We start from the raw sequence: 45,483 nt of genomic DNA, 5'->3' as shown, positions 1-45,483 counted from the left end.
TGCAACTAGATTTTTGGGCGACGCGGGCTGCCTCCTCTACAAGCAAGCAACCTCTCACTTCAAAGCGTAGCCGCAGAGGGGGCCAGCCGTCAACCGATTTTAGATTTTAGATTTTGGATGTTAGATTTTGGATTTACTCGTTACCAGCGTCAGCGGCTGGAAACCAGTTAGTTGGGCCGAAATGCTAAATTAAAAGTAATGTTGCTTTAGTAAAACCATGTCCAAACGACTCACCATTGCCCAAGCACAGCAGCAGCTTCCAAACCTACCGCAAGAACTTATCAATGAGCCTATCATCATCACTCAAGATGGCGTTCCCGTTATGGCTGCAATGAGCTACACGCATTTGACTGAACTGTTAGAAACCTTAGATATTCTCACCGATACAGAATTCGTTACCAAATTGCGCCAAAGCATCACCCAAGCACGCCAAGGCGAAACTATTTCCTGGGAAAATGCCAAAGCAAAATTGGGACTATGAATCACGAAGATTCAGGACACGGCGCCCTGTCTATTTGTATCAACTTAAGCTGCGAACGTACTCATAGACTGCTGCTTTTCTCCGAGGCCAGATCCCCCCTAGCCCCCCTTAATAAGGGGGGGACAAGATTCCGATCAAAGTCCCCCTTCTTAAGGGGGATTTAGGGGGATCTGGCCTCAGCTATAAACGAGAGCTCAAAAAGTTTTCAGGCGATTGTTGACACATATCAACTATTCCGCGTCCCTACAAACCAATCATCATCACTCCTCGCTAACAGCCAAACCCGAAACCACAGGGGCGATCGCATTTAACTTCAAAACAGGATGATCCCCTTCCACCTGTCGGCAATTCCACTCATTTCTAAACAGCAAAACCGGCCTTCCCCAAGTATCTTTCACCGTCACCGTATTAAACAGCCGCCCAACTTTTTCTAGCGCCTCCCAACCGCCGTCAACCCAACGAGCTACACTGTAAGGCAACATATCGATCGTCGTTTCCACATTATATTCCGACTGCATTCTGAACTGCACAACTTCAAATTGCAACTGTCCGACAGCAGCCAAAATTGGCTCGCGTTTCGCCTCATCAACCGAGTACATAATTTGCACGGCGCCTTCTTCCTGCAACTCCGAAACGCCTTTGCGGAACTGCTTAAACTTAGAAGGATTGGGATTTCTCAAAAAAGCAAAAAGTTCGGGAGAAAAACAGGGAATCCCTTCATATTCCAGTTTTTGACCTGTGTAAATAGTATCGCCGATCGCAAATACTCCCGGATTGTTCAAACCGATCACATCGCCCGGATACGCAACCTCGATCGACTCCCGATCCTGAGCAAATAACTTTTGAGGCCTTGACAAACGCACCGTTTTACCGCTGCGAGCGTGAGTCACGTTCATGTCCTTTTCAAATTTGCCCGTACAAACCCGAATAAACGCCACCCGATCGCGGTGTCTCGGGTCCATATTCGCTTGCAATTTGAACACAAAACCGGTAAAATCTTCATAAGTTGGCGGCAAATCTCCGGCGGTGCTCTTGCGGGCGATCGGCTTCATAGCGTAATCTAAAAACGCATCTAAAAACAGTTCGACCCCAAAATTGCTCATGGCGCTGCCAAAGAAAACAGGCGTCATTTTTCCAGCCCGAACGGAGTCTAAATCGAGTTCAGTTCCTAACTCATCCAGCAGTTCTAACTCTTCTTTGAGCTGATAGTAAAGGTCTTGTTCCAACAAATCTTCAATGCGCGGATCGCCCAATTCAATGACAGTATCAACAGCAGCCTGAGAACCGTGTTTAGTCCGCTCGAATAAGTGAATCTTGCGCCCTCTGCGATCGAAAACACCTTTAAAGCGATCGCCCGTACCTATCGGCCAATTTACCGGATAAGTCTGCAACCCCAATTCCTTCTCTATTTCGTCCAACAAATCCAAAGGATCTCTGCTAGGGCGATCGAGCTTATTAAAGAAAGTAAAAATAGGCAAACTTCGCAGCTTACAAACTTCAAATAACTTCCGAGTTTGGGGTTCCAAACCCTTAGCAGCATCCTCAAGCATCACCGCATTGTCAGCAGCCGCCAGAGTTCGATAAGTATCTTCGCTAAAATCTTGGTGTCCCGGAGTATCGAGCAGATTAATGTGATATTTTTTATACTCAAACTGCAAAACAGTAGAAGTAATAGAAATTCCCCGCTGCTGTTCCATCGCCATCCAGTCCGAGGTAGCGTGTCGCTGAGCCCGCCGCGCTTTCACAGAACCTGCTTCGTGAATTGCACCTCCGTACAGCAGCAGCTTTTCTGTCAAAGTAGTTTTTCCCGCGTCGGGGTGCGAGATAATAGCAAAGTTGCGCCGGCGCTCAACAGCAGTTAGCAATTCAGTTTCGAGTTCTGTTGTCATCACAAATTAGGTAGGGGAATCATCACCCGATCGCCATTATAGCCTGTGCTACAGTTGCTATTAAAGGTAAAATTATCACTAAAGTCAAGGAAGAAAACTAATATGTACGACTCCGACAAGCGGAAGCTGCTATCACTGGTGTGCCACGGGGCGATTTTTTTCAGTACGTTACTGTTCTCAATCGGTGCTCCGATCGCTGTATTGTTAGTATCAGATGACCCCGTTGTCAAAGAAAACGCCACAGAAGCCATCAATTTTCACCTTAATGTATGGGTGTACAGCACCGTGATTGTGGTGTTAACTGTCGTCACTTTCGGTCTTGCTGGTTTTATCTTAGTGCCCCTAGGTTATCTGCTGCACTGGGGACTGACAATAATGGCTATCCTCCACGTTTTGCAAAATCCTAACCAACCTTACCGCTACCCTTTTATTTTCCGAATAGTTTAGACAGCAAATCGCGCTTCACCATTGATTTCTACAACCCGATTTCTTTAAGAAGAAACCGGGTTTTTAATTGTTTTCTAACTCACAATAGTGCAACATCTCTGTTTAAACTTACATCTTGCACCATTTTCAAGAACAGGCAAGATGCCTGTTCCACAAGAGATGAATTTTATTGTGGAACAGGCAGCTTGCCTGTTGTTCCTAAACAAGTAATTGAAAATGGTGCAACATCTCAGTTTAAATGAATGTGGGTAGCTCGATAAGTGATGCCGAACCCTCATCTGCCTAAAGTCGCAATGGTGTCTTCACCCTGTTGCAGGGCTATTGCTGAGGCTAAGTTGATCTTCAGTTAATGCCGGTTCCCAAACTATCCTAAAGCCTTTGGGTTATTTCGCGGAGTTAGGGCGGATGTTCGATCGCTCCGAACCATCATTTTTGCTTTAGCTGTGCTATTTTTGCATCTGGCGATCGTTTTATTGAAATTGTCCACCAATTCTATCTCCACCAGGAGTCTTAAAACTTAATACAATATTTTTCCAATAAAAATCCCGCTCTTGTGGAACGGGAAAGCCATCAGGGTGCATCTATATATATGTCAGTATAACTCATAGGGGGTATAACCCCTCGTAGCTTTATCGAATCTTTACAATCACAAAATTTTTGTAAAGATTGAGGTTTTTATTTGACTGATCAGCCGTTTTATGAAATTAAAATGGAAAATGCTGACATTTATAAAATCAAGTGAGTTTCCTCTGAATAATCCAAACTTTAAGCTCCTTTACCATGCTTCGGCCAATGGTGGAGCAAATACCATAAGATGGCTACATTTGTGATAAATACCGCTAACTTAAGTACCGTGACCCCGTGAACTAATTCATATATTTCAGGGGGTATACTGATGCTTACCAGCACTAAAACTAAGATTTTTTCCAGTCTTTTTCGTACCAGAAACCGACGGCTTCAACAGCAGTTAAGACTGCATAAAGTGCTGCGGCAAGTCCTCTAAGTAGGAAGTTTTTTGGTTGGAGAATTAGAAGTTTTCCTAAGATGAATTAAATTATTTTTAGCTTGCTTTTTAACAAATAAAACTGCTAAAATTTTTCTCGGACTTGCTGATTGTTTAATGCAAAAAGCAAAGCAATTGAAGTTAATGCCAAGAGGGAAGCCACAAATGTTTCGTAAAGGACAATTGCGATTAAAGCAGGAGCGTGATGTTTCTTCACCTTAATTCTCGAAATATCAATAATATGCGATCGCCTGGTTAGCCTGTTTGGGATTGCAAACTAAAAATTTAGTAGAGTGCGTCAGCAATTAGCTAATCAAGTAGAGAAAAAATAACCCCTGCTGACACAGCTTACTAAGTTTGAGGATAACGTTGTGCTAAGAAAGAGATAGCAGCAGCCCGATCGCCCAAATCGCCATCCAACCTCGCCGCCAACAAATCATCCAACATTCGTTTAAACCCAGGCCCCGGCTTATAACCCAAAGCCTTTAAATCGTTGCCATTTAAAGGCGGTTCAACATTCGCCCATCTGGTGAGATATTCCCAGATTTGGCGGCGTGCACTTCGCGGACTTTGTAGGGCGATCGCAATTAACACCGGGAACTCATAATTTCTCAACAGCAGCACCAATTGACTCGGCAACTCGCACTTAGGCAAATTCTCTGCTAACTCGTTCTTTCCGGCTTCCAAAACTTCCAACCGCTTAATGCTGTCAGCGGGTAACTGAAGATTTGCAGCCACCTTGCCGCGATATTCCGGGGCTAAATAAGCTATCAAAACTTCCAGCCGCATCTGCCAATCGGGAATATTGATAATGGGGAATGGGGAATTGGGCATCGGGGATTGGGCATCGGGAATTGGGAATTGGGAATTGGGAATTGGGAATTGGGAAGTGGGGATAGTTTGTTCCTTCTTTCCTCTTCCTTCTTTCTTTTTCCCTCTTCCCTCCTCCTTCTTCCTGACCTCATTTACATCCGTTACATCCGTTACATCCGTTACATAATCCGTTGCCGAACCTTCCTTCTTCCTTCCATTCAAACACCGATCGAGCAAACGCAGTTGCCGCCACAACTCCCGATCCAACTCCAAACTAGGATGAATGCAGCGCAAAGCCTGCAAATCTCCCAGCATTTGCAAAGCAACTTTCCAGTAGGGGGCTTGCAAAATGTATTTCAATTCGCTTTTGAGCCGAGTTTCCAAAGCCGGAGCTCGGCCGTTTTCCCCCTGAATTCGGTAATAAATCCCGCTGGCCAAAGCGTTGCGGATGTATCCTTCCGTCTGCGGCTCAATTTCAAATCCCAACCGCACCGCAAACCGCACAGCGCGATAAATTCGCGTCGGATCTTCGATAAAACTATTGGCGTGCAAAACTCGAATTTGCTTCGATTCCAAGTCCAGCAAACCGCAAAAAAAATCTAACAATTCGCCGCTGCGAGGAACACCCAACCGCACAGCCAGCGCATTAATTGTAAAATCCCTGCGGTACAAATCTTGGCGAATTGAACTCGCTTCAACTTCAGGATTTGCAGCCGGATAAGGATAAAATTCAGTACGAGCAGTCGCGATATCCACCCACAGCGACCCAAAAGCAGAGTCTTTGTGCCACAAAAGCGCGGCGGTTTGAAATTGACCGTGAATGTCCAAACGCGATTCGGGGTAAAGTTTTTGCAGCGAGGAAGCTAACTCGACACCAGCACCGGAATCGTCGGAACCGCACTTTCCATCCACAACCAAATCGATATCTGTTAGCGCCAGTGTATCATCCGTGGCTAAGAGTAAATCCCGGACTGCTCCACCCACAATATAAAGTTGCCAGCCGCGATTTTGGGCAATATTGGCTGCGATCGACAATAATTGCCATAATTCGGGACTGATGCGCGATCGCAACAACTGCTCAACCGATTCGGGCACGGGACAATTAGAAAATTCTGCATTGCTTCCCCTGTCTCGCGCTTTTTGCTGGTGCAATTCCCGCAAAACATCAGTCCGAGTCACAATTCCCACCAGTTGACCGTTTTCCAATACTGGCAAGCGCCCGATATCGTATGTCACCATTAAAGATTCTATTTCCGGCAGCAAGGTATCTGGAGCGATCGTTTTTAGCTGCGGAGTCATGTAACCCTTCACCGGGGCGTGACTGAAACCGTGGTGCAGGGCAATGTCAATGTCGCGGCGCGAGATAATGCCAGCCAGTCGATCGCCCGAATCGACCACAGAAAGCCCCGAATGTCCGTAACGTAGGAGGATACGGTGAGCTTCCCCCACCGAGGTTTCCGGGCGAATACTCCGCACAGGAGACGACATTAATTCGCGGGCTGTCGGAGGGTGGGGAATTTGAGTTTTGAGTTCGTCAGCTAACTGATTTAAAGTCAGCAGGGGGTCAACATCGCGGGTGGCGAGGGAAGCGGCGCGGGCGTGGCCTCCGCCGCCGAGGGGTTTGAACAATTCGCTGAGGTTTGTTCCTTCGATTCGCGATCGACCGATAATAGTTAATCGATTGGAAACTGGCGATTCGGGAGCGATGTTGCGGTTGTTTTCGTTTTCGCCAAATTTATAAACATTACCTAACAGCAGAGCATCGGTTTCAGTTAAATCGAGCAAGCGAGAAGCCAGGGAAGAAAGCCCCGGAACGTAGGATTCAGTAGATAGCAGCACCCAGGCTAGGCTGTAACCGTGCAAAGTTTCCGATCGCAAATTATTCAGCGCTTCTCTCAGCAAATCTTGCAATTGAGGAGACAAACCGGGTTCTACATATTCAGCGATTACCCCCAAACTCGCTCCTTGTTCCATCAACCAGGCCAAAGCCATTGCATCTCGCGCAGTTGCGCCCTCAAAGGTAAGGGAACCTGTATCGACGTGGATGCCGAGGGCCATGACTGTTGCTTCCGAAGGCAGCAGGCGGAATGGTGTGTCGCTGTTTTCTGCTTGATTTTTGAGCTTTTCGACAATTAATGTCGTGCTGGCTCCGACTGCTTCGATCTGCGTAACAGTAGCGGGAATGTCTAAATCGGCCTGTAGGTGATGGTCGAAAACAGCAATTTCGCTCACTTGTGGCAAATCCAGCCACTCGGCGGCTTTTCCCAAACGATCGCGCTGGGAGGCATCAACTATAGTAATCGATCGAATTCGTTGCGGATTGACCGATCTGCGTTCAATCAGCGGGTACTCGTCGCGGTGTAGCGCCAAAAAATCCCGCACTGTCGGATGACACCCGCCCGTCAATACGATCCTGCTACCGGGGCGCAGCACGCAAAGTCCCACCGCCGCCCCCAAGGCGTCAAAATCTGCTGTTGTGTGGCACAAAACTAAGTCCATAGCCGAAAATCCCGCATCTCTAACTCAAACAGTAGCAATTTCTCGCCCTTTGAAACCGGATGTGTCGATCGGGCTTTAAGTTAACCTTTCCAGTTTTCTGTGCTGTAGCGAACAATGATAAAATTGATAAAAATCTTAAGAGCCGCTGACGCCTGTTCGCGCAACGCCCGAATTTGCCTGGGTTCTTTCGTATCAATCAACCGACAATTTCTCGATCGACTATCGGGAAACTGTCAAAAACTAGAATTTGGAAGATTTTTTTCGGTTCTGGGAAACTATTTCCGATCAACGCACGGTTATATCGAAAGGAGAAAAGATGTTATCAATTCTGTTTCAAGTGGTTTTACTGGGTCTGGTACTGCTGTCTTTTGTGATGGTCGTTGGCGTGCCAGTTGCTTATGCCTCTCCCCAAAACTGGAATCAGTCTAAATCCCTGATTTATGTCGGGTCGGGTCTCTGGTTTTTGCTGGTTATTGCAGTGGGTGTATTGAACTTTTTAGTCGTTTAATTTCACCCAACTCTCTCGAAGAAAGAAGGTAAAAGATAGAAGGCTGAAGGCATTTACCAGCGATTGAAAGGCATTCGGCAGAAGCTAGGAATTTTCCAGACCGCGCGACCCTGTATGTTTTTGCACTTGAGATTCAGATGAGATGCTGCTGCTTTCTGACTTTTGCCTTCTCACAAACAAAAATCTAAAATCTAAAACCTAAAATCTAAACTAGAGCACTATGACTGTTTTCGAGGGAACTTTTACTCACACCGAATCTTTGCGGTTTGCTATTGTCATCGGTCGTTTTAACGATTTGGTGGTTAACAAACTTTTGGAGGGATGTCAAGATTGTTTGAAACGCCACGGGGTTGATATTAATCCTCATGGCTCTCAGGTGGACTTTTTTTGGGTTCCAGGAAGTTTTGAGATTCCTTTGGTGGCGCGTCAAGCTGCTCTTTCTCACCGCTACGATGCGGTAATTTGTCTGGGTGCGGTAATTCGGGGTCAAACTCCTCATTTCGATTTTGTGGCTGGTGAGGTTGCTAAGGGAATTGCTGCTGCTGCTTTTCAGACAGGGGTGCCGGTGATTTTTGGGGTGGTGACGACTGACACGATGCAGCAAGCTTTGGAAAGGGCTGGAATTAAAAGCAATTTGGGCTGGAATTATGCGATGAGTGCTTTGGAAATGGGCACTTTGATGCGCCAAGTTAAGGGTTTGGGAACACACTCTTACGGTCACTTAGCTAGTGGATCTGCTGCTCAAGTGCTTTCGGGCGAAGCCAATCTGGCGATCGCCCCTGATGTATCATCGGATCAAATCCCCACGTAAGTTCGGCTAGCAGTATTTTTAAGCTAAAAAAACATCAAGATTTGCATCGGGAAAAATCTTAAGACTCTTGTGGGGTGGTAATTATGCCCGCCCCCAAGGTAAAAATTACACTCTGGGCCATTGGTAACAAGTTAAGCTAAGAAAGCATTTGTCAATCAGCAATTATGCTCAACATTTACTCGGATTTTGGGCATAAAACTGAGATTTGGGCGATCGTGCGATCGTGCCGAGGGTGATATTTATACCTACTTCCTCTCAAATCGTGAATTTTCCACTCCTAAAAAAGCTGTTTTTTTGAGTAATATTACTGATTGACAAATGCAATTAAGTTTTAACTTGTCACCAATGAACCGGAAATGATATTAGACCCATATCTTGCCAATGGGAAATGGCCACTTTGATGCGTCAAGTTCATGCTTGGGACGGAATTTCTGACGCTTCATTACCTGAGTCTGCTGCTGTTCAAGTGCTGTCGGGCGAAGTAAATCTGGCTATAGCCCCCGATGTATCCTCAGATCGAATACTGTAATTTCTACAAGGCATATTTTGCCAACAACGGCCACTATTCCGAATTCAGATTTTGACACGTGGCAGCATTTGATTCACTTTTTGTTCTGCAACACATATACCTTTCAAAGACTGATATCCTCCTAAACTGTTGAATAATGTGGAATATCTAGATTATCGTCTATTCCCAAAGAGGTATTATGGGATTTTTGTGTTGAATAAGGTTGAATCAATATCAAAAATTCGTTATCTTAACTGAAGTGTAAGTATTGAGGTTCTCTAAACTCGCTCCTGGCAGGGATTTCAGTATAAATGCTGTAGCAGGATAAGTATTTAACCTCTTCTTAATAAACAGCCCTGAAAACAGCTTTATAGATTAATTGTTCAGATAATATTGAATGACAATATTGTCAAGCGAATGCCTAGAAAGCTTTTCTGCTAAGGTATTCAGCGTTTTTGCCGTGACCTGAATACTTACAGTTACTTATCAATGAAAGTGCAAAAATCTTATGGGTGACATTCAAGCTACCTTTACATCTACCGATCGAGCTTTTCAGATTGAGGGGTACGAAAAAATAGATTTCAGCCTGCTATACGTCGATGGTGCTTTCAAGCAGGAGAATCCTGAGATTGCGGATAGTTACCGCCAATTCGGTCGCTGTTTAATGGTTGTAGATGAAACAGTCTACGGTCTGTACGGTGCACAGATGCAGAATTATTTCAAGCATCACGAGATAGATTTAACAGTCTTTCCAGTTAATATCAAGGAACCTGATAAAACGTTAAAAACCTTTGAAAGCATCATAGATGCCTTCGTTGATTTCGGACTCGTGCGGAAGGAGCCTGTTTTGGTGGTCGGTGGTGGATTGACTACTGACGTAGCTGGTTTTGCCTGCTCATCTTATCGCCGTCGGACTAACTACATTCGCGTACCGACAACCTTAATTGGGCTAATTGATGCCAGTGTGGCAATCAAAGTAGCTGTGAACCACGGTAAGCTGAAAAACCGCCTCGGCGCTTACCACGCTTCGCAGAAAGTAATTTTAGATTTCTCTTTCCTGAAAACTCTGCCGATCGACCAAGTGCGAAACGGGATGGCAGAGTTAATTAAGATTGCCGTAGTAGGTAACACAGAAATCTTTGAGTTGTTAGAAAACTACGGCGAAGCATTGCTGCACACCCATTTTGGTTATGTAAACGGCACACCGGAACTTCAAGAAGTGGCACATCGGCTCACTTACAAAGGGATTGAGTCGATGCTGGCATTAGAAGTACCGAACCTACACGAGCTAGATTTGGATCGGGTGATTGCCTACGGTCACACTTGGAGTCCGACGCTGGAACTAACGCCGGAAATTCCGATGTTCCACGGCCATTCTGTCGCCATCGATATGGCTTTTTCGGCGACCATTGCCCAACTGCGGGGCTACATTTCGATCGCCGAGCGCGATCGGATCTTAGGGTTAATGAGCCGCCTCGGACTAGCAATTGATAGCCCTTATCTCACATCAGAACTGCTCTGGAAAGCGACAAAATCGATCAGTCGTACCCGTGATGGTCTTCAACGTGCTGCGGCTCCGCGTCCAATTGGTGAATGCTTTTTCATGAATGATTTGACTCGAGGTGAGTTGGATAAAGCCCTACTGGTTCATCGAGAAATCTGTCAGGACTATCCGCGCCGCGGCGATGGGGAAGATATGTACCTGTGGCCAGAAAAAGCTGAAAATCTTTCCACATCAGGGGTTTGACCATGAGACCCGTTACCCCTGTCGGGATATTAGTGGCTAAATTGGAAAGTCTCGCCGAGCAAGTAGAAAAAATCGATAATCTCGATCGAGCTTTCAAGGCAGAATTACAAGAAGCCTACGAATTGGCAAACGGTCTCGATCCGTACCTGGATCTTTGTACCACACCTGAATCTCCTGCCTTAGCCGCGTTAGTGAAGCGCACTCAATCAGAAGATTGGAGTAAGCGATTCTCAGACGGCGAGACAGTGCGGCAGTTGGAACAGGAAATGCTATCGGGTCATCTCGAAGGCCAAATGCTGAAATTTCTCGTCCATCTCACCAAAGCACAGCGCGTACTGGAAATAGGGATGTTTACCGGGTACTCAGCACTAGCGATGGCGGAAGCACTGCCGGTGGATGGAGTGGTGGTAGCCTGCGAAGTAGATGCTTACGTCGCTGAATTTGCCCAGAAGTGTTTTCACGAATCGACGGCGGGTCACAAAATCTCAGTGAAGGTGGCACCGGCTCTAGAAACGATGAAAGAATTGGCGGAGAATGGAGAAGTGTTCGATCTGGTATTTATCGATGCCGATAAAGCTGGATACCTAGACTATCTCAATTTACTCCTAAGTACGGGGCTGTTGGCTCCCAATGGCTTGATATGCGTCGATAACACTTTGATGCAGGGACAGCCCTACTTGTCAGGTACTGCGACTCCTAACGGGGTAGCGATCGCCAAATTCAACCAGGCTCTAGTTGACGATCCGCGCGTAGAACAAGTGTTACTGCCGCTGAGAGATGGATTGACCTTAATTCGGCGCGTTTAGTAGAACAAAACTTAGGCGTCAAAACCAAAAAAACCGGGTTTTTTGCCCAGGCGGGCTGTAACGAAGTCCGATGTCAAAAAACCCGGTTTTTAACCACCCGTGCGTCATATCAAATCCGCGCTTCATCGGCATGATTCATCTCTCTGTTCTGGACTGCGCCTGCGTAGCTTCAAAAGCGGTTTAATCCTTCAAAAACCACCGCTAATTAGAGTATTTAGTTAGTAAAAAATTATGATCGAAACAGTTTCAAAGGCAGCGATGCCATCTGAACAGGAAACAAACGCGACGACTAGCCGCTTCCAGACAGTCAAAACCATAGCAACCTTAATTTTGCTGCTATTGGTACTGCCCCTGAATCTCGTTTTAACAGCGATCGCCCTACTGAGATCCATAATCCTCAAACCGTTTCAGTCTCGAACGAGATCGGACTCTCCCCAAACGATTTTGGTCGGCGGCGGCAAGAGGACAAAAGCATTACAGCTAGCCCGATCGTTCCATAAGGCCGGTCATCGGGTAATTTTGGTTGAAACCCACAAATACTGGCTGACAGGTCATCGTTATTCTTGGGCAGTCGATCGCTTTTACACAGTACCAAATCCCCAGACAGAGGAATACGCTCAAGCACTCTTAAAAATTGTCCAACAAGAGAAAGTTGATGTTTACGTTCCCGTCAGCAGTGCAGGCGGCAGTTACTACGATGCCAAAGCCAAAAGCGTACTTTCTCCTCACTGTAAGGTAATGCACGTAGATTTCGATACTCTGCAACGTTTGGATGATAAATATGAGTTGGCAAAAGCCGCCGAAGCATTGGGGCTGCGAGTTCCGAAGTCCTACCGCATTACTAATCCGCAGCAAGTAATAGATTTTGATTTTAGTGACGCAAAGCGTCCATATATTCTCAAAAGTATTCCCTACGATTCTATTCGCAGGTTAGACCTGACGAAGTTACCCTGCGCGACCCCAGCAGAAACAGCCGCTTTTGTGAAATCATTACCAATTTCCGAGAGTAAACCTTGGATTATGCAAGAGTATATTCCGGGGCAAGAATACTGCACTCACAGTACAGTTCGTGATGGTCATATTCAGTTGCATTGTTGTTGCAAATCGTCGGCGTTTCAGATAAATTACGAGCATATCGATCGCCCGGATATCGAAAATTGGATTCGTCACTTTGCCAAGAGTCTCAATCTGACAGGACAAGTTTCCTTTGATTTCATTGAGGCGGCGGATGATGGAGAGATTTACGCGATCGAATGCAACCCGCGCACCCATTCAGCCATCACGGTGTTTTACGACCATCCCGATGTGGCAAAAGCTTATTTGGAACCAGACCCTTTACCGCAGACAGTGCAGCCTTTGGCATCTAGTCGCCCGACTTACTGGATTTACCATGAAATTTGGCGGTTGGTGACTCATTTGTGGTCGCCCAAGCAAGTTTATGAGCGGTTAAAAATAATAGCCCAAGGCAAAGATGCCATCTTCGAGTGGGACGATCCGCTGCCGTTTTTGATGGTGCATCATTGGCACATTCCCTTGTTGTTATGGGCAGATTTACAGAAGACGAATGAGTGGATTCGGATTGATTTTAATATTGGCGAACTTGTGGAAATAGGGGGAGAGTGAGTAGGTCAGTATTAGGGGTTTTGCATTTAGTCGGATCGGCAGTTAGCGATTTTTACTGTGATTTATCGGGGTTAATGAGTCGCCTCGGACTAGCAATTGATAGCCCTTATCTCACATCAGACAGGCTCTAGTTGACGATCCGCGCCTAGAGCAAGTGTTACTGCCGCTGAGAGATGGATTGACTTTAATTAGGCACGTTTAGTAGAACAAAACTTAGGCGTCAAAACCAAAGAAACCGGGGTTTTTGCCCTATTCGGCGGGCTGTAACGAAGTCCGATGTCAAAAAACCCGGTTTCTAACCACCCGTGTGTCATATCAAATCGGCGCTTCACCGGCATGATTCATCTCTCTGTTCTGGACTGCGCCTGCGTAGCTTCAACAGCGGTTTAATCATTCAAAAACCACCGCTAATTAGAGTATTTACTTAGTAACGTATGATCGAAACAGTTTCAACGGCACCGATGCCATCTGAACAGGAAACAAACGCGGCTTCTAGGCGCTTCCAGACAGCAGTCAAAAGCATAGCAACCTTTATTTTGCTGCTATTAGTAATGCCCCTGAATCTCGCTTTAACAGCGATCGCCCTACTGAGATGCATCATCCTCAAACCGTTTCAGTCTCGAACGAGATCGGACTCTCCCCAAACGATTTTGATTAACGGCGGCAAGACGACCAAAGCATTACAGCTAGCGAGATCCTTCCATAAGGCCGGTCATCGGGTAATTTTGGTTGAAACCCACGAATACAGGCTGATGGGTAATCGATTCTCTTGGGCAGTCGATCGCTTTTACACAGTACCAAGTCTCCAGGCAGAGGAATACCCTCAAGCACTCTTAAAAATTGTCCAACAAGAGGGAGTTAATGTTTACGTTCCCGTCAGTAGTCCAGAGGGCAGTTACTACGATGCCAAAGCCAAAAAGGTACTTTCTCCTCACTGTACGGTAATGCACATAGATGTCGAAACTCTGCAACGTTTGGATGATAAGTATGAGTTGGCCACCGCCGCCGAAGCGTTGGGGCTGCGAGTTCCGAAGTCCTACCGGATTACTAATCCCCAACAAGTAATCGATTTTGATTTTAGTGACGCACAGCGTCCATATATTATCAAAAGTATTCCCTACGATTGTGTCCACAGGTTTGATCTCACTAAGTTACCCTGCGCGACCCCAGCAGAAACAGCCGCTTTTGTCAACTCATTACCAATTTCCGAGAGTAAACCTTGGATTATGCAAGAGTATATTCCAGGGCAAGAATACTGCACTCACAGTACAGTTCGTAACGGTCATCTTCAGTTGCACTGTTGCTGCAAATCATCGGCGTTTCAGCTCAATTACCAGAATGTCGATCGCCCGGATATCGAAAATTGGATTCGTCAGTTTGCCAAGAGTCTCAATCTGACTGGACAAGTTTCTTTTGATTTCATTGAAGCGGCGGATGATGGAGAGATTTACGCGATCGAATGCAACCCGCGCACCCATACAGCCATCACGATGTTTTACAACCATCCCGATGTGGCAAAAGCTTATTTGGAACCGGACCCTTTACCGCAGACAGTGCAGCCTTTGGCATCTAGTCGCCCAACTTACTGGATTTACCAGGAAATTTGGCGATTGGTGACTCATTTGTGGTCGCCCAAGCTAGTTTATGAGCGGTTACAAATTATCGCCCAAGGCAAAGATGCCATCTTCGAGTGGGACGATCCGCTACCGTTTTTGATGGTGCATCATTGGCACATTCCCTTGTTGTTATGGGGAAATTTGCGTCAGCCGAAAGAGTGGATGAAAATTTATTTTCATAGTGGAATAATTCTGTAAATAGGGGGAGATTGAGTATGTCAGTATTACGGGTTTTGCATTTAGTCGGAGCGGCAGACAGTGAATTTTACGATAAATTGTCGCGCTTTTATGCCCCATATTGTCTGGAGCAAACTGCTAATCCAGCACTCTATGAATTTCATATAGCCTATATTTCTCCCGGTGGCCAATGGCGTTTTCCCACCTCTCTCGATCCGAGTGCGATCGCGGCCGCTAATCCCATGTCTCTAGCGGGCGCTGTACAGGTGCTGACACAGCTAAAGATTGACGTAATGGTACCGCAGATGTTTTGCATCCCCGGCATGACTCAATACCGAGCCTTGTTCGATCTGCTGAATATTCCTTACGTGGGCAATACCCCAGAGGTGATGGCACTGACTGCTAACAAAGCGAAGGCTAAGGCAGTAGTAGCGGCCGCTGGGGTAAGCGTACCGTTGGGAGAAGTTGTCCGCGCGGGCGAGAGACCTTCAATTGATTTTCCCGTGGTGCTCAAGCCACTGAATGCGGATAATTCTCTGGGAGTTGCCTTAGTTAAAAATGCTGCTGACTATGACGCGGCTTTGCAGACAGCATTGACTCATTCAGAGGAAGTGCTAGTAGAAAAATTCATTGAATTGGGTAGAGAAGTTCGCTGTGGGATTATTGTCCAAGCTGGCGAGCTAGTCTGTTTGCCGCTGGAAGAGTATCCTGTAGATCCTGATACCCAACCGATTCGGACTTATGCCGATAAGCTCCAACAAAATGACGATGGTAGCTTGACTGGTTCCACTAAAAATAGTATCAAGTCGTGGATAGTTGACAAGAGCGATCCGATTACGGAGAGAGTTTGGGCCGAGGCCAGAAAATGCCACATCGCTTTGGGCTGTCGCCACTACAGTTTATTTGATTTTCGCATCGACCCCGATGGACAACCTTGGTTCTTAGAAGCGGGGCTGTACTGTTGTTTGTCCGAAAAAAGCGTGATTGGGGTTATGGCCAAAGCATCAGGAATTTCTCTGGATACTTTGTTTCAGAGTATGCTGCAAAATGCCTTAATATAAATAAATGTGAGGATGAAACTAATGACTCAAACTTTTCAAGATTGATCAACCCAGCAATTTGCTGACTTATCGGTGTTTCCAGGTAAAAGTTGGGTTGTGTTAGCTGATCCTGCTCGAGTTGGAGCAATGGGAGAATTTGAAGGACATAACTTAACCTAAGTTCGGGATAAGAGTAGCTAAAACATCACAAAATTTCTGAAATGACGATCGCACTTTGTCAATCTCAGCAGATTTGTTCTAATCGAGTGCGTTCGCTCACAACGGTCGATCGCCTAGATACTAATTTCAGATTCAGTTTATCGGCGCGATCGGTATTTTGATATTATGGACGCGATATCATACCAAACTTCACTTCCTATGTCAAGGATTAGAGGCAACGTTGCCTCTAATCCTTGTGTAATATTTGAGCTTTCCGCATACTAATCACCAGACAGAGGAAACCACAACATGATCCAAACCATATCGAAAACAATCACGTTTGATGAGTTCGTTGCCTGGTATCCAGAGAACTCTGTCCACAAGTACGAACTACACAATGGAGTAATTGTTGAAATGCCTTTAGGAACTGGCGACCATTCCGCTGTAGCCGGGTTTATATCTGGCGAACTGTTTTTAGAAATTCGACACCAACAACTGCCCTACCTCGTCCCGAAAGAGTACATAGTTAAGTTTATCACCGACAAATCCGGCTATTCACCAGATGTGATCGTCCTGGACTTGCCCGCACTTGCAAGCGAACCGCGCTGGAAAAAAGAATCCATCATCACGATGGGGTCTTCGGTGCGACTGGCTGTAGAGGTGGTCAGCACGAACTGGCGGGATGATTATTTTTTCAAAGCTTCCGACTATGAAGAAATGGGCATTCCCGAATACTGGATTGTAGACTATCTCGGTTTGGGCGGCCGCAAGTTTATCGGTAATCCCAAACAACCAACACTTTCGGTTTATCAATTAGTAGATGGAGAGTATCAGGTCAAACAGTTTAGGGGAAGCGAGAGGGTTGAGTCGCTGACTTTTCCCGAATTGAAATTAACGGCCGAACAGATTTTTCGGGCTGGCTTGCCAAACTAGCGAGTAAAAATTATGCAAAGGTCGATCCACACAAGCTTGCAATTTATCAAATTGTGTGATATCATGAAACGTTCTCAAAAATAGCGCAACACTAACTATTACTGCATGGCAACGAAGCCAACGATCGCATTTACTCACCTCGGCTGCGAAAAAAATCGCATAGATACCGAACACATGATTGGCTTGCTGGCTCAAGCGGGCTATCAAGTCGATTCTAATGAAGAATTAGCAGATTATGTTGTAGTCAATACTTGCAGTTTTATCCAAGCGGCGCGAGAAGAGTCAGTCCGCACCTTGGTAGAATTGGCAGAAGCTAATAAAAAAGTAGTAATCACCGGCTGCATGGCACAGCATTTTCAGCAGGAATTGCTGGACGAATTGCCCGAAGCAGTCGCAATTGTCGGCACCGGCGACTATCATAAAATCGTCGATGTTATGCAGCAGGTCGAAAAGGGCGATCGAGTTTCCCTCGTATCCTCAGAACCTACTTACATCGCTGACGAAACTACTCCCCGCTACCGCACCACATCGGAAGGTGTCGCGTATCTGCGAATAGCAGAAGGCTGCGACTACCGCTGTGCATTTTGCATTATCCCGCACTTGCGCGGAAATCAACGATCGCGGACGATCGAATCTATCGTCGCCGAAGCTAAGCAATTAGCCTCCGAAGGGGTAAAGGAAATTATCTTAATTTCTCAAATTACCACCAACTACGGCAAAGATATTTATGGCGAACCGAAACTCGCCGAACTGCTTCGCGCTTTGGGTAAAGTAGATGTGCCTTGGATTCGGATGCACTACGCCTATCCTACAGGTTTGACTCCGCAAGTTGTCGAGGCAATCCGGGAAACGCCCAACGTTTTACCGTATTTGGATTTACCCCTGCAACACTCGCACCCGGAAATTCTGCGGGCGATGAATCGGCCTTTTCAAGCTGGGATTAATGATGCTATAGTCGATCGGCTCAAAGCAGCACTTCCCGGCGCCGTGATGCGGACAACTTTTATTGTCGGCTTCCCCGGCGAAACCGACGAACACGCAGCACACTTGCTGGAATTTGTCAAGCGCCACGAATTCGATCACGTAGGAGTTTTTGTATTTTCGCCAGAAGAAGGAACCCCAGCCTTCAGCTTGCCCCAGCAAATACCTGCAGAAATAATGGAAATGCGGCGCAATTCGGTAATGGCGGCACAACAACCTATATCATTGAAAAAGAATCAAGAGTCTGTCGGTCAGGTAGTTGATGTCCTGATAGAACAAGAACAACCAGAGACAGGCGAGTTGATTGGTAGATCCGCTCGGTTTTCCCCAGAAGTAGATGGACTCGTCTACGTCACAGGAGAAGCGCGGCTGGGTTCAATCGTATCTGTGAAAATTACTGGTGCAGATGTCTACGACCTCTACGGTCAAGTGTAAGTATTGCTGGAACTGTTGCCTGAGACGGTGCGGCGAACAAAAACCGGACACGAGCCAAAAATGATTAGCGGATTGTGCAACAAAAGTAACGGTTAGTACACAATTGTGCAAAGATATGTAGCAAAGGGGTTCTAAACTTTTTTAGCCCCTATCTGGCAATCGACCCTCCCCGTCGGGGTGCGGTAATCTCTACAGAACATCGGAAAATTTTAACGAATTTAATGTTTTGTTTCTGAATGTAAAGAGTTATGATGATAACAAGCCAGAAATAAGCGGGGATAATTTGAGATTGCTTCGCCGTCCGCCCTACACCACAACGGTATCCCGAAAGAGTGTTGAGATGGATAGGCGGTAACGGTCGCCCCATCCCCCGCTCAATCCCGCAGGCGACGGATTGCGGGATAGCGCCTGAACCAAACAACCTGTTACTACATGAGTAGTGAAGTGGGGCTGGTCATGATCCTCACTATAAAATGCCTAAGAGGGAAAGCTTGCAAGTACCTCAAAGGAAGTCCAATGTCCTGTTTTAAGAATGTTGGAAGCCTATAACCCGACCCCTGGCGGTTGGTATCGGTGATGTCACAAAATCAAAGACGGCTGTCGAATTGGTAAATTTAGTCACCATCGACGGAGCTGCCCTATACTCGATTGCTATTTAAGAAGGTGCGCGCAGGCGCAGCACCATAAAGAACTCTTATGAGTTCCTGCCCTAGAGCAGAAATCCGCATCCGAGTTGGGCAACTTAGAAGGCTAAGACTCGTTATTAGGAGCATTAATGAATTTATTGTTTGAAGGCTTAGGTCTTTCGGAAGAACTCGTTCTCCATCTGGAAACACTAGGCTTTACAGAACCTACTCCCATCCAAGTACAAGCAATTCCGCACTTGCTAGCAGGTCGCGACGTTGTGGGCCAAGCCCAAACAGGGACAGGCAAAACGGCAGCATTCTCGTTGCCCATCTTGGAGCGGATTGATTTAGATGTAACTGCGGTGCAAGCACTGGTGCTGACGCCGACTCGCGAATTGGCGATGCAAGTAACTGAAGCCATCCGTGATTTGAGCGGCATTAGCAGCGACGGCCCGGTAAAAGTGGGTCGCTCTCTGCAAGTTCTGACAGTGTACGGCGGTCAATCGATCGATCGTCAAATGCAGCGTTTGAAGCGCGGCGTGCACGTCGTTGTCGGTACACCCGGACGCATATTGGATATGCTCAGCCGTGGCAGCCTGAAACTAGACAAGGTAAAATGGCTGGTTTTGGATGAAGCTGACGAAATGCTGAGCATGGGCTTTATCCAAGATGTGGAAAAAATCTTGGATGCTGCACCAAAAGAACGTCAAACGGCATTTTTCTCGGCGACGATGGAAGCTTCCATTCGGAAATTGGTGGCGCGGCATTTGCGTAACCCAGTCAACGTCACCGTAGAACAGCCAAAAGCAACGCCAAAGCGCATCAGCCAAGGCGTGTACATGATTCCCCGTGGCTGGTCGAAGGCAAGAGCCCTACAGCCAATTTTAGAAATGGAAGACCCGGAATCTGCACTGATTTTTGTGCGGACTCGGCAGTCGGCGGCAGAACTCACCAGCCAACTGCAAGCAGCAGGTCACAGCGTTGATGAGTATCACGGTAATTTGAATCAGGCACAGCGGGAACGCTTGCTGCATCGGTTCCGCCAATGTCAGGTGCGCTGGGTAGTGGCGACTGATATTGCGGCGCGGGGTTTGGACGTGGATCACTTGACTCACGTGATTAACTACGATTTGCCCGACAGTGTGGAAAGCTACGTTCACCGGATCGGACGCACGGGCCGGGCTGGTCGCGAAGGAACGGCGATTACGCTGATTCAACCGGTCGATCGCCGCAAACTGCGCTTGATTGAACGCCACGTGCGATCGAGCTTGACGGTGCGAAACATTCCGACACGGGCGCAAATTGAAGCTCGTCAGTTGGAAAAGATGCAGGGTAAAGTTCGCGAAGCTTTGGCTGGCGAACGGATGGCATCTTTCTTGCCTCTGGTATCTCAGTTATCCGAGGAGTACGACTCCCACGCGATCGCCGCTGCTGCTTTGCAAATGGCTTTCGATCAAAGCCGTCCGGCTTGGATGGGCGCTGATTACGCTCAACAAGAAGATCCCCCGATTGGTGCAGAAAACAGCGTCAAGCCAATCTTGATTAAAAAGCGGGCTAAGACTGGTGCACCGAGTAATTCTGTACCAGCGCCGACTTTTTCTGGAGCACCGAGTGCTCCTGTTCCCCAGAACAGCTAATTGGTAAGGTGCACAATGTGCACCTTATTTATAATTTTTGTAGAGATGCGAGCGCGATCGCACCTCTACTTTTTTTATGGGTGTGAGACTCTATGGGGAATAAAAATCACAAAAAAGCTCTTCGTTCGTTGAACAAGCGGATTGCAGAACATGAAGAAAAGATTAGACTGGAATATGAGAAGGATTTTCCCGATGAAGGCTTAATCCGGCATTGGGAAAGTGAAATTCGAGCTTTTGAGAAAGGAATTCAGCAAGCTTTAAAACGATTGGGTAAATAAAGATGCAAGTTAGCGATCGGACAATTTCTGTAACTAATTATACACTGAGAACGTTAATTGATGAATTGGGTACTGAGTGTCAAAATGTGATTACTTTAATCCATCAGCTTCAGTTACCTGATTTGAGCGATCGACAAAAAGCTGAAATTCTAGCAGAGTTCCTGAGTGCTGCAATCCATCTCAACGTTCACTGCGGAGAGGATTTTCAGACGCTAGTTGCTGAGGAAATGACAAAATTGTCGGATGAGGATGAAGAGGATTAAGGAGACGCGGGCGATTCCCTACGGGATAGCTACGCTTCACGCACATTAGGAAAAAGCCCTCCTGTCAACTCACCGAAGAGCTAAAAAACCTCATAAATAAGGACTAAATTCCTTAGTACAAACTTGTGAACGGGGACTTTTGTACTCTTGTCTAATATTTCAGTTTAACTGCGTGCCGACAATAATCTTTTGCACGCGATCGCCCTTAATTTCCAAAATCAAATTAGAAGCCTTTTGGTCATTGCTGTAAGTCAACCGAGTCACTCCACCCTGAACAGATTGCGACCCATAACCGTAAGTTTTAACAACTTTTTGGCTGTTATCTCCTACCTTCACACCATCAATTGTCACGAACTTGGGCTTGGTAGCAGAAATCAAATAAACTTTGCCCTCCCATGCAGCTACCGTCAATCCTGAGTAGCTTAGCGTGCGAATCTTGCCGCCGATGCCAGATCCAGCAGGTTTAGTTTCGTCGCGCTGCGGTTTTCCCAACTTGCGTTTTGCCTCTTCTACAGCCATCCCCAACCGAACGCCGCCAATCCCCAGGCGCGAATAGTTCAGCGCCGCCGGCTTTTGTGTCGCACTGAGCATTCTTTCTAGAGTCGCAACAGTTTGATTCATGGCGGGAACAGGACGAACTAAAGCAGCAAATCCTAAGCTCGAAATTGCGAGATTCATCATGATGCCAGCGAGGGCTGTTGTCACAAATATTTTTACCATTTTTTTATAGCTTTATTTGGCAATGTATTCGTGGGATCGCCCGCTCGATCCGGATTGATACTAATAGGACTTACACCCACACTCCTGGACGCACTGCGCTGCTCTGAAACCGATTTTTTTTACCAAAACTACACACAGAAACCCGGTTTTTACCATGAATCTTAGGTTTAACAGTGAGGTTTTCAGCCAGAAACCGGGTTTCTAGGGCAACCTAGGTAAGTCCTGACTAATATTTTTTAAGCTTTGAAAACCGCCAATTTCGGGCGAACCGAATTTGCTTCCGCACAAGCTTGCGTCCGCCTGCCGGGACTGAAAGAAAGAATAAAAGAGGTAAATCAGCGGAAATTGCTGTGATATCCTAACAAAAGCCATATCTCGATAAAATTAGCAATTTAGATGACCGCAACAGATTCTACTAAACACCAAAAATCCAAAGCCCTCAAACCGGGTAGCCGCCGCCCCGCTAAAGAACTTTGCAGCGAGTGCGGTTTGTGCGATACATATTACATTCATTATGTCAAGGAATCTTGTGCTTTCTTAACACAGCATATCGCGGAATTAGAAGAAGAGATTCACGGGCGATCGCGCAATCTCGACAATCCCGACGATTGGTATTTCGGAGTCAGTCAAAATATGATGGCAGCTCGAAAAAAAGAGCCGATCGAGGGCGCTCAGTGGACGGGAATCGTCAGCACAATTGCGATTGAAATGCTCGAAAAAGGAATTGTAGAAGGCGTTGTTTGCGTTCAAAATACTAAGGAAGACCGCTTTCAGCCGATGCCGATTATTGCTAGAAATAGAGCCGAAATTCTGGCAGCAAAAGTCAACAAACCAACTCTCTCTCCCAACCTTTCAGTATTAGAACAAATCGCACAATCTGGGATGAAGCGGCTGTTAGTAATTGGCGTCGGCTGTCAAATTCAAGCCTTGCGAACAGTCGAGAAAAAACTAGGTTTAGAAAAGCTCTACGTTTTGGGAACTCCCTGCGTGGATAATGTCAGCCGTGCAGGCTTGCAGAAATTCCTAGACACGACTAGCCGCTCTCCTGAAACAGTGGTTTCTTACGAGTTTATGCAAGACTTTAACGTTCACTTCAAACACGAAGATGGTTCTACCGAGAAAGTGCCGTTTTTCGGGCTGAATACTAAGGAATTGAAAGATGTTTTTGCTCCTTCTTGTTTGAGCTGTTTTGATTATGTGAATTCTTTAGCAGATTTAGTTGTGGGCTACATGGGCGCACCCTTTGGCTGGCAGTGGATTGTGGTGCGAAATGACACCGGGCAAGAAATGTTAGATTTGGTAACGGATCAGTTAAATACTCAGCCTGTGATGTCTAAGGGAAACCGAAAAGAAGCCGTTCAGCAAAGCATTCCGGCTTATGAGAAAGGAGTGACATTGCCGATGTGGGCGGCGAAGTTAATGGGAGTGTTTATTGAGAGAATTGGGCCGAAGGGTTTAGAATATGCCCGGTTTTCCATTGATTCTCATTTCACTCGCAATTATCTGTACGTGAAGCGCAATTACCCGGAGAAATTAGAGGCTCATGTGCCGGAATATGCTAAGCGGATTGTGGGGCAGTATAAGTTGCCTGAGTGAGGTGAGTTGGAGAGTTTTAATAGGTATTTTGCAGGGACACGGTATTGCCGTGTCTTTGTTGTATACAGTTCAGAAAATTAGAGGTACAAGATTATGACACTTATATTTGCAAACAAACACATGAAGTTACAAAAGTCGATCGCACTTACTTATTGTGTGCTTCTAGCATTATCTGGAAATGAAGTGTCGGCGAAAGCTGCAGATGCAGAAGTGCGCTCGGGAAACATGAGACGAACATTTGCCGATTGGTGTCGCCAAAAAGCTGATTTGAGTCCTGAAGCTAAACTTACCGTTGAGGCGTTGTTGAAGCAAGCAGGGACTACTGAGTGCGATGCGGCTAATCAAAAACTTTCGACTCTAACCGAGCTCTTCCTTTTTGACAATCAAATCAGCGACCTCAAACCATTGCAATCCTTGACTAACCTGAGAGGACTCCTCCTCGATAAAAATAAAATCAGCGACATCAAACCGCTAGAATCCTTGACTAACCTGACTGCGCTCTCCCTCAGCTTCAATAAAATCAAGGACATCAAACCTTTACAATCCTTGACTAACCTGACTTTACTCGACCTCTTTGGCAATCAAATCAAGGACATTAAACCCTTGCAATCCTTGACTAACTTGGCTGAACTCAACCTCAACGGAAATCAAATCAAGGACATTAAACCCTTGCAATCCTTGACTAACTTGACTTGGCTCTCCCTCAGCTTGAATCAGATCAGCGAAATTAAACCTTTGCAATTTTTGACTAAACTGACTTGGCTCAACCTCGGCAGCAATCAAATCACGGATATCAAACTCTTGCAATCTTTGACTAACCTGACTAACCTCTTCCTTTACAACAATCAAATCAGCAACATCAAACCGCTAGCATCTTTGACTAAACTGACTGATATCTACCTCAGCGGAAATCCGATCGCTCCCAAAACTTGCCCTCTCAAGCCAGAGTCTATCTGTAAGTGGGAACCATGAAATTAAATGCTCAAACTTTACTGTTGGGGAAATTAGAGGTACAAGATTATGACACTCATAGTTGCACACAAACACATGAAGTTACCAAAGTCGATCGCACTTACTTGTTGTGCGATCCTAGCATTATCTGGAAATGGACTGTCTGCCAAGGCTGCAGAAACGCGATCGGGAAACAAAACATTTGCTGAATGGTGTCGCGAAAAAGATTCTTTGAGTCCAGAAGCTAAACATACTGTTGATATGCTGTTAAAAATAGCAGGAACTACTGAGTGCGATGAGGGCGATCGCCAACTTTCTAGTATCACAGGAATTAGCTTTACGAAGCAAGGAATCAGCGACATCACACCGCTAGCATCCTTAACTAACCTGAAGACTCTCCGGCTCATCAACTGTTCTATCAGCGACATCACACCGCTAGCATCCTTAACTAACCTGACTTTGCTCAACCTCAGCAGCAATCAGATCGTTGACATCAAACCGCTAGCATCCTTGGTTAACCTGAAAGTGCTCAACATCGGGAACAATCAGATCCGCGACATCAAACCGCTAGCATCCTTGACTAACCTGACTGAAATCGTCCTCATCGAAAATCAGATCGATGACATCACACCGCTAGCATCCTTGACTAACCTGAAAGGGCTTTTCCTCCGCAGCAATCAGATTGAGGACATCAAGCCACTAGCATCTTTGACTAACCTGGAAGGGATCGATCTCGCGGGCAATCAAATTAGTGACATCAAACCGCTAGCATCTTTGATTAAACTGACCATCCTCGACCTCAGCAGCAATCAGATTAGTGACATCAAATCACTAGCATCCTTGACTAACCTAGAAGGGATTAACCTCAGCTCGAATCAAATCGGTGATATCCAACCGCTAGCATCCTTGACTAACCTGGGAGGGCTATCACTTAACAAGAATGAGATCGCTGACCTTAAACCGCTAGAATTTTTGACTAAAGTGGAGATTCTCTGGCTCAACAACAATCAAATCGTTGATATCAAACCGCTAGCATCCTTGACTAAGCTGACTTTACTCTCACTCGAAAACAATCAAATCAGCGACATCAAACCGCTAGCATCTTTCACTAAACTGACTGAACTCTACCTCAGCGGAAATGCGATCGCTCCCAAAACTTGCCCTCTAAAGCCAGAGTCTATCTGTAAGTGGGAACCACAAACTCAACCATAAAACTTTAGTGTTCGGAAAATTATAGGTACAAAATTATGACACAAATCACCCTAATTATTATTTGAAAGTCCGCAGAAGCGGACTTACTTTGTGTCACCGCGATTTCAATCGCCTAGATATTTTTGCACGAAGTCTATTTAATCACTTAGGATTAACAACAAACTCACTGACAATAAACGGCTTTCGATTAATAATCGCACTGGGATTAGCATCAAGTTGCGATTGCGTGTAAGGTTCAATACCATAAGTTTTTACCCGCAACTGCTGACTCTCAGGAGCAACTTCAAACTCATTCCAGCCGTAGGTATGCACTCCTAAATACTCTCCCTGAATCAGTCTAGCGTCAATCCCAGAACCTTCCAAACCAACTGGATCGTATCCTAGCGGCGCTGTCCGAGTATCCAGAATGTTGCGGACAAAAGCATCTTTTTGTTCCCTTGTCGGCAATGAATTATACCTATCTTTTTCCGATTGTGGCAGCAAGGCGGTGGGCGTAAAAGCAACTGTTGCGGGGCCAAAGGGGGCGGCAAACGGCCCTTGCCCGATGTTCAACTGAATAGCAACAGGACTGGTCATTACATCAATAACATCTGTGGGGATTTGTGGCTGACCTGCAGCTTCTTGATAGGTGACATTATTCACCACATATCCGTGAAAATCTCCAGTGGCAAAGACCACATTTTTGATGTTATTTTCTTTGATGAAACGTAGCAAATCTGTTCGTTCAGCAGCATAACCTTCCCACCGATCGCCTGCCACCGGAATCCCAAAATTTTGAATCGGATCGCTTGACATAATAAACTTCCAAGTGATGCCATTTTGTTGAGATTTCAGTAAGTCATTTTTCAAATCCTGAAGTTGCGCCCCTCCTAACAGCGTGCGATTGGGCGCAAAGGCATCATTGAGAAACTTATTAACAGTAGCTTGGTCGGAAGTTTCTGGGATACTTTTCAAAGAATTATCTCGGAAAGAGCGCAAGTCTAACACAAATGTAGCTGCATCACTGCCGAAGGTATTATAGCGATAAAGTTTCTGCTCATTAGCAGTGCGAGAGTCGCCCGTATTGCCATAAAAATCATTTCGCACGGGATTGTAGGCTTGAAATGCTTGTAAACCTATGTCAAATACAGGCGTATCATTGACAAAGCCTCCCCCCGTCCCGAAAATCCCCTCTTTTTGCGGCGACTCACTAGGTGCTGCACCCCCGGCAAAATCATTAGTGAGCTCGTGGTCATCCCAGCTAGCATAGATGGTGGTGGAAGCCTGCAAATCAGCCCAGGTATTGAGGCCATAACGTTGACCGTAGACTTCATTGTGCTTGGTGCTAAACTCTTCAAAAGTTTTAGGTTGTCTGACTCCCGGCAAATCCGGCGATAGATCGTCTACATAAGCGCTGTCGCCGAGGCGAACAAAAAAGTCGAGATTGCGTTCCGGCGCATTTGCGATCGCCGGGAAAGGAGTAAGTTGACCTTGCCAGTCGCCTGCTACCCCAAATCGTAAACCCTGGCGATTTCCCAACTCAGCAGCAGTGCGGAATTGCCCAACTGCTGAAGTGCCAGCGGCATCACGCACTCGATAAAAATATTGAGTACCAGGCTTTAAATTCGTCAGTTCGGCTTTCACTGGTACGGTAACATCGGTGACGGTCTCTGTGAGAGTGCCGAGACTGTTACTGAAGTTTGGATTTGTGGAGTATTCAAAAACAACATTACCCAGAACTGTGCTGCGAGTCCACAAAACCGTTGAAGTTTGGGTGGTATCTCCAGAAGCAAGGCCATTTGGCAAGGTTGAGTCACCAGACTTAATAAATGGGGTGACATCTCGCCCTTCAGCAGCGCCAAACTTGGTAAAGTGTTCAATGCCAGTAAGTTCGTCGCGCTCAACAGCAGCAGTAATATCTGGGTTTTTTGCCAGATAATAGCTATCGTTATATAAAGGGCTAGGACTGCGGTTTTCCGATTCACCAAATTGGATGAAGTGACCAATACCAGTAATTTCATCGCGATCGACAGCCGCAGCAACATCGAGATTTTTCCCTAGATAATAGCTGTTGTTATAGAATGGGCTAGGATTGCGGCCTTCTGATTCTCCAAAATTAATGAAGTGTTGTATTGCTGTGGTAGCTTTGCTGTTGACAGCGGTGGCAACCTCAGGGTTATTTAGGAGATAATAATTAGTATCGAATAGGGCGCTAGGGTTGCGACCCTCAAATTGACCGAATTGGGTGAAGTGTTCAAATCCGTTTTGGAAGTTTCCTTTGGCTAGAGCGGCTGCTACCTCTGGGTTTTTAGCCAGATAGTAGGTTTCCTGAAATAGAGTTTTAGCGTCTAACATAAGGAAAAATATGAAGTTTTGTTGAATGACCCTGGTGGCTCAAAATAGCCTTCACAGGATTATACAGGATTATGCAGTGTCGCGATCGCGATCTTTAAGTAGAAGAAAGAACGAAGAAGGAAGAAGACTTACACAGCCAGCTTTTTAGTGGGACTTAAACATTTTCCAGCCCCTTTAAAAGCTGAAACCCTCTCTAGGGAATGGAAAGAAATCGATCACATAAAAATGTCTGAAACCCTTGGTATAACTCGGTTAAGACCCATTCGATCTAAAAGTATTTCTCTATCTGCGTTTGAAGCCAAAATGGCTTCAGTTTTTGTCTAAGTCCCGTTAGTCATCCTTGTTTTACCTTTAATATCACCTCCGATGAAATGCGATCGCTAATTCTGGCCAAACTTCAGCGACTAAACTTCCTGAATTTGCATCAACCGCTGCTTTAACCTTGGTGCATCGCCCCGAGCGAGCACTTCACACTTCTCCAACAAAAAAGCCCGATCGCAATAATTCAACTTATCCAAACGGTGAGTCACCCACAAAGCCGTCAGCCCGCAATTTTTGACCAAACGCTGCACCGCGGGTACCAAATATCACTGAGAATCAGGATCGAGTAAAGCCGTAGGTTCCTCTAATAGTAAAATCTCGAAATGACGAGCGATCGCACTTAAATATTTGAGTTACGAAGGATAAATTTGCAATTCATCAGAAAAACCCGATCGCCCTTATTGACTAAAAGCGATCGCACACCAACATCCTCCTACAAATCAGCAGCGTACTGCTTCAATTCATCCAAAGAAACGTATTCCAAAGTCAAGGCGTGAGTCGCAGCCAAAACCACAGGCGGCGCCACTCCCGCATCCATTGCTTCCTTCCAGCGAGAAGCGCACAAACACCAGCAATCCCCAGGCTTCAAACCGGGAAAGTTAAATTCGGGAACCGGAGTGCTCAGATCATTTCCATTCGATTTAGTGAATTGCAAAAACTCTTCAGTCAGTTGAGCACAAACAGTGTGAGCCCCAAAGTCGCCACCACCTGTATTGCATTTGCCGTCTCGATAATAGCCCGTCATTGGCGAAGTACAGCAAGTCTCTAACTTTCCGCCCAGCACATTTGTAGCTTCCGTCACCATCGCAACTCCTGAGTAAAACTCTTCGATCTAATTTTACACAAATCGTTGTTTATATATTTTTTTCCATGACAAAGTTGATGAATTGTTGTCCTCGCCGTTCTACTTCTTGTTTTCTAATCACCATAAATCCCTGGCTTTCAAAAAAAGGTCGAGCTGTAATGCTGGCTTCGGTAAATAAATAGTTAATTCCTAAGTCTTTGGCTTTTGACTCAATTTGTTTTAAAATTAGCCTGCCGACTCCTTGTCTTTGAAAATCTTGATGACAGTAAAAGCGATCGATATGACCGTTTGCTTCCAACTCCCCAAAACCAGCAATTTTCTCACCCTCTTCTGCTACGAAAGTAAATTTACTGCTTAAACTTTTAGTCCAACTTTCGATATTTATCTCTGCTGGAGCCCAAGCATCTACTTGTGCTTTTGTGTAATCGCGGATGTTTACTTCGTGTACGGTGTCGTAAAAGAGTTTTACAATTTGTTGGGTATCACCGATTTCGTAAGTTCGTATTCTCATAAATAGTCTCCGCTGTTAATTAGATTGTGTGCCTCGATCGACCTCACTCTCAAAGATAATCCGATCGGGTGATTTCCCGACTCTGCTAAATGAGCTACAAGTAATTTAAAATAGGTGGAATGGGAAGGTTTGGAGGAAATTAATCTGTTATGGTGAAAATCATTTAATCTTTCCTTTTTTTTCATAAGCTAACTGTTGGCTCTAAAAGTATGGACTTTCGGACTTTAAGTAGAGACCACGTTCTCACCCACATTTGGGGTCGAGTCAATCATCCCGAAGTTTTGGCTTTGCCTTTGCCAGATATGCTTTGCTGCCAAAGTGAAGATATCGATTTTTTTCAAGAGCAACTCGCTGAGACTCTCTTAGAAAATTATAGCTTAATTACGGTTTATCAATATATTTTTTTACAAGCTTTAAAGCAGGAAATAAATTCGACTGGGTTTGAGATCCGCCGCTTTTTATCGGGTGCAACCGAGGTGCTGTTTGAATCTCACCCTAATTCTCTAATCCTTCAAAAAAAGATGCTGGCAAGTTTGCTGTTTATTATTCCCAATAAGGAAGTTTGGGAAGGCTACAAAGTGCCGGAGCAAATTCAAGCGGCGCATTATATTTATAACTGTCTGGTTCGTAATTCTGATGACTTGTTAACTGCGGACGAATGCCAGGAATTATTGAAGGCGATCGCCTCATTGCTGCTGCGGTAATTGCTAGAGAAGTAGGTTTGTAGTTGCGCTTGGGTATTCCGGAGGGCCCAAGCGCAACTACGAACCTTTTTTAAGGTACAAGTTGGGTAACTTCTGTGTTAGTCTCCCAGGCAAGTTCCCAAGCCGCTGGCCATTTTAACCCGAGTAGAAGGGGGTTCCACTGCTCTGTATTTGGCGATCGCATCTTCCAATGGTAAGGTGTCGTAAAACTGTTTTACAATTTGTTGGGTATCACCGATTTGGTAGGTTCGTACTCTCATAAATTATCTCACTGCGATCGCTTGTTTAATATTAATTTGGGATTTTAATCGCTTCGGAACGCGGATGGATGTTGGCTTTTACCATTTTGTCTCATTTCTGGCAGGGCGATCGACCCAAAATTTATCGCCCACCCCTTGACAAACTCTATTACTCTATGTTACTGAAACACAAGGCAACCTAACTCGAATTAACACTACATCAATCCAGCAGCTTAACGAATAAGGATGGAAATTTATGACAGAAATTGGGCCCGATCCAAACCGACCTTATCCGATGGCCGATCAGCGGCGCGTATGCTTCATCAAAAACTTTATTAAATCCCCCAACATTATCGTCGGCGATTACTCATATTACGACGATCCAATAGAACCAGAAAACTTTGAAAAAAATGTACTTTATAACTACGGAAACGACAAATTAATTATTGGTAAATTTTGTGCGATCGCCACCAAAGTCAAATTCATCATGAACGGTGCAAATCACAAACTAGACGGGATTTCAACTTATCCTTTTCCTGTTTTTGGGAATGGTTGGGAAACAGCCATGAATTTATTAATGGAACTGCCCAGTAAAGGCGATACCGTCATTGGCAATGATGTTTGGATCGGCTATGAATCCCTGATTATGCCCGGAGTCAAAATCGGCGACGGTGCCGTCATTGCCGCCAAATCCGTTGTAGTAAAAGACATTCCCGCTTACACCGTTGTCGGTGGAAACCCCGCACATCCAATCAAACAGCGTTTTAGCGATGGTGAAGTTGCACAACTATTAGAAATTAGGTGGTGGGATTGGAAAATAGACAAGATTTCGCGCAATGTCAGCATAATTATGCAAGGCGATATTCAAGCACTCAGCAATGCTGAGTAAACTCCCAAATACAGCGATTTTAAATTAACAAAGTGGAGGTAGGAAAATGTTGAAAATTGCCTACTTATTTTTCTGTATTCTAGGCACTGCTTTGCCATACTCCCAGCTTGTCCCGTTTATCTTAGAAGAAGGGTTGAATATTAACGCTTTCTTCAGGGACTTGTTTGCCAATCAAATTTCCGGTTTTTTCGGCATGGATGTAATAGTGTCATCCCTGGTTTTTGGTACTTTTGTATTTAGCGAAGGTTCGCGTCTAAAAATGAAAAATTTGTGGGTTTATATTGCCAGTAACTTATTCGTGGGTGTTTCCCTGGGTTTGCCTTTATTTCTCCTAATGCGGCAGCGCAAACTTGAAGAAACACCTTGAGAGTTTTGTAGTTATTGGGTTTGGCTTCCGCTAAACCCAACCTACACAATCTAAAAACCCAACATCAGCGTCAATCTGCCTGCATCTGCGGTCAAAAAATCCCCAAAAATCACCATGCAAAGTCAGGGAACCCCCGTACCGCACCGCCCCTACAACTTACTTAGCTGGGCCCACAGCTTCGATCGCATCCTCAAGAGCGATCGATACATGAGTCCAATGAGTGCCCCCCTGACAAAAAGCCACGTAAGGCTCCCGCAGAGGCCCGTCAGCCGAAAACTCCGACGTACTCCCATCAATAAAAGTACCCCCAGCCATCACCAACTGACTTTCATACCCGTGCATCGGAGCCGGCACCGGATCTAAATAGGAACCGACGGGGGAATTTTGCTGAACCGCCCTACAAAAAGCAATTAACTTATCAGCAGAACCGAATTCGATCGCCTGAATCACATCTCGTCTTCTAGCCAAAGGCATAGGATTCACTCGATAACCCAACTTATAAAAAACATAAGCCGTCAAATGATTGCCCTTCATCGCCTCTCCCACACAACCCGGAGCCATAAACAAACCCTGAAAAAGCAGCCGATTCAAATCAAAAGTTGCGCCGCCGCTGCTGCCAATTCCTGGCGCCGTCAAGCGACAAGTTGCCGCCTCCACCAAATCAGCCCTGCCGGCGACGTAACCGCCAGCAGGGACGATCGTACCCCCCGGATTTTTGATTAAAGAACCAGCCATCAGATCCGCACCCACAGCAGTAGGTTCGCAATCATCAACAAACTCCCCGTAACAATTATCAACAAAGCAAATTGTGTTAGGATTCTGATGTTTGACTATGGCGACGATTTTTTCAATCTCAGAAATAGACAAACTCGACCGCCAAGAATAGCCGCAAGAGCGCTGGATAAAAACCAGGCGAGTCTTTGCTGAAATAGTAGAGCTCAATGCCTGCCAATCCAAACTTCCTTCGCGAGTTAGAGGCAACTCACGGTAACTAATGCCAAACTCAAGCAGTGAACCTTGACCTTGCCCCCGCAAGCCGATCACTTCTTCTAAAGTATCGTAGGGAGAACCAGCCACTGCCAACATTTCGTCACCAGGACGCAGGATGCCAAAAAGAGCACAGGCGATCGCGTGAGTACCCGAAACAAACTGTACCCGGACAGCCGCGGCCTGGGCCCCTACCACTTCGGCAAACACCCCGTCCAAAGTCTCCCGACCCAAATCATCGTGGCCGTAACCCGTAACCCCTGCAAAATGGTGGACTCCAACCCGGTGGCTGCGAAAAGCTTTTAAGACTCGTTGAAGATTTTGCTTGACTGTAGTGTCAATACCAGAAAAAATCTGAAAGAGTGCCTGTTCTGCTTCCTGTAGCCGTGAAACGCTATTCATCTATACCTCGCTCACCCTTTGCGTGCGCGCTGTTCATTATGGCGTAGATGCGGCCCCTAGTTTGTAAACATAATATATTCATGACGATTGCAACTTCCAAAAAAACTTCTCCTGATTGGCCTGTCGTAGGCTTTATGGCCTTTCTGCACATCGGTGCTTTATTTGCTTTGCTGCCGGGTAATTTTAGCTGGTCTGCGGTCGGGCTAGCAGTCTTCCTGCATTGGGTAACAGGTGGTTTAGGAATTACTCTCGGATTTCACCGCCTCGTCACCCACCGCAGTTTTCAAACACCGAAATGGCTAGAGTATTTTCTAGTTATTTGCGGTACCCTTTCCTGTGAAGGTGGCCCGATCGACTGGGTAGGAATGCACCGGTTACACCACATACATTCCGACACCGAAACAGATCCCCACGATTCCAATCAAGGCTTCTGGTGGAGCCACATGGGTTGGATGCTCTCGGATCTTCCGATCAGAGTTGAAATCCCCCGCTTTACTAAAGACATCGGCGACGACCCAGTATACAAGTTTCTCCAAGCATATTTTATCCCCATCCAAGTTGTCTTCGGTGTGTTGCTTTATTTATTAGGCGGCTGGTCTTTCGTGGTTTGGGGCGTGTTTATGCGGATCGTGGTGGTGTTCCACTGCACTTGGCTGGTTAACAGCGCTACCCACAAATTCGGCTACCGCACCTACGAGTCGGGCGATCGCTCGACCAACTGCTGGTGGGTGGCTTTGCTCACCTACGGCGAAGGCTGGCACAACAACCACCACGCTTTTCAATACTCGGCTCGCCACGGCCTTCAATGGTGGGAAATCGACTTCACCTGGATGACAATTCAACTGCTGCAATCGCTGGGTTTGGCAACCAAAGTGAAATTAGCAGAAAAATAGCGATCGGCAATTAGTCATTGGTTGTAGGTCATCAGTTATGGACTAATGGCTGGTCACCAATGCCTAATCCTGTTTTTTGCGATCGGTATAGGTTGGGTTGAACACAGATCGAATCCTCTGGTGCGATCGACCCAACCAAAACCAGAATCCGTTATAATATAATTGGGAAGAAAAAATTTTGTTGGGCAGCCAAATTTTTTATTTTCAAAATACAACCGTAAATCTTTTTCAATCCTAATCCCAAATCTATCATTGATTCTTTATTAGTTTGGGCAAGTGTGCAGCAAAAAAGTTCACTGCTCAATCCAAACTATTATGCGTGAATCCCGGTCGGCATCTCATCAGAAATCAAAAAAAGAATGACAATAGCAACGCAAGAAAAACTCCAATACAATTGGAAGCACGTTATTAGTTTAGCAGGACTTCATATCGGCGCTTTGTTCGCACTGCTACCCAGTAACTTCAATTGGACAGCAGTTGGTTTAACAGTATTCATGCACTGGATAACCGGCGGTTTGGGAATAACTCTCGGATGGCATCGTATGCTCACCCACCGCAGTTTTCAGACACCAAAATTCGTAGAATACTTTCTAGCATTTTGCGGAGCCCTTGCCTGTCAAGGAGGAATAATTGATTGGGTTGGGCTGCACCGATTGCACCACACTCACTCTGACCAAAATGCGCTCGACCCTCACAATGCCCAAAAGGGTTTTTGGTGGAGTCACATCGGCTGGATGCTATATAAAGGTCCAGCTCACGCTGAAATTTCCCGCTGCACAAAAGACATTTCGAGCGACCCCTTTTACCAGTTTTTGCAAAACTACTTTCTCCCGATGCAAATCGTCTTTGGCGTCTTGCTTTACTTAGCAGCAGGCTGGCCGTTTGTAGTGTGGGTAATTTTTGTCCGCTTAGTTTTGGTGTATCACTGCACCTGGTTTGTTAACAGCGCCACTCACAAATTTGGCTACCGCACTTACGAAACAAAGGATAGTTCTACTAACTGTTGGTGGGTTGCGCTTTTGACTTACGGCGAAGGCTGGCACAACAACCACCATGCTTATCAATACTCTGCGCGTCACGGGATGGAAAGGTGGGAAATTGACTTCACTTGGATGACAATTCAAGTTTTGGAAGCACTAGGTTTGGCTACTAAAGTGAAATTACCAGCCAAGTAGCAGCAATTGAGTCCTCGACGCAGAACTTTTGTAGGGTTCGTACTTGGCACCATACCGCTTCATAAACCCGGTTTCGTTGAGAAACCGGGTTTTTTGGTGACTAATAACCAAATGACCAATGACTAATGAGCCCGTTTTTGCTCGCCCCGGCCGCGCAAATATTCCGCTAAAAACGCCAATCCTCCCGAACCTACTATCAACAGCACGCTGAGAGCATTAATATCAGGTTTCACCCCAGTCCGAATCCGGCTAAAAATTTCCATCGGCAGAGTTGTAGTCCCGCTACCTGCGGTAAAACTCGCAATCAAAAAATCGTCCATGCTGAGGACAAAAGATAGCAGACAACCCGACACAATTCCCGGTATTAATTGAGGGAGCAAAACCTGAATAAAAGCTTCAACAGGCGTTGCACCCAAATCCAAGGCAGCCTCTTCTAAATACGGGTTTAAATCTGCCAATCTAGTAGAAACAGCTAGGGCGATGTAAGCCAGACAAAACACAATGTGAGCGGCGACAATTGTCCACAAACTCAGAGGAATAGCCAGCGCCGCTAAAAATACCAGAGTAGCAACTGCGGTCGCAATATCTGGAATAATAATCGGCAAGTAGGAAACTCCCTGATATAAACTCTTGCCAGGAAAGCGGTAGCGGGCTAAACCAACTGCCATCAAAGTGCCGAGTACAGCCGAGATTGCAACTGCACAAACAGCCACTGTTAAACTGTTTCTCAGGGCAACTAAAATCCGCGTATCGCTAAATAATTTAACGTACCAATCTAAAGTAAATCCTTCCCAGCCGGCGCTAAAACGCGATTTGTTAAAGCTGTAAAAGGTGAGTACCAGGATGGGCAGGTACATATAAAAAAACATCACAACGGCAAATATCACCTGCCAAGAAATCTTAAATTTAGGTTTTAAGTACATATCGGGTTGTATTTCCTCCTGTGGATTTTCGGGGGTATTTTCCATTTCTCGGTAATCGGTAATTGGTAATCGGTAATCGGTAATTGGTAATAGGAAAAATTAGGATTGTTTTCTTCCTTCTTGCTTCTTCCTTCTACATCCTAAATTGCTTCTTCCTTCTACATCCTAAATTGCATTACGATCGCCATATTTGAGCAAAAGGGCAATTCCGATACTCACTGCAAAGATTAATACCATACTCAGAGCCGAACCCAGCCCCCAATTTTGAGTTGCCCCCAAAAACTGATTGTAAATCAAACGAGCCGCCGTCATGCTGGAAGCTCCACCGAGCAACTCTGGATCGACAAAATCGCCCAAACTGCTAATAAATACTAGCAAAGAACCCGCAGCAATTCCCGGCATCGTCTGAGGTACTGTCACTTTCCAGAAAGTTTCCACTGGATTCGCGCCCAAATCCTGAGATGCTTCTAGCAACCTGCGGTCTAACTTTTCCAAAGAAGCGTAGAGAATTGTCACGATATAAGGCAAATAACTGTAAGCCATGCCGATGAGAACTGCGGAACTTTGATTGAGCAATTCTAGAGGAGGGATGCCCAAAAACCCCAGGAGCGAGTTGAGAACACCCGTAGGACGCAAAATTGTAATCCAAGCATACGATCGCAAAAGCGAAGAAGTCCACAGCGGCAATACAAAGCCTAACAAAGTTAAATTCCGCCACTTTTTCGAGACATTGAGGGCGATCCAGTAAGCGACGGGAAATCCCAGTAGCAGACACAGAATAGTAGTCCCCGTTGCGAAAAAAAGCGATCGACCCATCACCTGCAAATTCAGCGGCTCAAACACTCGCAGGTAATTGCCGATTCCCGAAGGATTCACCAAATCTCCCGGTTTAATATTCGGCACCAAACTAAGCTGAAAAATCACCAAAGTTGGTATGACTAATAATAAAAGCAGCAACAAGCCAGAAGGGCCGAGCAATGCCAGTGGCCCAGCCCAAGCAGACCACGGGGAAACAGTTTCAGCCTTCAAAGGAGAATTGGGAGGAATAGGAGGGGGAGTTCTAGTTGAAACAGCCATAGATCAATTTTTTTGATTTTTTAACCGCTGATGAACGCGGATTAACGCGGATATAATACGGATAGAGTGGGCTATCTGCTGTACGGGGGCGGGTTGATGTAAATATTGGGTGAGAATCAGAGATAGGCTGTAAAACCCGCCCTACTTTTGAGGATTAGCCGCTGGTTAATTGAGTCCAATAGCGATCGTACACTTCCATAAATTTCCCTACCGGAGCCACACCTTCGCACTTTTTCAAAATATCTTCCGAAGGGAAAAGAATGTCGTTTTCGCGCACTTCCGGCGGCAACAAACTAAAAGCATCTTCCGAAGGAGTTGAAAAACTGAGTCGCTCTACTAAAGAAGCTGCCACATCGGGTTGCAGCATAAAGTTAATCCATTTATAAGCTGCTTCGGGATTGGGAGAACCTTTAGGAATTACTAAAGTGTCAGTCCACAGAGAAGAACCGCTTTTGGGGAGGACATACTTCAATTTATCGTTATCTGAAATTACTTCATTAGCATCAGAAGAATAACACATAGCTACCTTCAAATCCCCCGTCAGCATTTGAGGCCGCCAAGCATCAGTAGTAAAAGATGCGATCGCCGGTTTGAGTTCCACCAACTTTTCGTAAGCTTGTTTCACTTGCTCTTGGTTCGTAGAATTCAGAGAATAGCCCAGCATCCGCAACGCAGCGCCCATGACTTCTCGAACATCACTCGCCAGCGTCATTCGCTTTGCTAACTCCTGTTTGTGCTGCCACAAATATTCCCAATCTTCAGGAGCTTCTTTGAGTTGTTCGGTGTTGTAAATCAAGCCTGTGGTTCCCCAACTCAAAGGCACGCTGTAGCGGTTTCCTGGGTCATAAACAGGGTTTTGGAACTGTTTTCGGAGCCGATCGATCCCGCCCAAACTCGAGTGGTCTAATGGACTCAACAGCCCGAGTTCCGTCATTTGAACCACCATGTAGTCCGACGGGTAAATGATGCTGTAGGCGCGCGCGCCACCGGCTTGAACTCTCGCCAGCATCTCTTCGTTGGAGCTAAACACGTCGGCCACTACGCGAATGCCTGTTTTTTCGGCAAAGCGATCGAGCAAAGCGTCATCGGTATAGCCTGCCCAAGTATAGATGAAAAGTTGGTCTGCCGAACCTTTGACGGGAGGAGCAGATTGTACGTCTGCAAGTCGCCAGCCGCAACTCGAAACAGCTAACCCGGAAATTGTCGCCGCCGAATTTTTTAGGAACTGACGGCGTGTAGAATTAGCCGGAAAAATCCTGGAAATTGGTAAGTTAGTCGGAGGCACAGTTCGATTTTAGATTTTAGATTTTAGATTTTAGATTTTAGATTTGGAGATTGAAGATTGGGGAATTGGGAATTGGGAATTGGGAATTGTCCTATGTTATTTGTTAGGAGAACCAACCACCAACAAATAACCAATGACTAATGACTAATACCAACTACCAACTGCCAACTGACTAATTCCGATCGGTCAAAGCGAGACAATCAGTAGTTCCCCAATAAGCGTAAATCGGCGTGTGCGGGTCTGGGAAAGAGCCACCGGTATTTGGCTGGCGTACAGTAATTTTATCGCCCGACGCCAACTCAACCACGTAATGAACGTGCGTGCCCATGTACATAGTATTTTTGAGCCGCCCTTCAAAACAGTTGACGGAAACTTCCGGCTGGTAGAGATTCAAATATACTTTTTCCGGCCGAACGCTGACCACAACAGAGTCGCCTGTGACACCACTCCACATATCCGACTGCTGAACGACTATTTTCAGATTGGCTGATGTGCGAACTGTAAGAGTCGATCGGTCGATCGATTCCACCGTACCAGAAAACAAATTCGTATCCCCAATAAAATCCGCCACAAATGCCGTCTGCGGACACTCATAAATTTCTTCAGGAGAGCCAATTTGCTCAATCCTGCCCTCGTGCATCACCGCAATCCGGTCAGACAGACTCATCGCCTCTTCTTGGTCGTGAGTCACCATCACAAAAGTCAAACCCAATTCTTGATGCAAATTCGACAGTTCCAACTGCATCTGCTTCCGCAACTTCAAATCCAGAGCACCCAGAGGTTCGTCCAGCAGCAGAACCGCCGGTCGATTTACCAGAGCTCTCGCCAAAGCCACCCGCTGCTGCTGGCCGCCCGACATTTGACCGGGAAACCTGTTGGCGAAAGATTCCATTTTCACCAATTGCAAAACTTCCCGTACCCGTTCTTCAATTTCCGCTTTCCCCAGTTTTTTTATCCGCAATCCAAAAGCGATATTGTCCCAGACATTCATGTGTCCGAACAAAGCATAGCTTTGAAACACAGTATTTACCGGACGGCGGTAAGCTGGAGTGTTGGTCATCGACTGGCCGCGAATCATCAATTCGCCCGCCGAGGGAGTCTCGAACCCAGCGATTAAGCGCAGCGTCGTAGTCTTGCCGCAGCCGCTAGGCCCGAGGATGCTAAAAAATTCTCCTTGGCGGATGTTGAGGTCAACTCCGCGGACTGCGGTTTCGCCGTTAAATACCTTAAAGACCTTGCGGAGTTCAACGTCAAGCGCTGTATCCGTTGCTGTCGTACCTTGGTTGAGTGCTGTCTGAAACATATTCGCCCTTTCCTGGGGGTAATGCACGCCACTTAAATACAGTTTAAGTTTAGACTTTTCTGTATTTTAGGTGAGGAATGTTGGATGTAACAGGTTTTGGGATTTGTTCTTTAAATTCTATCCCAGAGCGCACCATTGTCAGCAACAGGCAAGATGCCTGTTCCACAAAGAGTAAATGTTCTTGTGGAACAGGCATCTTGCCTGTTCATAAAAGCCTTATTGAGAATGGTGCAACATCTCAGAGCGACTGGGCATCTATTTGTTCTCAGGACTTGGCGTGGGAGAGGGTTTTTGCGGTTTCTCTGTTTTGGGTGCTTCTGCTTTTTTCCACTCTGACAAAGGTCGCTGGACGGCATTTTTAAAGTCAAAAGGCACTAGCAGCACGGGCAAATTTAGGGCGGAATTTTGAGGGGGCGCTTCCGGCGGATTGGCTTGAGCGTACAAGAAGCGGCCACTAAAGTCTGTTTTGCCTAAAACTAGGCGGTGAGTTTCCTGGTTGTCCAGTTTTACTGTGACTGTAGCTTGGGGTTGGTCGAGACCGAATTCGGGCAGTTGAGCAGCAGTAATATTAATCGTGCGATCGCTCTTTCCTGTTGCCAGCCTGTCGAGCAAAAAATCCACCGATGCCTGACTCGCGTGTGCTTGCACTGGCAATTTCATTTCCCAGCTAGACTTGCCTCCTTTTGTAGCATAAACTCGTTCAAAAGTCAATATTTTTTCGGGAGTTTTGACTGTAAAGAATTGTATGCGATCGGAGTTAAAAGCAAAAATTTTCTGTTTTTCTTCCTTAGCGGCTTCCTCTTTCGGAGATACTTGCATCTCGAACAAAGCAACCAACCCCGTCATGCTCAGCGCGACGGCTATCAATACTAATGTATTTTTCTGCAATTTCATAGTAACAACGAATTCGGCATGGTAATGGGGAATGGGGAATGGGGAATGGGGAATGGGTAAGAGACGCACCCTAGGGAAATTAGGAATTAGGAACTTGTACGCTCGCGTAGCCGAAGTATTAGGAATTGACAATGGGTAAGGTGCGCGGCAGGGCGCACCTTGCGGAATTAGGAATTAGGAATTGGTTATGGGTAAGAGGTGAAAAAACCAGAAAGAGGCCAATAAATCCATTAAATTCCTTACAGAATTTGTTGGCGAACTTATCTTCTCTTCCACCAGATAGCGCCGCCAATTCCCAGTCCGAGTAAAGGCCAAATTAGCCAAGCTAACACCAGCAATCCTACTTGGATGGTCGTCATGTTAATACGGCGGTTGGTAGCTTTTTTCGGACTGATAGAAAAGCTTTGCTGGTCTGGTTTACTCAACCAACTGACTGAATTGAGAAACACGTCACTATTGAGTTGTTGGTCAAACCAACCGTTAGTCACAAATTGAGATGTGCCAATTACTACCATTCGCGATGTTTTTCTAGGAGTTGAAGGCACAGAAGGAGTTGCGGTTGGACTGGGAGATGCTGTGGGAGATGCTGTGGGAGATGTTTCTGGTGTCGGTGTGGGAGATGCTGTGGGAGATTCTGTCGGTGTTGGCGAACTTTCTGGATATGCTGTCGGAGATGCTGCCGGTGTTGGCGAAGTCGTCGGTAATGCTGGAGGCGTAGCTTCTTGCGAGACAATCACCGAATAGCTGATTGGGGAAGCTGTTGGGGAAGTTGTCGGAGATGGGGAAGTTGTCGGCGATGGGGAAGTTGTCGGAGATGGGGAAGTTGTCGGCGATGGGGAAGTTGTCGGCGATGGGGAAGTTGTCGGCGATGGGGAAGTTGTCGGCGACGGTGAATCTGTCGGCGATGGTGAATCTGTCGGCGATGGTGAAGTTGTTGGCGATGGTGAATCTGTCGGCGATGGTGAATCTGTCGGTGATGCTTGGGGTGAAGGCGAGGGCGAAGTTGTCGGTGATGCTTGGGGTGAAGGCGAGGGCGAAGTTGGTGTTGGTGAAGGGGAGGGCTTTAAGGGAGTGCTGTCAGTGGACGATCGAACTAAAGCTACACCTAATAATAGCGGGCCTTGTCGATCGGTCTTCTGATCGAACTCCAATTTCTTAGTCGTCAAATCGCTTTCCGCCCAACTTTCCTGACTCGTCCAAATCAGCGGTTTTTCCTCTATCCCTTCTACTGGCGAGGTTTCCAAAGCACGCGCAAATGGATAAAATGAAATACCGTTGCCAAAACTTTGAGTAATCGGATGTTCGCCGTAGCGCCTGACTGTGGGAACCGTAGGGCCCAGGCCAAATCTTTGACCAGTGCCCGAAGCATCAATGGCCAAACGGGTGTCTAGTTTGACGCCCCATTCTTGCAGCAATTTGTCCAATCCCGTATCAATTGCCGGGTCTACCATTAACAATAAACTGCCTCCGCGATCGAGATAAGCTCTTAGTGCTTTAATTTCTGTATCGGAAAACGGTTTGTCCGGCCCGGGAACGATTAAAGCATCTGCATCTTCTGGCACTTCTTTGCGTTCGGTCAAATTCAGTGTTTGGGCGTTGTAGTATTTATCTTTCAGAGCTTTTTCAGCTTGCTGAATTCCGCCTTGACCTTCCTGTAGCGGGCGGGCTCCTTTGCCTTGCAAAAAGTAAACTGTAGCAACGCGAGTGCTCAGGATTTCTTCTAAGCCATTGGTAAGTTTTATCTCTGAAAGACCTTGATTTGGGTCGCTACCAAAAGCAGTGCCACCTTTTTGCAATACCTGTTTTTTGTCGCCGGATTGCAGGTAAACTTCTCCGATGCTGGTAATGCTAAATTCCCGCGCTTTTCCTGGTTGGGCCTGCGGGTCAACAAACTCGAATTGGAACTTGTCGCCTCCCTCGCGTTTGTAGCTTTGCAGCAATTCTTTAATTTGGGGGTTTTGGATGGGGTCAAATACCCAAACTTTGACTGTTTGTTGCAGGTTTCGCAGTATTTGTTGAGTCTGCGGGGCCAGCGTAAATTGTTGGCTTTCGGTTAAGTCGATGCGGACGGGATAGCGAACGGCTATGAAGTTAATTACTCCGAGAATCACAAAGACGGCGAGGGTAGCAATCAGGGCGTTGGTGCTGGCTTGAGTGGAACGCTGGCCCCAAAAGCTTTGTTCGTAACTCAAATATAGCAGCCAAAGTGCGATCGTCACTGCTCCGGCAATAACTAAACCGACTGTCAGGGGGTCCCATACTCCAGATACAAGTGCTGCTGTTACCCCCGCTGCGATGAGGAGGGGGCCCAGCAAAAAAACATATTTCCAATTTTTTTTGCTAATTTTCATAATGTAAATATTGAGTGAGAAAATTCCGCTTCGAGGATGTTATTCTATATCGCATTAGCCTGCAACCATGCTGTTAAATCTGACTGATGGTTGAAATCCAGCACGGCATCTCCTAGTGCTTCTAATTCCTCTACCCCTAATTCACGGATGCAGTTTTCAGTTTCCGGTTGTATTGTGCCTAAGCGCTTCACTAGCTGACGCAATATTAACGAGAGTTGAGCAGCTTTTGTCACCTGTTCTCTTGCTACATCTATGGCAATCTGCTGGTCTTGAATCCACAGTTCTTGCTTCTGCAATTCATTTAATTCTTCCTGAGTGAAGTTGTCCTCGCTGGCAATGCTAAAAGCTTTCTGAATTTCTGGAACTGCCCTCAATGTTTCTGGTACTGTCTCCAGAGTGCTGGTATTTTCTAGAAAGTAAATCCATTGATCAGCGGCTGTTTCTAATTCTGCTAATCCCTTGCTAAATTTTGGCAGTTCGATAAATACTAATTCTATTTCTGTATCGGGACACTCAAACTGTTGCTCTTTTTCTTGAAAAACAAACTTTGACATAAATTCCGGCTGATTTTCAAACATTTCAAAGTCGGCAATTTTCAATGAAATTACTGTTTTTAGTCTTTCGTAGCGTTCTTTCCCTGTTAATTGCTGGCTGTAGCTTTTGGCAGCATTGTACAAAACTCTGTTTCCAAAGGAAGGCACGTTGATCAGTTGAATTTCAACTAGGGCGATTCTACCGCCGTTAATTGTGGCTTTGACATCTAGGTGTGTGTCTTGGGTTGCCAGAGTTGGAGGTTCTGGTTGGGAGTCTATTATTTCTAAGTCTTCGATGACCGGCTGGGCTTCATAAAGGATGGCGTTTAAAAAATTAATCAGGATATCTTTGCTGTCGCTGGAACCGAATATTTTTTTGAACGCAAAGTCGATTTTGGGATTGATAAATCTCATTCTTTCAAGTAATTAGTGGAATAACTAACATTAATTGGGAATTGGGAACTGGGAATGGGGAATTGGGAATTGGGGATTGGGAATTGGTGGTGTTTACTTTAATGTGCAACTCTCCAAATCTCCTACTTTCCCACTCTTTCCTCTTTATTCACCGAAGCCTTCCCTGATGCTTTTAGGAACGCTGATATCGCAGCGCATCGATGGATTGGGCTGTCAGAAATACTCCTAAAATGATGTAACTGGCAAACATAATTAAACTGCTGGTATCGAAAACTCCCTTGACAAGATTGGTGTAATTTGTTAAGAGCGACAAATGTCCTAATGCTGTGCCGAAGGGGCCACCGATACTGACGGCGACTGCATCGATCACCCAGAGAAATAATACTAGAGTGAAGGTGAGGATGGCGGATAAAATTGTGCTGTCGGTGAGGGAGGAAATAAACATTCCGAGGGACAATACTCCTGCTGCTAGTAAGATTAAGCCGGCGTGTCCTAGCAGAAGAACTCCGGGGGGTACGGGTGGGGTTGAGGAACTGAGGGCGATCGCCTCGCAGAACAGCAGGGGCAGCAACATTGTGGTATAAAATGTTAAAACTCCCAGGAGTTTGCCGGTAGCAACTGCCCAGTTTGTTAAGGGCGATGTGGCTAATAGTTCTAAGGTGCCACGTTTGCGTTCTTCTGCGTAAAGTCCCATTGAAAGTGCGGGTAGTACGAACAAGGAAAGGGAACCCATGATTCGCAGGAAGAGTTGCAGGAATTCGTAAGCAACGTCGATGGGAGGTTCGGTAATTCCCATTTGGTCTCGCTGGCCGATTTGGGGAATTAACCCGTCGGGGGCGAGGAGGATGGCTATTAAAAAGTAGCCGGTGATTAGCCAAAAGACTGCTGCGATGGCATAGGCTAATGGCGATGCAAAATAGCTTTGTAGTTCTTTGCGGTAAATGGCGATAATATTACTAATCATTACTAACCTTTAGGAATTGGGAAGGGGTAATTGGTCATTGGTAATTGGTTCATTCTGAGTCGCCTGTGGGTGGTTTTTCGCTGCCGTCGCTATCCTGTTTTTTTCTTTCTATTTGTCGCTTTTTGGTAGCAGGTGGCTGTTCTGGTCGAGAATCGCTACTCGGTTGTGGCTTTTTTTTAATTGGCCGATTTTTTACAACTGGTTCGGATTCTGGTTGAGAAGGTTGGCTCGACTTTGGTGTTTCTGAAACTTCGAGATTTTCGACAACCGGTTCTGGTTGAGAAGGTTGGTTCGACTTTGGTGTTTCTAAAACTTCGAGATTTTCGACAACCGGTTCTGGTTGAGAAGGTTGG

The 45,483-nt window shown here is 46.0% G+C and carries 41 protein-coding genes and 3 pseudogenes; 24 read left to right on the top strand and 20 right to left on the bottom strand.

The window, feature by feature from the left end; all coding sequences use genetic code 11:
* The first annotated feature begins 217 nt into the window (after nucleotides 1-217).
* Nucleotides 218-481 carry a prevent-host-death protein gene (locus tag QUA77_RS17720; RefSeq protein WP_333202989.1) on the top strand — a complete coding sequence of 88 codons (264 nt, stop codon included), beginning with the start codon at nucleotides 218-220 and terminating at the stop codon, nucleotides 479-481.
* Between the two features lie 260 nt (nucleotides 482-741).
* Here QUA77_RS17720 and prfC read toward each other — a convergent pair whose 3' ends face one another.
* Nucleotides 742-2,370, bottom strand: coding sequence for a peptide chain release factor 3 (prfC, locus tag QUA77_RS17715; RefSeq protein ID WP_333041436.1), 1,629 nt, complete (start codon nucleotides 2,368-2,370; stop codon nucleotides 742-744).
* A gap of 102 nt (nucleotides 2,371-2,472) precedes the next feature.
* On the opposite strand from prfC, the gene QUA77_RS17710 reads away from it, so the two are divergent.
* A complete protein-coding gene (locus tag QUA77_RS17710; protein WP_333041435.1) occupies nucleotides 2,473-2,817 on the top strand; it encodes a DUF4870 domain-containing protein in 345 nt (114 codons plus the stop codon).
* Between the two features lie 765 nt (nucleotides 2,818-3,582).
* Here the strand turns inward: QUA77_RS17710 and QUA77_RS29360 are convergent.
* Nucleotides 3,583-3,863, bottom strand: a pseudogene (locus QUA77_RS29360) (DUF2127 domain-containing protein).
* 308 nt (nucleotides 3,864-4,171) lie between these two features.
* Nucleotides 4,172-7,132, bottom strand: a complete 2,961-nt coding sequence (locus QUA77_RS17705; RefSeq protein WP_333451500.1) for a CBS domain-containing protein — start codon at nucleotides 7,130-7,132, stop codon at nucleotides 4,172-4,174.
* A 316-nt stretch (nucleotides 7,133-7,448) separates the two neighbouring features.
* Here QUA77_RS17705 and psbZ point away from each other — a divergent pair, with 316 nt between their 5' ends.
* From psbZ to QUA77_RS17635, 14 genes are all read left to right on the top strand, one after another.
* Nucleotides 7,449-7,640: a photosystem II reaction center protein PsbZ gene (gene psbZ / locus QUA77_RS17700; RefSeq protein ID WP_190735314.1), complete on the top strand. Its 192-nt coding sequence runs from the start codon at nucleotides 7,449-7,451 to the stop codon at nucleotides 7,638-7,640.
* Between the two features lie 220 nt (nucleotides 7,641-7,860).
* Complete coding sequence (gene ribH / locus QUA77_RS17695; protein WP_333041433.1) at nucleotides 7,861-8,451, top strand: 6,7-dimethyl-8-ribityllumazine synthase; 591 nt, start codon at nucleotides 7,861-7,863, stop codon at nucleotides 8,449-8,451.
* Nucleotides 8,452-8,839: 388 nt separating this feature from the next.
* Entirely contained in the window at nucleotides 8,840-8,980 is a 141-nt protein-coding gene (locus tag QUA77_RS17690) for a hypothetical protein (protein WP_333041432.1), read from the top strand.
* 487 nt (nucleotides 8,981-9,467) lie between these two features.
* Nucleotides 9,468-10,706, top strand: a complete 1,239-nt coding sequence (locus tag QUA77_RS17685; protein WP_333041431.1) for a sedoheptulose 7-phosphate cyclase — start codon at nucleotides 9,468-9,470, stop codon at nucleotides 10,704-10,706.
* Nucleotides 10,707-10,708: 2 nt separating this feature from the next.
* Nucleotides 10,709-11,512 carry a class I SAM-dependent methyltransferase gene (locus QUA77_RS17680; protein WP_333041430.1) on the top strand — a complete coding sequence of 268 codons (804 nt, stop codon included), beginning with the start codon at nucleotides 10,709-10,711 and terminating at the stop codon, nucleotides 11,510-11,512.
* Between the two features lie 231 nt (nucleotides 11,513-11,743).
* Nucleotides 11,744-13,135, top strand: coding sequence for an ATP-grasp domain-containing protein (locus QUA77_RS17675; protein WP_333451499.1), 1,392 nt, complete (start codon nucleotides 11,744-11,746; stop codon nucleotides 13,133-13,135).
* Between the two features lie 115 nt (nucleotides 13,136-13,250).
* Nucleotides 13,251-13,337: a hypothetical protein gene (locus QUA77_RS17670; protein ID WP_333041437.1), complete on the top strand. Its 87-nt coding sequence runs from the start codon at nucleotides 13,251-13,253 to the stop codon at nucleotides 13,335-13,337.
* Nucleotides 13,338-13,569: 232 nt separating this feature from the next.
* Nucleotides 13,570-14,949 carry an ATP-grasp domain-containing protein gene (locus tag QUA77_RS17665; protein WP_333451497.1) on the top strand — a complete coding sequence of 460 codons (1,380 nt, stop codon included), beginning with the start codon at nucleotides 13,570-13,572 and terminating at the stop codon, nucleotides 14,947-14,949.
* Between the two features lie 17 nt (nucleotides 14,950-14,966).
* Nucleotides 14,967-15,989 carry an ATP-binding protein gene (locus QUA77_RS17660; protein WP_333451496.1) on the top strand — a complete coding sequence of 341 codons (1,023 nt, stop codon included), beginning with the start codon at nucleotides 14,967-14,969 and terminating at the stop codon, nucleotides 15,987-15,989.
* Nucleotides 15,990-16,436: 447 nt separating this feature from the next.
* Nucleotides 16,437-17,060, top strand: coding sequence for a Uma2 family endonuclease (locus QUA77_RS17655; protein WP_333451494.1), 624 nt, complete (start codon nucleotides 16,437-16,439; stop codon nucleotides 17,058-17,060).
* Nucleotides 17,061-17,165: 105 nt separating this feature from the next.
* Nucleotides 17,166-18,476 carry a 30S ribosomal protein S12 methylthiotransferase RimO gene (gene rimO, locus QUA77_RS17650; protein WP_333451492.1) on the top strand — a complete coding sequence of 437 codons (1,311 nt, stop codon included), beginning with the start codon at nucleotides 17,166-17,168 and terminating at the stop codon, nucleotides 18,474-18,476.
* Nucleotides 18,477-19,251: 775 nt separating this feature from the next.
* Nucleotides 19,252-20,739 carry a DEAD/DEAH box helicase gene (locus QUA77_RS17645; protein ID WP_333041424.1) on the top strand — a complete coding sequence of 496 codons (1,488 nt, stop codon included), beginning with the start codon at nucleotides 19,252-19,254 and terminating at the stop codon, nucleotides 20,737-20,739.
* 92 nt (nucleotides 20,740-20,831) lie between these two features.
* Nucleotides 20,832-21,017 (top strand): hypothetical protein, encoded by a 186-nt coding sequence (locus tag QUA77_RS17640; protein ID WP_242725046.1) that lies wholly within the window; start codon nucleotides 20,832-20,834, stop codon nucleotides 21,015-21,017.
* 2 nt (nucleotides 21,018-21,019) lie between these two features.
* On the top strand, nucleotides 21,020-21,280 hold the full coding sequence (locus QUA77_RS17635) for a hypothetical protein (RefSeq protein ID WP_333451489.1): 261 nt from the start codon (nucleotides 21,020-21,022) through the stop codon (nucleotides 21,278-21,280).
* A gap of 159 nt (nucleotides 21,281-21,439) precedes the next feature.
* On the opposite strand, the gene QUA77_RS17630 is transcribed toward QUA77_RS17635, so the two are convergent.
* Nucleotides 21,440-22,000 carry a hypothetical protein gene (locus QUA77_RS17630; protein WP_333451487.1) on the bottom strand — a complete coding sequence of 187 codons (561 nt, stop codon included), beginning with the start codon at nucleotides 21,998-22,000 and terminating at the stop codon, nucleotides 21,440-21,442.
* A gap of 396 nt (nucleotides 22,001-22,396) precedes the next feature.
* Here QUA77_RS17630 and QUA77_RS17625 point away from each other — a divergent pair, with 396 nt between their 5' ends.
* The 3 genes from QUA77_RS17625 (at nucleotide 22,397) to QUA77_RS17615 (ending at nucleotide 25,759) form a co-directional block, all read left to right on the top strand.
* Nucleotides 22,397-23,596, top strand: a complete 1,200-nt coding sequence (locus tag QUA77_RS17625; protein WP_333451485.1) for a Coenzyme F420 hydrogenase/dehydrogenase, beta subunit C-terminal domain — start codon at nucleotides 22,397-22,399, stop codon at nucleotides 23,594-23,596.
* A gap of 93 nt (nucleotides 23,597-23,689) precedes the next feature.
* Nucleotides 23,690-24,568 (top strand): leucine-rich repeat domain-containing protein, encoded by an 879-nt coding sequence (locus tag QUA77_RS17620; protein WP_333451483.1) that lies wholly within the window; start codon nucleotides 23,690-23,692, stop codon nucleotides 24,566-24,568.
* Between the two features lie 48 nt (nucleotides 24,569-24,616).
* The gene (locus QUA77_RS17615) at nucleotides 24,617-25,759 is read left to right on the top strand and encodes a leucine-rich repeat domain-containing protein (protein WP_333451481.1); all 1,143 of its coding nucleotides are present in this window, start codon (nucleotides 24,617-24,619) and stop codon (nucleotides 25,757-25,759) included.
* A gap of 141 nt (nucleotides 25,760-25,900) precedes the next feature.
* Here the strand turns inward: QUA77_RS17615 and QUA77_RS17610 are convergent, their stop codons facing one another.
* The 4 genes and pseudogenes from QUA77_RS17610 to QUA77_RS17595 form a co-directional block, all read right to left on the bottom strand.
* Nucleotides 25,901-28,093, bottom strand: coding sequence for an alkaline phosphatase D family protein (locus QUA77_RS17610; RefSeq protein ID WP_333451479.1), 2,193 nt, complete (start codon nucleotides 28,091-28,093; stop codon nucleotides 25,901-25,903).
* A gap of 404 nt (nucleotides 28,094-28,497) precedes the next feature.
* Nucleotides 28,498-28,752: pseudogene (locus QUA77_RS17605) on the bottom strand (ABC transporter ATP-binding protein); the annotation flags it as partial.
* Nucleotides 28,753-28,847: 95 nt separating this feature from the next.
* Nucleotides 28,848-29,219 carry a DUF2237 domain-containing protein gene (locus tag QUA77_RS17600; protein WP_333451477.1) on the bottom strand — a complete coding sequence of 124 codons (372 nt, stop codon included), beginning with the start codon at nucleotides 29,217-29,219 and terminating at the stop codon, nucleotides 28,848-28,850.
* A 49-nt stretch (nucleotides 29,220-29,268) separates the two neighbouring features.
* Nucleotides 29,269-29,730 (bottom strand): GNAT family N-acetyltransferase, encoded by a 462-nt coding sequence (locus QUA77_RS17595; RefSeq protein WP_333451474.1) that lies wholly within the window; start codon nucleotides 29,728-29,730, stop codon nucleotides 29,269-29,271.
* A gap of 209 nt (nucleotides 29,731-29,939) precedes the next feature.
* Here QUA77_RS17595 and QUA77_RS17590 point away from each other — a divergent pair, with 209 nt between their 5' ends.
* The gene (locus tag QUA77_RS17590) at nucleotides 29,940-30,434 is read left to right on the top strand and encodes a hypothetical protein (RefSeq protein ID WP_333451472.1); all 495 of its coding nucleotides are present in this window, start codon (nucleotides 29,940-29,942) and stop codon (nucleotides 30,432-30,434) included.
* A gap of 98 nt (nucleotides 30,435-30,532) precedes the next feature.
* Here the strand turns inward: QUA77_RS17590 and QUA77_RS17585 are convergent, their stop codons facing one another.
* The gene (locus QUA77_RS17585) at nucleotides 30,533-30,694 is read right to left on the bottom strand and encodes a hypothetical protein (RefSeq protein ID WP_333451470.1); all 162 of its coding nucleotides are present in this window, start codon (nucleotides 30,692-30,694) and stop codon (nucleotides 30,533-30,535) included.
* Nucleotides 30,695-30,929: 235 nt separating this feature from the next.
* Between QUA77_RS17585 and QUA77_RS17580 the strand changes: the two genes are divergently transcribed.
* Together QUA77_RS17580 and QUA77_RS17575 are read left to right on the top strand one after the other, a co-directional pair.
* Nucleotides 30,930-31,562, top strand: coding sequence for a Vat family streptogramin A O-acetyltransferase (locus QUA77_RS17580; protein WP_333451468.1), 633 nt, complete (start codon nucleotides 30,930-30,932; stop codon nucleotides 31,560-31,562).
* Nucleotides 31,563-31,608: 46 nt separating this feature from the next.
* Nucleotides 31,609-31,929, top strand: a complete 321-nt coding sequence (locus tag QUA77_RS17575; RefSeq protein ID WP_333451466.1) for a DUF2834 domain-containing protein — start codon at nucleotides 31,609-31,611, stop codon at nucleotides 31,927-31,929.
* A 156-nt stretch (nucleotides 31,930-32,085) separates the two neighbouring features.
* Here the strand turns inward: QUA77_RS17575 and QUA77_RS17570 are convergent, their stop codons facing one another.
* Nucleotides 32,086-33,318 (bottom strand): methionine gamma-lyase family protein, encoded by a 1,233-nt coding sequence (locus QUA77_RS17570; RefSeq protein WP_333041411.1) that lies wholly within the window; start codon nucleotides 33,316-33,318, stop codon nucleotides 32,086-32,088.
* A gap of 80 nt (nucleotides 33,319-33,398) precedes the next feature.
* Here QUA77_RS17570 and QUA77_RS17565 point away from each other — a divergent pair, with 80 nt between their 5' ends.
* Together QUA77_RS17565 and QUA77_RS17560 are read left to right on the top strand one after the other, a co-directional pair.
* The gene (locus QUA77_RS17565) at nucleotides 33,399-34,211 is read left to right on the top strand and encodes an acyl-CoA desaturase (RefSeq protein WP_194063518.1); all 813 of its coding nucleotides are present in this window, start codon (nucleotides 33,399-33,401) and stop codon (nucleotides 34,209-34,211) included.
* A 359-nt stretch (nucleotides 34,212-34,570) separates the two neighbouring features.
* A complete protein-coding gene (locus QUA77_RS17560) occupies nucleotides 34,571-35,386 on the top strand; it encodes a fatty acid desaturase (RefSeq protein ID WP_333041410.1) in 816 nt (271 codons plus the stop codon).
* A gap of 122 nt (nucleotides 35,387-35,508) precedes the next feature.
* On the opposite strand, the gene QUA77_RS17555 is transcribed toward QUA77_RS17560, so the two are convergent.
* The 10 genes and pseudogenes from QUA77_RS17555 to QUA77_RS17510 all read right to left on the bottom strand — a co-directional run.
* On the bottom strand, nucleotides 35,509-36,354 hold the full coding sequence (locus QUA77_RS17555) for an ABC transporter permease (protein WP_333041409.1): 846 nt from the start codon (nucleotides 36,352-36,354) through the stop codon (nucleotides 35,509-35,511).
* Between the two features lie 120 nt (nucleotides 36,355-36,474).
* A complete protein-coding gene (locus tag QUA77_RS17550; RefSeq protein ID WP_333041408.1) occupies nucleotides 36,475-37,386 on the bottom strand; it encodes an ABC transporter permease in 912 nt (303 codons plus the stop codon).
* Between the two features lie 154 nt (nucleotides 37,387-37,540).
* Nucleotides 37,541-38,671, bottom strand: a complete 1,131-nt coding sequence (locus QUA77_RS17545) for a spermidine/putrescine ABC transporter substrate-binding protein (protein WP_333451463.1) — start codon at nucleotides 38,669-38,671, stop codon at nucleotides 37,541-37,543.
* Nucleotides 38,672-38,843: 172 nt separating this feature from the next.
* Nucleotides 38,844-39,974 (bottom strand): ABC transporter ATP-binding protein, encoded by a 1,131-nt coding sequence (locus QUA77_RS17540; protein ID WP_333451461.1) that lies wholly within the window; start codon nucleotides 39,972-39,974, stop codon nucleotides 38,844-38,846.
* A 49-nt stretch (nucleotides 39,975-40,023) separates the two neighbouring features.
* Entirely contained in the window at nucleotides 40,024-40,170 is a 147-nt protein-coding gene (locus QUA77_RS17535; protein WP_333451459.1) for a hypothetical protein, read from the bottom strand.
* Between the two features lie 59 nt (nucleotides 40,171-40,229).
* Nucleotides 40,230-40,868, bottom strand: a complete 639-nt coding sequence (locus QUA77_RS17530; protein WP_333451457.1) for a DUF4340 domain-containing protein — start codon at nucleotides 40,866-40,868, stop codon at nucleotides 40,230-40,232.
* Between the two features lie 260 nt (nucleotides 40,869-41,128).
* Entirely contained in the window at nucleotides 41,129-43,219 is a 2,091-nt protein-coding gene (locus tag QUA77_RS17525; protein ID WP_333451455.1) for a Gldg family protein, read from the bottom strand.
* A 44-nt stretch (nucleotides 43,220-43,263) separates the two neighbouring features.
* Complete coding sequence (locus tag QUA77_RS17520) at nucleotides 43,264-44,166, bottom strand: Rpn family recombination-promoting nuclease/putative transposase (protein ID WP_333041404.1); 903 nt, start codon at nucleotides 44,164-44,166, stop codon at nucleotides 43,264-43,266.
* Between the two features lie 172 nt (nucleotides 44,167-44,338).
* A complete protein-coding gene (locus QUA77_RS17515; RefSeq protein ID WP_333336685.1) occupies nucleotides 44,339-45,130 on the bottom strand; it encodes an ABC transporter permease in 792 nt (263 codons plus the stop codon).
* A 49-nt stretch (nucleotides 45,131-45,179) separates the two neighbouring features.
* Nucleotides 45,180-45,483 (bottom strand): annotated as a pseudogene (locus QUA77_RS17510) (hypothetical protein); the annotation flags it as partial.

This window comes from Microcoleus sp. K5-D4 (assembly GCF_036704575.1).
Lineage (GTDB): Bacteria > Cyanobacteriota > Cyanobacteriia > Cyanobacteriales > Microcoleaceae > Microcoleus.
This window is presented reverse-complemented; position numbering and strand designations above follow the sequence as displayed.

Coding starts and splice junctions, on each gene's coding strand:
- QUA77_RS17630 (WP_333451487.1), bottom strand. CDS start 22,000: ATGGTAAAAATATTTGTGACAACAGCCCTCGCTGGCATCATGATGAAT.
- QUA77_RS17570 (WP_333041411.1), bottom strand. CDS start 33,318: ATGAATAGCGTTTCACGGCTACAGGAAGCAGAACAGGCACTCTTTCAG.
- QUA77_RS17690 (WP_333041432.1), top strand. CDS start 8,840: ATGGCCACTTTGATGCGTCAAGTTCATGCTTGGGACGGAATTTCTGAC.
- QUA77_RS17710 (WP_333041435.1), top strand. CDS start 2,473: ATGTACGACTCCGACAAGCGGAAGCTGCTATCACTGGTGTGCCACGGG.
- psbZ (WP_190735314.1), top strand. CDS start 7,449: ATGTTATCAATTCTGTTTCAAGTGGTTTTACTGGGTCTGGTACTGCTG.
- rimO (WP_333451492.1), top strand. CDS start 17,166: ATGGCAACGAAGCCAACGATCGCATTTACTCACCTCGGCTGCGAAAAA.
- QUA77_RS17680 (WP_333041430.1), top strand. CDS start 10,709: ATGAGACCCGTTACCCCTGTCGGGATATTAGTGGCTAAATTGGAAAGT.
- QUA77_RS17580 (WP_333451468.1), top strand. CDS start 30,930: ATGACAGAAATTGGGCCCGATCCAAACCGACCTTATCCGATGGCCGAT.
- QUA77_RS17560 (WP_333041410.1), top strand. CDS start 34,571: ATGACAATAGCAACGCAAGAAAAACTCCAATACAATTGGAAGCACGTT.
- QUA77_RS17720 (WP_333202989.1), top strand. CDS start 218: ATGTCCAAACGACTCACCATTGCCCAAGCACAGCAGCAGCTTCCAAAC.
- QUA77_RS17685 (WP_333041431.1), top strand. CDS start 9,468: ATGGGTGACATTCAAGCTACCTTTACATCTACCGATCGAGCTTTTCAG.
- QUA77_RS17645 (WP_333041424.1), top strand. CDS start 19,252: ATGAATTTATTGTTTGAAGGCTTAGGTCTTTCGGAAGAACTCGTTCTC.
- prfC (WP_333041436.1), bottom strand. CDS start 2,370: ATGACAACAGAACTCGAAACTGAATTGCTAACTGCTGTTGAGCGCCGG.
- QUA77_RS17550 (WP_333041408.1), bottom strand. CDS start 37,386: ATGGCTGTTTCAACTAGAACTCCCCCTCCTATTCCTCCCAATTCTCCT.
- QUA77_RS17555 (WP_333041409.1), bottom strand. CDS start 36,354: ATGGAAAATACCCCCGAAAATCCACAGGAGGAAATACAACCCGATATG.
- QUA77_RS17585 (WP_333451470.1), bottom strand. CDS start 30,694: ATGAGAGTACGAACCTACCAAATCGGTGATACCCAACAAATTGTAAAA.
- QUA77_RS17590 (WP_333451472.1), top strand. CDS start 29,940: ATGGACTTTCGGACTTTAAGTAGAGACCACGTTCTCACCCACATTTGG.
- QUA77_RS17525 (WP_333451455.1), bottom strand. CDS start 43,219: ATGAAAATTAGCAAAAAAAATTGGAAATATGTTTTTTTGCTGGGCCCC.
- QUA77_RS17705 (WP_333451500.1), bottom strand. CDS start 7,132: ATGGACTTAGTTTTGTGCCACACAACAGCAGATTTTGACGCCTTGGGG.
- ribH (WP_333041433.1), top strand. CDS start 7,861: ATGACTGTTTTCGAGGGAACTTTTACTCACACCGAATCTTTGCGGTTT.
- QUA77_RS17640 (WP_242725046.1), top strand. CDS start 20,832: ATGGGGAATAAAAATCACAAAAAAGCTCTTCGTTCGTTGAACAAGCGG.
- QUA77_RS17600 (WP_333451477.1), bottom strand. CDS start 29,219: ATGGTGACGGAAGCTACAAATGTGCTGGGCGGAAAGTTAGAGACTTGC.
- QUA77_RS17615 (WP_333451481.1), top strand. CDS start 24,617: ATGACACTCATAGTTGCACACAAACACATGAAGTTACCAAAGTCGATC.
- QUA77_RS17535 (WP_333451459.1), bottom strand. CDS start 40,170: ATGCCTGTTCCACAAGAACATTTACTCTTTGTGGAACAGGCATCTTGC.
- QUA77_RS17635 (WP_333451489.1), top strand. CDS start 21,020: ATGCAAGTTAGCGATCGGACAATTTCTGTAACTAATTATACACTGAGA.
- QUA77_RS17655 (WP_333451494.1), top strand. CDS start 16,437: ATGATCCAAACCATATCGAAAACAATCACGTTTGATGAGTTCGTTGCC.
- QUA77_RS17660 (WP_333451496.1), top strand. CDS start 14,967: ATGTCAGTATTACGGGTTTTGCATTTAGTCGGAGCGGCAGACAGTGAA.
- QUA77_RS17515 (WP_333336685.1), bottom strand. CDS start 45,130: ATGATTAGTAATATTATCGCCATTTACCGCAAAGAACTACAAAGCTAT.
- QUA77_RS17620 (WP_333451483.1), top strand. CDS start 23,690: ATGACACTTATATTTGCAAACAAACACATGAAGTTACAAAAGTCGATC.
- QUA77_RS17565 (WP_194063518.1), top strand. CDS start 33,399: ATGACGATTGCAACTTCCAAAAAAACTTCTCCTGATTGGCCTGTCGTA.
- QUA77_RS17625 (WP_333451485.1), top strand. CDS start 22,397: ATGACCGCAACAGATTCTACTAAACACCAAAAATCCAAAGCCCTCAAA.
- QUA77_RS17575 (WP_333451466.1), top strand. CDS start 31,609: ATGTTGAAAATTGCCTACTTATTTTTCTGTATTCTAGGCACTGCTTTG.
- QUA77_RS17675 (WP_333451499.1), top strand. CDS start 11,744: ATGATCGAAACAGTTTCAAAGGCAGCGATGCCATCTGAACAGGAAACA.
- QUA77_RS17540 (WP_333451461.1), bottom strand. CDS start 39,974: ATGTTTCAGACAGCACTCAACCAAGGTACGACAGCAACGGATACAGCG.
- QUA77_RS17530 (WP_333451457.1), bottom strand. CDS start 40,868: ATGAAATTGCAGAAAAATACATTAGTATTGATAGCCGTCGCGCTGAGC.
- QUA77_RS17520 (WP_333041404.1), bottom strand. CDS start 44,166: ATGAGATTTATCAATCCCAAAATCGACTTTGCGTTCAAAAAAATATTC.
- QUA77_RS17595 (WP_333451474.1), bottom strand. CDS start 29,730: ATGAGAATACGAACTTACGAAATCGGTGATACCCAACAAATTGTAAAA.
- QUA77_RS17610 (WP_333451479.1), bottom strand. CDS start 28,093: ATGTTAGACGCTAAAACTCTATTTCAGGAAACCTACTATCTGGCTAAA.
- QUA77_RS17665 (WP_333451497.1), top strand. CDS start 13,570: ATGATCGAAACAGTTTCAACGGCACCGATGCCATCTGAACAGGAAACA.